Here is a 57,671-nt window from a genome sequence, read left to right as displayed (position 1 = left end):
TTCCCCGCGGTGACCGCCTTCTCGGTGCCCTCGGCGCCGGGCCGGTACGCCGACTGCGCCCGCGCGCTCGGCGTCGCGGGCGACGCGGACGGCGACGTGCGGGCCGCCGACAAGCTCGTCGACGCCCTGCGTACGCTCTGCCACGACCTGGACGTGCCCACCCCCCAGGGCTACGGCATCGACCGGGACACCTGGACCGGCCTGACCCCGCTCATGGCCGAGCAGGCCCTCGCCTCCGGTTCCCCCGGCAACAACCCCGCCGTGCCCACCGCCGAGGAGATCCAGGGCCTGTACGCCGAGATCTACGCCTGACGCCCCGCCACGCCGGTGACGGCGTGCGTGGGGTGTGCGCACCACGTGCGCGCGGCCCCGCCGGGGCGACAGCCGGCGGGGCCGCGTGTGGCCAACTCCCGCTCTCCTGGCCGGTCGCGACGCCGTACCCGGAGGTGGCCGGGTTCCGGTCCGTCGCCGACCGAGCCGTACGGGCTCAGGGGGAGGGCGGGGAAGCCGCCGCCAGCAGGTCGGGGAGTTCGCGCATGTCGTCGAAGACGACGGTGGCCGGCCCCTCCAACCGCGAGGCCGGCGTCAGGCCGCCGCAGTAGCCGAAGGCCCGCATGCCGGCGGCGCGAGCGGCCTGGACGCCGTACGCGCTGTCCTCGACCACCACGCAGTGTCGGGGGTCGACGCCCATGGTGTGGGCGGCGTACAGGAAGAGGTCGGGGGCGGGCTTGCCCCGGGGAACGTCGGCGGCGCTGAAGACGCGTTCCTCGAAGTGGCCGGCCAGGTTGACGAGTTCCAGGTTTCGCCTGATGCCGGCGTGGTCACCGTTCGAGGCCACGCAGGTGGCGTGGGTGAGCCGGTGCAGTGCCTCGGCGATGCCGTCGACGGCGGTCAGTTCGGCCTCGAAGGCGGCCTGGTACAGGTGCTCGTACCGCTGCTGCCAGTCCTTTTCCAGGCGTCGTCCGAGGCGTTCCTCCACGGCGGCGGTGTAGACCTCGGTGGACGAGCCCACGAAGCGCTCGATGATCTCGGCCTCGGTGAACGCGCACCCCAGATCAGCCGTGATCACCGCGTCTACCTTGACGCATATGCGCTCGCTGTCCACCAACACGCCGTCACAGTCGAAGATCACCAGTTCCACGGGTTCGCGCACCATGGCCAGCAGCGTAGAGGCGTGGCGCCGTTGCCGACACACGGGGTCGTGGGGTCGCGGACCCGGTTGGCTAGGCTCACCACAGGTTGTGTCGGGCAGCGTCGGTCACCCCGCGTCGCACGGACTGCCGGCCAGGTGCCCGCCGGTCGCGGCCTGCCCGACGGGGGCGGCGCTCGCTGGGCACCAGGGGTCGCGCGCGGTTCGGGGGTGGCGGGGGCCGCCCGTCGCGACGCCGAACCGACTTCGTTCCTGGAGACGACATGAGCAGCGCCCTTCTCGTGATGGACGTCCAACAGGCCATCGTGAACATCGCCGACGACGGCTCCGGATACCTGCCACGGGTGCGCAGGGCGATCGACGCGGCGCGGGCGGCGGAGATACCCGTGATCTACGTGGTCATCGCGTTCCGCCCGGGCTTCCCCGAAGTCGGCACGCGGAACAGGGCGCTGGCCGCCATCGCCGAGGCCGGCCTCTACGTCGAAGGCGCCCCGGGCACCGAGATCCATCCGGCGGTCGCGCCCCGGCCGGGCGAGGTGGTCATCACCAAGAGGCGGGCGAGCGCGTTCTCGGGCAGCGATCTCGATGTCGTACTCAGAGCCCGCGGCATCGACCGGCTCGTGCTCACCGGCATCGCCACCAGCGCCGTGGTGCTGTCCACCCTGTGCCAGGCCAACGACCTGGACTTCGGCCTCACGGTCCTGTCGGACGGCTGTCTTGACCTCGATCCGGAGTTGCACCGGGTGCTGGTCGAGCGGCTGTTCCCGCAGTGGGCGGACGTCGTCACCGTCGACGAGTGGACCACGGCGATCGCGGCGCGGTGATCCCGGACGTCCGTGCCGAGTGCCGGTCCCGGGTGTGCGCTCAGGTCGCGGGGCGGGCGGCGGCGCGGACGGCGTGGTGGACCGCGCGCGCCAGACGCGCGCCCCACAGGGAGCGCGGGCCGGCGAAGGCGTGGCACTCCGCGTCGGGTCGCGGGGAGTGCGCGGCGACGCACACGGCGTCGGTGGGGGTGCCGGAACAGTCGTAGCCGGCGTCGATGAGCGCCTGCACCTTGGCCTCGGTCGCGGTCGCCACCGCGTTGACCAGGGCCGCGTCGGTCAGCGCCGCCGGTACGGCCACCACGATGTTGATCGTGCCGGGGCGCGCGGGCGTGGGTGTGCCAGGTGCCGGCGATGCCGCCCACCCGCGTACGCCCAGGCCCGTGGTGGCGATCGCCGCCACGCCGCCGTCGTGGGCGCGGCCGTACGCCCGGACGTCGGCGGCCGTCATGAGCCCCACCCCGGGGCCGTCGGCGCCGGCGGCGCGGGCCAGGTCGGCGAGGTGCCGCTCGGGGTCGGTGCGGCGGTAGCCGTGGGAGACCTGGGCGTTGAGGACCCAGGCCCGTTCCCCGATGCCGCCGCCGAGCACGGAACTGCTGATCATCCGCCAGCCCGGGCCGGCCCGCCACAGCAGACTGGTCAGCCGCTCGCCGTCCTCGTCGCGGACGAGCCGCCGCACCCGCAGCAGCTCGGGGGCGGAACGGGACGGTGGGATGACGGCGGTCACCTGAGGGTTGCTCCTTGCGAGGCTGGGACCGGGTGATCGTACGCCGCCGCGGCCCAGCCCTCGTCCCGGGCGCTCCGGTGCGCGGGTGTCGACCGCCGGCTCAGGTGGCCCGGGCCGTTCAGCCCGGTGGCCCGGGCTGTTCAGCCGGCCCATCGGCCGGTGAGGAAGGTGAGGGCGAAGATGGTCGTCACGGGTGCGACGAGGCAGACGTACGCGGTCTTGAACCGGGGCACGCGTATGCTCCACGCCGCCAGGGCCACCCACAGCGGCCACCACAGGAGGGTGGCGCGCGGGATGGACATGTACCAGTAGGACGTGCCCAGGGCCCACAGGTTGAGCGCCACGTACGTGGCCTCGGCCCAGTGCCGGCGCAGCACCAGCAACCCGAGGAGGAGCACCCCGACCACCATGGCGACCAGCTCGGCCTGGAACATCAGGCTGTAGCCGGTGGTGGAGTGGGCGGGGGTGAAGGCGGCCTGCCAGGTGTGGGCCCAGGCGTCCCAGGGGGTGTGGAAGTCGCGGCGCCAGCCGCGTTCCTGGGCGTGCTGCCATGCCATCCAGTCGCCGGTCCGCACGTGCAGGTACCAGGTGTAGAGGGCGACGGGCAGCACGGGCAGCGCCAGCCATGGCAGTGAGCGCCAGCTTGCGCGGGCGCGGGCCGACAGGAAGAACTGCACGACGATGGCGGCGGCGAGGAAGAGCCCCGTGATCCGCACGGTGGTGGCCAGGGCGGTCAGGACGGCGGCCAGGGCCCAGCGGTTCCGTTGGGCGGCGAGCCACGCGGGCAGCGCGAAGGCGAGGAAGAGGGCTTCGCTGTAGCCGACGGCCAGGAAGATCGCGCACGGCGAGAGCAGCAGGAACAAGGCCGTACGACGTCCCGCGTCCGCGTGCGACAGGTGTGTCCGGGCTATGCGGGCCAGCGCCACGACGGCGACGGCGCCGGCGCCGAAGGAGATCAGCAACCCGGACGCGCCCCAACTCGGCACCACCCAGTGCACGGCGCGCAGCAGGAGCGGCAGGCCGGGGAAGAACGCCTCCCGGTTGTCCCCGGCGCCCGCCTCGCCGGCCGGCTCCGCGGGGAAGTAGCCGTCGCGGGCCACCTTGAGGAAGAAACCCCAGTCCCACTGCTGGAACGGGGCGAGTACGGGGCCGGCGTCATGGGAGCGGGCGTCGGACGGGAACGCCCACCGGGCGCAGTAGGCGGTGGTCCACACGCCTATTCGCGTCAGCAGGTACAGCCACAACACCTCGCGGTCGGCGGCGCCCAGCCGCTGCCACCAGGCCATCGGCCAGCGGTGCGGGCCGGTCGCGCGCCCCGAGGCGCGTCGGGAGGCGGACTGTTCGGCGGACTCGGAAGGCGGGTCCGTGGCGGGCGTGGCAGACGTGTCGGAGGGCTCGGGCGCGGGTTCGGCGTCGGGCGACCGGGTAGGCGAAGGCGGCATGCGGGGCTCTCTGGGGTGGGGAGGGCGTGCGGGCGACTCCCGGTGGCGCGCGGCCACGGAAGCAGGGGCTGGGTTACGGGACGGGCGGGGCGGCTCAGTGCGCCGTGTCGCCCGCATCGTGCGTCGGCGGGTGGCTCGGCGGAAGGGTCGCGGAGGCGGCGGTGCGTCCGGTTCCGTCGGGTGGGGACGGGCCGTCGGAGCTGTCCGCCGTGCTCTCGCCCGACGGTGCCCCCGGGGGCGGCGCGGTGGTGCGCGCGCCGCCTCGCGTGTGGGGGTTCGCCGAACCGCCCGGGGGGTGTGTCTCCTCGCGGGTCGCCGGCGGATGGGTCGGCGGTGGCGTGGTCGTGGGTGACGGAGTCGGGGCGGGTGAGGGTGGTCGGGTGGCCGGCGCGGCCGGCGCGGACTCGCCCGGCAGCCACGCCGCCGTGGCCGCGGTCCCGCAGCCGAGGACCAGGCACGCGCCGGCCGCCAGGGCGGCGACGCGCAGCCGGTGCGCGCGCCGGCCTCGCGCGCGCACCTGGGCGACCGGCGCCGTGCGCGCTCGGGCCTGCCCGGCGGCGGCTGCCTGCTGGAAGAGGGTCCGCAACGGGTCGTCTGGCTCAGGCACCGGGGGCCTCCTTGATACGCGGGTCCTGTAGGTGGTGCGCGAGAGCGGCCCGACCACGGGCCAGGTGGGTCTTTATGGTGCTGGCGGACACGCCCGTCTCCCGGGCGATCTGCTCGACGGTGAGGTCGCACAGGTAGTGCAGCGTCATGCTCCGCCGCTGCTGGGCCGGCAGCTCGCGCAGGGCGTCGACCAGCACGATCTGCTCGGGGCTCGGCCCCTCGACGTGGGGCGGTGGCGCGCTACGGTGCCGCCAGGCAGCGGCCGAACGCCGCCGGACGCGCCAGCGGCTCACCGCCAGCCGCCAGGCGACGGTACGTATCCACGCCTCGGGCTGCCCCGCGCGGTCGAGCTGCCGCCGCCGGCCCCACCCCTTGACGAATGCTTCCTGCACGACGTCCTCCGCCTCGTGCAGATCGCCCAGCATCACGTACAACTGCCCCGTGAGACGCGCGACCGTCTGGGCGTAGAACTCTTCGAACTCCTCGACGGTCAACAGCCACTCCCGGGTCTCTCGCTTCACCGGGCATACGCCCGCCGTGGGGCGTCTGGTTGACACCGAGTACGAACGAACAACGTGACGGTCGTCACTGCGCCGGAACGGACGGTCCGCTCGCGGCGCCGGGCGCGGGCGCGCCGCGCGGCACGTGCCCGGTGCACATGGTCCCCCACCCGCCGGCCGCCCCCGCCGCCAGGGTGACCGGGACCCGCTCGGCGGCGCCGGATGCCACCGCGCGCGCGGTCGGGTGTCACCACCAGGCAGCGGGCGGTCCGTAGGTCCGGGAGCCGGCGCGAACGCGCAGCTCAGGGGCTACGCCCGAGGCCGTCCGGCCGGGCCTGGCGGCGGGCGGCACTGGCCCTCGGCGTTCGCGACGGGGGAAATTGGCTTGCTCGTCGGCTCGGGCGCGAGAAGACTCCCGGGCATGCCCCTCACTGCGCGTGATCTCGCCCTTACGTCCTTGCGGTGGATCGACGGCCACGTGGATGTCTGGCCCATCTTCCGCGACGCGCGGACGCTGGCGACCGTCGTGACCGAGCTGGCCAGGCCCTTCCGGGACGAGCGGCTCACGGCGGTGTGCGGGGTCGAGTCCCGCGGGTTCCTGCTGGGTGGGGCCGTGGCCGTGGAGCTCGGGGTCGGCTTCGTCGCCATCCGGAAGGACGGTGGCCTCTTCCCCGGGGACAAGGTCGTCCGCGAGAGCGAGCCGGACTACCGGGGATTGCGCCACCGGCTGCGGCTCCAGCGCTCCTCGCTGGGCGCGGCCGACCGCGTCCTGATGGTGGACGACTGGCTGGAGACCGGCAGCCAGGCCCGCGCCGTCCGGGAGGTGGTCGAGGAGTGCGGCGCCACCTGGGTGGGGTGCGCCGTCATCGTCGACGAACTCGCCGACGCGGCGCGTCCCCGGCTCGGCGCCGTGCACAGCCTGCTGCCCGCGCGCGACATCCCGCCCTGCCCCGCCTGACGCCGACGAACTGGCCAAGACGTGCCGGTGGCGCCGCCCGCCGGCCGTAGGGTCCGCGGCATGGATCACAGCCAACAGCCGATACACCTGCCCCGCGTGGACGCGGTCCCGGTCCTGCGCACCGACTTCACGAACCCCGCCGGCTGGGCCCGCCTGCTACGAGCCCTGGAGACGCCGGTCACCTACGGCGAGGAGTCGCAGGACGTCGCCGACTACGACTGGGCCGTCTCGTACGTCGTCCCGATCGACCAGGAGCAGTACCGCGACCTGCTGCCCGCGACCGTGCTCGCCGCGGCCCCGGACACCGGCCACGACCTCCGGTACGACCACCTCTACCTCGCCGACGCCGAAACCCTCGCCTCCGAGCAGCTTCCGTTGCTCGGCATCGACCTGCACGTGGACCGCGCGGACGCGGAGCCGTGGCCACGCGAGAAACCCTTCCGGGTACCGGCCTTGCAGGTCGCCATCGTGGAGATCAACGACAGCATCGCCAACCTCTTCTTCCGCGAGTTCCACGACACCACCTGGTCGGACTCCGAGGTACGGGTGGCGAGGCCGGGGACCGCGCTGTACGAGGAGTTGCGCGAGACGCATCGCGCGGAGGGTGAGGAGGGGGGCTGACGCGGCGCGGCTGGATCAGGCGGTGTGGCGCGGCCGGGGGCCAGGCGGTGTGGCGCGGCGCGGCTGGATCAGGCGGTGCGGCGCGGCCGGGGGCCAGGCGGTGTGGCGCGGCGCGGCTGGATCAGGCGGTGCGGCGCGGCCGGGGGCCAGGCGGTGTGGCGCGGCGCGGCTGGATCAGGCGGTGCGGCGCGGCCGGGGGCCAGGCGGTGTGGCGCGGCGCGGCTGGATCAGGCGGTGCGGCGCGGCCGGGGGCCAGGCGGTGTGGCGCGGCGCGGCTGGATCAGGCGGTGCGGCGCGGCCGGGGGCCAGGCGGTGTGGCGCGGCGCGGCTGGATCAGGCGGTGCGGCGCGGCCGGGGGCCAGGCGGTGTGGCGCGGCGCGGCTGGATCAGGCGGTGCGGCGCGGCCGGGGGCCAGGCGGTGTGGCGCGGCGCGGCTGGATCAGGCGGTGCGGCGCGGCCGGGGGCCAGGCGGTGTGGCGCGGCGCGGCTGGATCAGGCGGTGCGGCGCGGCCGGGGGCCAGGCGGTGTGGCGCGGCGCGGCTGGATCAGGCGAAGCCAGCCTGCCGCCTTCACCAGTACCTCGGGCCTGGCCACCCGGTTCGCGCGAGCGAGGGTGGGCAGCCTCGTAGACCGTACGCGGGCCCGGTAGGCGCTCGGGAGAACCCCTGCCGGAGAACAGTCTCCCGCGGTTTCTCCCTGTCGCTGTCGTCGCTGGAGGCGGTCGGTCGGGGCCCCGGGCACACTAGAGCTGGACGTGCCGTACCGGTTGCGGAGTGGGGTACGGAAGGCTTTTGCCAAGGTCGAGGAACGCCTCGATGTGGGCCGAGTCGTCAATGGTGAGGGCCAGCCAGGAGCCGTCGGTGAAGGTGATGCGAAAGTAGGGCACGTCCTTCGCGGCGACGCTCGGGATGTCGGGGAGCGCGGTGGTGTACGGGATGCGGGCCACGACCTTGACGCGTTGCGGTCGGCACTTGAACCACACCCGTGAAGGCGCCGCGAGCAGCACGAACTCGTTGGCCATCGGAACGAGGAGTCGTGGGGCGTCGGGCGCCTTCGCGTACCAGGTGAGGAGCGTCTGGCCTGCCGTACCGGCCCAGTCGCCGTCGAAGGGCTGACACAACCCCTGCTGGCGGGCGAGAGCGTTGCGGAACTTCACGTCCTCGCGCGCCGCCTTTTCCTTGCGGCGTTCCGTCGGGCTCAGCGTCGGCGACCAGCCTTCGAGGATGGCGAGGAGGATCAGCGGGGAGCCGACGACAAGACCCACGATCGCGATCAGCCCGGGCAGGGTGCGCCAACGCTCACCTAGGCGCAAGCGGTCGACAGTTGCCCGTATGTGGGGCGGTGGCTCGGGTATGGGGCCGGAAAGGTGGCACCACACGACGGCGTCGGCGTATCTGCTGTGCAACACCGCCTCTGGCGAGGCGAGTTCGAGGGCCCTGGCCCTCCTGCGTTTGTCCATCTGTTCACACCCTTTCTGGAGGTGTCCTGGCACCTCGTACGGCTCCGTCGCTCATGGCGAAGCCGCGCCCCGCGCGGCGGGCAGCCGGCGGCCCTGGTCTAGCTCCCGCCCTCGCGTCGCAGTCGCGCCGACAGGTGGTACTGGAGTGGCTGGCCGACCGCCGCGAGGTCGTGGACGAAGTCGAGGGTCCCCTCGTCGCTCAGCGTGTAGCGGCGGCGGGTGGCGGTGACCTCCTTGGCGGTGGGGGTCGTGGCCACCTCGTGCGTGCTGAGGTCGGCCGTGCCGGTGCCGGCGTGGCCGACCAGGATCTCCGCGATGCCGGTGGGCTGGGTGATCAGCGCCTCCACGCGCCCGTCGGGCTGGAGCCGCCACCAACCGCTCTCGCGCGCCGACGGGCGCAGCGGGGCACCCTCCGCGTCGAGCAGCCAGGCGCGCGCCTCGTACCGGAGGAAGGGCCGCCCGTCATGGCTGAAGGTGACTTCCTGCGCGTACGCGAACTCCTCGGCGATTGTCGGGTAGCTACCGTGCCCCTGGCCGACCCAGGTACCCAGGAAGCCGAGCAGCGGGGTGAGTTGCGCGTGCGGCGCGGGGGTGGCCTCCGGCCGCAGCACGTCGGGGTACGGGTTCTGGCGAGCGGGGTCGAACATGGGTGCGTGCTCCTGGATCGAGGCCGGTGCCGGTGCGGGTGCCGGTGGCGGTGCCGGGTGGCAGCCTAGGCCGTCGGGCCGGCGGCGGCGCGCAGCGGTGGGAGGGCGACTGGCTGGTTCCTGCCCCGAGCCGCGAGACGCCTGCGCGCGGCCTGTCGCAGCGATCGGGTCCTCGACTCGTCCCGTCGAGACCCCCACGGAGCGGGGGCGGGCAAGGGCACGAGGACTGCCTGGGACGGTGGTGTCGGCCGTCCGGCGGGGACGGTTGCCCTGGCTGGGGTCGCATGAGTACGCGTACCTCACGAGGTGAGTACTGAGACGGCCCCATCGGCCGCGGGGGCGTGATGGACTCGGCGGCATGCCTCAGGACACACCACCTGCCCCCAGCACCACCCCGTGGAAGGCACCGCTGGCGGTATCACTGGTCGGCCTGTTGATCTTCGCCCTGGAGTACGCCTGGCTCTGGAGGAGCGCCAGCGGCGGCCTGGAGACGATCATGATCTTTGCCGGGGTCCTGTTCGCGATCGGCTGGGCCCTGCCCCCGCGCCCTTCGCTGCACGGCCTCCGCATGGGGCTGCTGAGTTCCGCGCTGGTGGTCTCGACGGTTCCCCTGGTGCTGGTTCTGCTGCTGGGGTTGGCGATGAGCGCGGGGTGACACGGCGCCGTGGTGTCCGACAACATGGCACGCACCCGCACACCGGCCAGGCGGCCCAGCGGCCCAGCGGCCCAGCGGCCCAGCGGCCCAGCGGCCCAGCGGCAGGTTGGCCCGTTGTGTCCTCACCGCAACACGGCCGGCGGTGGTACTCGTAGTGCGGGCGGTGCTTCGCCGCCCGCCTCGGCGTGCCGGCGAGGCTGGTCGCGCCCGTGATCGGGGGGACAGATTGGTCTCGGCCCAACTCACCCATCTCCGCCACGTCGACCTGGCGGTGCCTGACCACGACAGGCAACTCGCTTTCTACACCGACGTGTGGGGGCTGGCCCGTACCGCCGACGACAGCGGCGTGGCCTTCCTGGCGGCCGAGGGGTCGCCGGAGCAGTACGTGGTCAGGCTGCGCAGGGCCGAGGAGAAGCGGCTGGACCTGGTGGCCTTCGGGATCGCCACGCGGGTGGACGTCGACGCCCTGGCCGGGCGGCTGGCGGGTGACGGCGTGGTGCTGATCAGCGAGCCCGGCGCGCTGTCCACCCCGGGCGGCGGCTACGGGTTCCGCTTCTTCGACGTGGACGGCCGCACCGTGGAGGTCTCCGCGGAGGTCGCGCCGCGCCGGCACCGGCGGATCGAGGCGCGGGAGCCCGTGCCGGTGCGCCTGTCCCACGTGGTGTTCAACGCTCCCGACATCGCTCGCACCCGGGCGTGGTACGAGCGGTACCTCGGCTTCCGGCTCACCGACACCGTGCGCTCACCGCGCGACGGTGACCTGATGCACTTCCTGCGAATCAACCCCCAGCACCACTCCGTGGCGTTCTCCGGGGGCCCGCACACCTCGTTGCACCACGTCTCCTTCGAACTCCGGGGTGTGGACGAGTACTTGCGAGCCTCCGGCCGTGCCATGCGGGCGGGCGCCCCCAAGCTCTGGGGGCCCGGCCGGCACCTGGCCGGCGACAACGCCTTCACGTACTTCCTCGACCCGCACGGCAACACCCTGGAGTACACCACCGCCATGGAGGAGGTGGACGAGGACACCTGGCACCCGCACGTCTACGACGCCTCGCGGGCGGAGGTGACCGACCAGTGGGGCACCTCGAACCCCTGGGACGAGCAGGTGGCGAAGGAGTCGCTCAACGACCCCGACCGCGGGTGCTTCGTCGCTCCCCCGCTGTGAGGACCCACCTGCCCGACAGCGCGCCCAGGCCCGCGCCCGCGACCCGGCCGCCCGAAGCGCGCGCCGCCGACGCGAGAGCGGCGTTACGCCGGTGCCAGGGGTTCGAGGGCCGCTATGTCCGCCAGTGACATGCCCATCCGCTGGTGGAGGAAGCGGACGATGGTCCAGTGTGGCAGCGCGCCCTCGTCGAACGGGCCGAACTCCCGGCAGTACAGCGGTATCCAGCGCAGTGCCTCTTCCATCGCCTGCTCACGGCCGGGGGCCTGCTGGTAACTCTCGTAGGCGATGCTGCGGTGCTCGATGAAGAAGCGCCCCGGCAGCCGCTCCTCGCACAGCGTGCGGTACTCGCGGGTCTGGAGGATCAGGTAGTGCCAGATCTCGTCGATGTCCTGCTCGACGGGGAGGAACAGCCCGCTGAGCTGCTCGCGATGGCGCGAGACGAGGTACAGGTACCGCAGGCACTCGGTGACCTGGCGTTCGACGAAGTCCGGCGCGGCGTCGGTCTTGTCGGTGAAGTGTGCCACCACCTCGGCGTGCAGTTCCTCGCCGAGCAGGGCCCTGAGGTCGCCGGTGGTGACGTACGACTGTGTGGTCATGGTTCTCCCCTGCGCAGGGTCGGGGCCGGGTCGGCGGTCAGTGGTGGGGGGCGAGCCAGGCATACTTGCCGGACTTGCCGATGGGCAGGTGCGCGCGGTGCTCGACCTGGCACCGGCGCCCGGTCAGGTCGCTGACGGAGTCCGCCAGGGTGTCGGCCTCGGCGGGCGGCAGGGCCTCGCCGTCGAAGGTCGTGTACCGCAGGTGGGCCTCCTTGTCGTCGGTGACCAGCAGTTGGTGGACGAAGACGCTGGGGGCGGCGGCGCTCACGCGGTCGCTCAGGTCACCCTGGGCGATAGGTCCGGACTCGGCGGCGGCTGCCGCGCCGGGGGTGAGGAGTTCCTTCTCGCGTCCGCAGAAGCGCGCGATCCGGTGCGGGTCGGGGGTTCCGTCGAGCGTGCGGACGCAGTCCCCCGAGCGGTACCGGATCAGCGGCATGTGGGGGTTGCGGACGCTGGACACGATGAGGCTGTAGAGCTCGCTGCCCGGTGCCACCGGGAGGAGTTCGACGCTCATCTGGTCGAGGTGGGGGTGGTACCGGCCGTGGCGGTCGCTGTAGTAGAGGTAACCCAGCTCGGTGCTGCCGAACAGGTCGATGACCGGGCAGTCGAAGTTCTCGTGCAGGAAGCGCCGGACGTTCGCCGGGGTGTACTCGTACGCGTGGATGATGCTCGCGGGCTGCGGGAAGTCCTCCCACAGGCCCCACTGCCTGGCCTTGAGGACGAGGTGGGCCAGGTGGTAGCTGGAGCAGTCGAGGTGGTACCAGCCGCGCGGGTGGGTCGCTCGCGCCGAGCGGATCTCGCTCAGCATGCGCTCGACCTCGTCGCGCTCCCACAACGCCGGGTCGAGCCGCAGGTTGAGGTAGACGGTGCGGGCGTCGAGGCGCCGCTGCTCCAACTCGGGAACCGCATCCGGCCGCGTGCCGCGCTTCTTCGCGTTGACGCGCGCGACGTGCTCGGTCGCCAACACCGTGGTGAGTGAGACCCGTTGGCAGCCGTCTTCCCAGGTGGAGGCGATGTCCGGGTGCTCGCTCCACAGTTGGTAGTAGGAGTTCAGCAGGAAGTACGGGGGGCGGATGATCTGCATGCGGGCGTGGTTGGTGCCCGTGGACAGCACGTACTCGGCCTCGCCCGTCTTCAGCGCGGCGGCGAGGCGCGGCGTCATCCAGTTGTCCGGGAAGCCCCGCGCGATCTCGGGCTTTTCGAGGACGGGGAAGTACCCCCGCTCGATCGACGTGCGGTAGATCGGTATGTCCTTGATCTGGTCGACGACTTCGGCCGTCGGCTGACCACGCATGTGCACCCTCAATGCGCTAGGCGAAGCGGAGATCCCCGGGGCGGCCGGCCCCGGGGCGGAGCGGAGCCGGAAGGGGGCCGGGCGCCCGCGCGTCCGCGGCCCCGGCCCACTCCGATGAGTCAGTCAGCGGCCAGTCAGGATATGCAGCCGGCCTTGGGCGCCGCGCTGATACAACCCGCCTTCGGGGCCGCGCTGATGCACCCGTCCTTCGCGGCGGCACCGGCCGAGTTCGCGGCGACCCAGTTCTGCCAGACGTCGTCCTGGGTCATCGCCTTGATCAACTTCTCCATCATGAACCTCCGAGGGGTGACATATGGGGTGGTGATCACGCGGAATGTCGCGTCGTCAGACGGTAAAGTCGCCGCCAAGTCAGTGTCAAGCAATGGCAAAAGCCCCTGGTGGCAATCAGGACACGCGGCGCGCGGGAACGAGCCGTTTTCGGACAGGACAGGCGCGGGGCGCGGCCCGCGCGAGGCCGCCGCGTCCCGCTTCCACGAAGGGGCCGGCGCGCCGAAGGCGGCATGGGGGCCGGCCGAAAAGAGTGGCGCAAGATCGTCACGGGGACGGCGCGAAAAGGCGCCCGCCGGACAGCGGCACGGGCCCACTCCCCGCCCGTACGACCGCTTGAGGTGCTCGGTGTCGCGTGCGGCCCGCCGTACGCGTTCGCCCCGGTCGCCCGCCCCGCCCGTGTGGCACGATCGAAGCCGTGACCAGTAAGCCCGCCACCGCGCAGCACCTGCGCGACCTCGCCCGGCTGCGCCAGGTGCGTGACCGGATCGACCGGGAGTACGCGCAGCCGCTGGACGTGGACGCGCTCGCTCGCGGGGCGAACATGTCGGCCGGGCACCTCAGCCGCCAGTTCCGCCTCGCCTACGGTGAGTCACCGTACGCCTATCTGATGACGCGGCGCATCGAGCGGGCGATGACGCTGCTGCGACGCGGCGACCTCAGCGTCACCGAGGTCTGTTTCGCGGTGGGCTGCGCCTCGCTGGGCACCTTCAGTACGCGCTTCACCGAGTTGGTGGGCATGCCCCCCAGCGCCTACCGGCGAGCGGCGGCCGACGCGACGGTGGGCATGTCGCCGTGCGTGGCGAAACAGGTGACCAGACCGGTCAGGAATCGAGAAGCGTCGGCCTAGTGCCAGGGCTAGCGTGATCGACATGGACAACCTCACCATTCACCACAGCTTCCTCCCGCACCACGACGCGGAGGCGTCCCTGGCCTTCTACCGCGACGTCCTCGGCTTCGAGGTGCGCAACGACGTCGGGTACAACGACATGCGCTGGATCACGGTCGGCCCGGCGGGCCAGCCCGACACCTCCATCGTGCTCCAGCCGCCGGCGCCGCCCGGCTGCGGCATCACGGACAGTGAGCGCGACACCATCGTGGAGATGATGGCCAAAGGCACCTTCGCCGCCGTCAACCTCGCCACCCCCGACCTCGACGCCACCTTCGAGCGGCTCCAGGCCGGCGACGCCGAGGTGGTCCAGGAGCCGACCGACCAGCCGTACGGGGTACGGGACTGCGCCTTCCGGGACCCCGCGGGCAACCTGATCCGCATCCAGCAACTGGCCGCCTGAGCCACCCCAACATCGCGAGCCCGACCCGCCCGGCCGGCTCACGCCGAGGGTCGGGTGGGCCTGGCCTGGCGGGTGGGCCGCACGGCGACCGGGGCGTGACGGAGGGGCGTACGCCGATGGGTGGTGGCGCCGCGCGGGCGAAGCCCGCCACGACACCCCCGGTGGGCCGATGGCACCCACCCGGCGAAGCCGATGGCACCCACCGCCCGCGCGCGCCGGCCAGGCCGCGCGGGCGGGCCCGAACGACACGTGGAGAGACGAGAGACGATGAGCACGACCCGACGGAGGCGCGCGCAGTCGCCGGCGCCGGCGCCGCACGTTGCCGACGGCCACGACCTGATCCGCGTGCGGGGCGCCCGCGAGAACAACCTCAGGAACGTGAGCGTGGAGATCCCGAAGCGCCGGCTGACGGTGTTCACCGGCGTCTCCGGCTCGGGCAAGAGCTCGTTGGTGTTCGCCACCATCGCGGCGGAGTCGCAGCGGATGATCAACGAGACGTACAGCGGTTTCGTGCAGGGGTTCATGCCCGCGATGGGCCGGCCCGACGTGGACGTCCTCGACGGGCTGACCACCGCGATCATCGTCGACCAGCGGCCGATGGGCGCCGATCCGCGCTCCACCGTCGGCACCGCCACCGACGCCCACGCCATGTTGCGCATCCTCTTCAGCCGGCTCGGCACGCCGCACGTCGGCTCGCCGCAGGCGCTCTCCTTCAACGTCGCGTCGGTGCGGGCCAGCGGCGCGTTCACGGTGGACCGTGGCGCCGAGAAGAGCACCACCGTCAAGCGGACCTTCACCCGTACCGGGGGCATGTGCACGCGCTGCGAGGGGCGCGGCGCGGTCTCCGACATCGACGTCAGCCAGCTCTACGACGACTCCAGGTCGCTCGCCGAGGGGGCGCTCACCATCCCCGGCTACAAGGCGGGCGGCTGGGGCTACCGGCTCTACCTCTCGTCGGGCTTCTTCGACCCGGACAAGCCGATCCGCCGGTACACGAAGAAGGAACGGCACGATCTCCTCCACCACGAGCCGGTCAGGATGAAGATCGAGGGCATCAACATGACGTACGAGGGGCTGGTCCCCCGGCTGCGGAAGTCGCTCCTCGCCAAGGACCGGGAGGCGATGCAGCCGCACATCCGGGCGTTCGTGGACCGGGCCGTCACCTTCGCCACCTGCCCCGAGTGCGACGGCACCCGGCTCAGCGAGGCGGCCAGGTCGTCCCGGATCGACGGCACCAGCATCGCCGACGCGTGCGCCCTGCAGATCAACGACCTGGCCGACTGGGTGCGGGGCCTGGACAAGCCGTCGGTGGCGCCGCTGCTGGCCTCGCTGCGCCACACCCTCGACTCGTTCGTGGAGATCGGCCTCGGCTACCTCTCGCTCGACCGGTCGGCGGGCACGCTGTCGGGCGGCGAGGCGCAGCGCGTCAAGATGGTCCGCCACCTCGGCTCCTCGCTCACGGACGTGACCTACGTCTTCGACGAGCCCACCATCGGCCTCCACCCGCACGACGTCCAGCGGATGAACGCGTTGCTGCTGCGGCTGCGGGACAAGGGCAACACGGTGCTCGTCGTGGAGCACAAACCGGAGGCGATCCAGATCGCCGACCACGTCGTGGACCTCGGGCCGGGCGCGGGCGCGGCGGGCGGCACCGTCTGTTTCGAGGGCACCTTCGAGGAGTTGCGGGCGAGCGACACCCGCACCGGTCGCCACCTCGACGACCGGGCCCGCCTCAGGGAGACGGTGCGCGAGCCCACCGGCACGCTGCCGATCCGCGGCGCGCGCACGCACAACCTGCGCGATGTGGACGTCGACATCCCGCTGGGTGTGCTCACCGTGGTCACCGGCGTCGCCGGGTCCGGTAAGAGTTCGCTCGTGCACGGGTCGATCCCGGCCCACGCGGGTGTGGTGTCGATCGACCAGGCCCCGATCCGTGGCTCGCGGCGGAGCAACCCGGCGACGTACACCGGTCTGCTCGACCCGATCCGCAAGGCGTTCGCGAAGGTCAACGGCGTACAACCGGCCCTCTTCAGCGCCAACTCCGCCGGCGCCTGCCCCGGCTGCAACGGGGCCGGCGTCGTCTACACCGACCTGGCGATGATGGCCGGTGTCGCCACCGTCTGCGAGGAGTGCGAGGGCAGGCGGTTCGAGACGTCGGTGCTCGACCACCAGCTCGGCGGTCGCGACATCAGCGAGGTGCTCGCGATGTCGGTGGCCGAGGCCCAGGAGTTCCTCGGCGACGGGACACGTGTCTCGGCGGACGCCGCGGGCAGGGCGAACCTCACGGCCGCGCACCGCGTCCTGGGCCGGCTGGCCGACGTCGGGCTCGGTTACCTCACCCTGGGCCAGCCGCTGACCACCCTGTCCGGGGGCGAGCGGCAGCGGCTCAAGCTGGCCACCCACATGGGCGAGAAGGGCGGCGTGTACGTCCTCGACGAGCCGACCACCGGTCTGCACCTCGCCGACGTCCAGCAGCTCCTCGGGCTGCTCGACCGGCTCGTGGACGCCGGCAAGTCGGTCATCGTCGTCGAGCACCACCAGGCGGTGATGGCGCACGCCGACTGGATCATCGACCTCGGCCCCGGGGCCGGTCACGACGGCGGCCGGATCGTGTTCGCCGGCACACCCGCCGACCTGGTGGCCGCCCGGTCCACCCTCACTGGCGAGCACCTGGCGGCGTACGTCGGCGCCTGACGGCCCGGCGGCCCGGCGGCCCGGTCGGAGCAACGTAGGGACCCGGGCCCCACCACCCGTGCGGCCCTCTCGCCGGGCGGGGTTGGTCGGGTGGCCCCCCCTGGCCGGCCCGCCGCGACGCGCCACGGCGTACGCCTGCCCACCGGCGCCCGAACGCGCGCCCATCCGGCGGCCGGGCGGCGGCCCGCGGTCGGGCGTTGGCCGGCGTCACGCACCGCGCCGCTCGTCGATCTTGAGTAGGCTCAGCGCCCGGGAGCGCAGGGTTCGCGAACTGCCTCCCGTCCTGATCCTGTTGAGGAGAATCGTGCGCCTGACCATCGACCGACGCCTCACGCTCGGTGCCGCCGTACTCGCCGTCGTGGTGAGTGCCGTACCGGCGACCGCCGTCGCCTACGCCCCGTCAGCCCCGCCCGCCCCGGCGAACAAGGCCGCCGCGCCCCCGCTGGCGGACGCGAACAGCAAGGCCATCACCCAGGCCCTGCGCAACACCCTCAAGGCCGGAGCCCCCGGCGCCATGACCCGCTACACCGGCCCGAACGGGACCAAGACGCTCACCGAGGGGGTGCGGGACCGCAAGACGGGCGCGCCCATGGACCCGCGCGCCCGCTTCCGTATCGGCAGCGTCACCAAGACGTTCTCCTCCGTCGTGCTGCTGCAACTGGTGGCCGAGGGCAAGGTCAAGCTGGACGCCCCGGTGACCAGCTACCTGCCCGGCGTGCTGCCCGACGACCGCATCACGGTCCGTCACCTCCTCACCCACCGCAGCGGCCTGTCGGACTACACGAACGCGATGTTCGCCAAGACCGTCCCCGGCTTCGAGGCCGTGCGCAACCGGGTCTTCACCAACAAGGAGCTGGTGGACCGCTCGCTGCGCGAGCCCAGGACGACCGAGCCGGGCGGCGCGTACCGCTACTCGAACACCAACTTCGTGCTGGTCGGGATGGTCATCGAGAAGGTGACGAAGAACCCGGTGGCCAAGGAGTACGAGCGGCGCGTCATCAAGCCGCTGAAGCTCAAGGACACCTCGTACGTGCACCCCGCCACGGCCATCAAGGGCCAGCACGTGCGCGGCTACCTGCACCCGGACGAGGACGGCGCGCCGCTGGTCGACTCGACCGAGCAGACCGTGTCCTGGGCCCAGGCCGCGGGGGCGATGATCTCCAGCGAGGCCGACCTGAACACCTTCATGTCCGCCCTGCTGCGCGGCAAGCTGCTGCCGAGCAAGACGCTGAACGCCATGCTCACCGTGGTGCCGGCCGACGCGTCGGGCACCCGCTTCTACGGGCTCGGGCTGCGCCGCTACGACCTGTCGTGCGGCACCTCGGTCTACGGCCACACCGGTACCGTGCAGGGCTTCTACACGTACGCGTTCACCACCCGGGACGGCAAGCGCACGCTCTCGGCGATGGCGAACACCTCCAACCGGGGCTCGGCCAACACGGCGCTCGGCGGCAGTCTGGAGGCGGCGTTCTGCGGCAAGCAGCCCGCGTCGGCGGCGAAGCGCGGCCCCGCGGCACCGCTCGGGGCCGAGGCGGACCTGCCGGAGAACCGCTGACGTTGACCCCGCTCACCGAGCGCGGCGCGGGCCGCGGTGGGTGAGCGCTGACGCGGGGCTGACGCGGGGTTGTGCCAGGGCGGGGCCCGGGACGGATGGTTCGTCCCGGGCCCCGCCCGCGTGCTGCCCGCGGGGTGGTACCGGCGGGCGCCGGGTGGGCCGGGGTGGTTCGTGTGCCTGGTCCAGTTGGCGGTGGGGCGGTTTAGGCGGCGGGCCGCGGAGTGATCCATGGACTCGGACGCCGGAGCGGCCGACGCGTCGCCGGCCCACCCCCCTGGTCGGGCAGCCCCCGCCACGCGGGAGGCGGGCCCGGGGCGGGCAGCCGCGGCTGGCCGGCACGAGAGCGTGGAGGTCTTCCGTGGAATGGCAAGCGCGCACGGCCCGAGCAGCGCGGCGGCGCTGAGCGATGGTGGAGTTCGACCGCGGGCCCACGGCCCGGCTCGCCGGGTTGTTCGCCCAGGTGCCCGGGCCGCCGGACGCGTCGGCGTTCTGGGCCGACTGGGGGCCGGTCTTCTACCGTGGCCGGCTGGACGGCTCGGCCCGGGTGCTCGTCGTGGCATCGGACCCGGGGCCCACCGAGCGGATCGCCGGCCGCAGCCTGGTCGGCGACGCCGGCCAGCGCGTGCAGGGCTTCCTCGGCAAGCTCGGCCTGACCCGTTCCTACGTCTGCCTCAACGCGTGGGCGTACGCCGTCCACCCCAGCCGGGCGCTCGCGATGCGGGACCGGCTGGACGACGCGGAGCAGCGGGAGTGGCGCAACGCGGTCTACGACCAGGCGACGGGCGACGCGCTCCAGGCCATCCTGGTGTTGGGGTTCATGGCCCGGGAGGCGGTACGCCTGTGGACGCCGCGGCCCGACGTCCCGCTCGTGGACGCGCTGCACCCGTCCAACCCCGAGGAGGACGAGGTGCTGGAGTCCTGGCGCGCGGCCGTCGCGCGGCTGCGCGCGATCGTCACGCCGGACGACGACGGGGACAACACGGGACCCACCTACGGCACGGTGTTCGCCGAGTCCGACTACGCGGCCATCCCCCGCCACGACCTGCCGTTCGGCGCGCCGGCCTTCCTCGGCGACGACGCCTGGGTCCGCGCCCTGCCGGGTGACGCGCACAACGCCGTCAGCCGCCCGCGGCCGGACGACGAGCACACCCTGGTCTGGAAGGCGCCGCGCTGATGGTGCTCGTCCTCACCGGCACGGTCGTCACCTTCGACGAGGACCACCGGGTCCTGGACCCCGGCGTCGTGTACGTCGGCGACGACGGCCGCCTGGCCGCGGTGCGCTCCGCCGCGCAGGACGCGCCCGCGGGGTTCGCCTCGGCGCCGCGCGTCGACACCGGCGCGCTGATCCTGCCCGGCCTCATCGACCTGCACAACCACCTGACGTACAACACGCTGCCGCTGTGGGAGGCGGCCGGCGTACCGTACCTGCACCACGACCGCTGGGTCGACGAGGACAGGCCGCCGGACTACTCCACGACGGTCACCTGGCCCGCGAAGGTGCTCGCGCAGGCCGCGCCCGAGGCGTTGATCAAGTACGTCGAGGTCAAGGCGCTGATCGGCGGGACCACCTCGATCCAGGGTGCGCCGGTGGCGACGCGGCCCGTGGACGGCTGGCTGCTGCGGATCATCGACAACGAGCGGCTGCCGGCGGGCCGCGACATGGTGATGACGGCGGCGCTGCAACTCGACGCGGAGGAGTTGCGCGAGGTGCGGGCGCCGAAGCTGGACGGGACGCGGCTGCTCATCTACCACGTCGCGGAGGGCCGGGCCGGCTCGATCGTGCGCCGAGAGTTCGAGGAGTTGGAGCCGTGCTGGCGGCCCGGGCTGATCGGCGTCCACGGCACCGCGCTCACCGGCGCGGACTTCGCGCGGTGGCAGGAGGCGGTGCGGGCGATCAACCCGGCCGAGCGGGCGACCCTCGTGTGGTCGCCGTTCTCCAACTACTGGCTCTACCACGAGAGTACGGACGTGGTCGCGGCCGACCGGAAGGGGTTGCGCATCGCGCTCGGCTCCGACTGGGCGCCGTCGGGGACCAAGCACGTGCTGGGGGAGCTCAAGGTCGCCGACGCCGTCAACCAGCACCGGCTCGGCGGGCGGTTCAGCGACCGGGAGCTGTGCGACATGGTCACCGCCAACCCCGGCGACGCGCTGGCCACGGCCTGGGGGCCACAGGTGGGGCGGCTGGCCCGGGGCAGCGCCGCCGACCTGCTCGTCCTTGCGCGCCACGCCCCGGACGCGGACCCGTACCGCAACCTGATCGACGCGACCGAGCGCCACGTGCGGCTGGTGCTGGTGCGCGGCCGGCCGTTCTACGGCACACCGGCGCTGATGACCGCCGCCGGGGCCACGCACACCGACCCGATCACGGTCGCCGGCCTGCGGCGCCGGGTCGCGGTGCGGCAGCCGGACCGGGCCGACGCCCAGTTGGACTGGCCCGGGGTGCGGCGCGCCCTGGAACGGGTGCGCGCCGACCCGGTGGCGGCCTGGCGCGCCGCGCAGGACGCGCTGGCCTCCTGGGGCGGGCCGCTGGACGACCCGGACGCGCCGCTGGTCCTCTTCGGCGACATGCCCGAGGGCGACGTGGGGGCCTTCGCCGCCGCCGGCGAGGTGCCCTCGGGCCTGGTCATCCCGCCGCTGGACACGCTGACCCACGACGCCGCCTTCCTCGCCGCCGTGGCCCGCGCCGGCGTGCCCGAACTGCGCCACCTCGCGGAGCGCTACCCGTGAGCCGGGCGGTCGGCCAACCGGCCCGGGCGCTGCCGGACTCGGTGGGCCTCGCGGAGTTCCTGCGGCGGGTGGAGGCCGACCCGCTGCCGCTCGCGGGACGCTACCAACTGGTGACCGCCGCCCGGGTGTTGCTCGACGAGCTGTACGTACACCTGCCGCTCAAGCGGGCCATGCACGCCACCGATCCGGTGCAGCGGCTGCGGCTCCTTGAGCGGCGCCTCGCGCCGCTCAGCGAGTTGCAGTTCCACGCCGAGTTGGCCGACGTCTTCCGGGCGCTGCGCGACCTGCACACCGTCTACCAGCTCCCGGCGCCCTACCGCGGCCACGTGGCGACGCTGGGCTTCCTCGTCGAGCGCTACACGGACGCCGAGGGGGCGGCGCACCACATCGTCTCCAAGATCGACCGTTCGCTGGTGCACGCGGGCTTCGACGTCGGCGCCGAGCTGGAGTCCTGGAACGGCGTCCCGATCGAGCGGGCCGTCGAGCGCAACGCCGCCGCCCAGGCGGGCTCCCACCTCGACGCGCGGCTGGCCCGCGGCCTCGAGGCGCTGACGCTGCGCCCGCTGCGCACCGCTCCCCCGCCGGACGAGCTCGAGGTGCTGCTCGCCTACCGCACGCGCGGCGGGCGCCGCCGCGAGACGCGCGTCCCGTGGCGCGTGTGCGCCGCCGAGCGGTACGCGGGGCGGGCCCAGGACCCGGTGCCCACGCTCGGCACGAGCCTGGGCATCGACGTCGGGAGCGAGACCGCGCGCCAGGTCAAGCGCGGCCTGTTCGCCCCGCCCCGGGCGCGGCGCTCACCCCCGCGCTCGCCGCGCGGCGTGCTGGCCCACCGCACGCTGCGGCTGGGCGGTCGCTCGTACGGGTACCTGCGGCTGTTCTCGTTCAACGTGCCGGGCGCGCGCTCGTTCGCCGAGCAGGTGGCGCAGATCGCGGCGCGCGCCCCCGCGGCGGGGCTGATCGTGGACGTGCGCGGCAACCCCGGCGGGCACGTCCCGGCCGCGGAGTCCGCGTTGCAGGTGCTGAGCGAACGGCCGGTCGCGCCGGTGAGCTTCTCGTTGTCGACCACGCGCGGCGCGCTCACACTCGCCCGGGCCCACGCCGACTTCCGTACCTGGACCAGCTCGATCCGGGCGGCCGTGGAGACGGGCGAGGTGTACTCGCAGGGGTTTCCGCTGACCGACCCGCAGGCGCTCACCACCGGGTTGCCGCGCTACGCCGGCCCGAAGGTGCTCATCACCGACGCGCTGTCGTACTCGGCCGCCGACATCTTCGCCGCCGGCTTCCAGGACAACGCCCTCGGGCCGGTCCTGGGGACGGCGCGCCGCACCGGGGCCGGCGGAGCCAACGTGTGGACGCACGAGCTGCTGCGGGTCTGGCTGCCCGAACTCCTCGGCGACCTGCCGCGCGGCGCCGGGTTCCGCGTCGCGCTGCGCCGCGCCACGCGGGCCCGTGGCAACGTGGACGTGCCGCTTGAGGACCTGGGCGTGCAGGCGGACGCGCTGCACGACCTGACCCGGCGCGACGTCACCGAGCAGAACCAGGACCTGCTCGCGGCGGCCGTCGCCCTGCTGGACTGAGAACGGCGGCGGCGGAGCTGGCGGTGGTAGGGGCCTTATCACACCCCCTGTGGCCAGCGGGACTAACGGCCCTGACCCACGGGCAGCGGCGTTTGCGATGCTGATGATCGAGAGGGCTCTTCCCCGCCCTCGTTCACCGAACGCTATGGAGGCCGACCATGACTCGTCCGATCACCGTGGGAGTGGACGGCTCGCCCGAGAGCCAGGCAGCCGTCGACTGGGCGGCCGGCGAGGCGGTGCGCCGTGGGCTGCCGCTGCGCGTGGTGCACGCCTGGCACTGGGAGCCGCTGTCGACGCCCGTGCCCAACAGCGGCGACGAGCAGGCCAAGTGGGCGCGGGAGCTGGTGCGCGAGACCGAGCAGCGGTTGGCCGCCCGCCACCGTGACCTGTCGATCGTCGCCGAGGTGCTGGACGCCGAGCCCGTGCCGGCCCTGGTGCGGGCGAACGAGGAGGCTCAGATGCTGGTGCTCGGCTCGCGCGGGCACGGCGCGCTGCTCGGCTTCCTGCTCGGCTCGCACGCCCAACAGGTGCTCGCCCGCGCCAGCCGGCCGGTCGTCTCGGTCCGCGCCCCCGAGGACGCGAAGGAGGGGTCGGCGGACGCGCCGGCGCAGACGACGGCGGCCCGGGAAGCCGCGGAAGGCGAGGTCGTCGTGGGCCAGCAGGGCTCGGCCGAGGACAGTGACGCGGTGCTGCGCTTCGCGTTCGAGGCAGCCGCCGCACGCGGGGTGCCGGTGCGCGCCGTACGGGCCTGGAGCCTGCCGCCCATCTACGCGTACACCCCCGGCTCCATGCGGCTCGCGGACGAGGCCGGCGGCCTTGAGCCGTACGAGAGGGAGCAGCTCACCGAGGCGCTGGCGCCCTGGCGGGAGAAGTTCCCCGAGGTCCCGGTGGCCGAGCACGTCGAGATCGGCAGCGGCGGGCAGGTGCTGCTCTCGCAGACCGCGCGCGCCCAGTTGCTGGTGGTCGGGCGGCGGGTGCGGCGCTCCCCCATCGGCTCGCGCATCGGATCGGTGGCGCACGCGGCGCTGCACCACGCCCGCTGCCCGGTCGCGGTCGTCCCGCACGACTGAGCGGGCGGGTGACACGCGTGGCCCCGTGACGGGCTGGTTCGCCCGCCACGGGGGCGCGGTCACATCGCCATGCCGCCGTCGACGCACACGACCTGGCCGGTGATGTAGGAACTCTCGTCGCTGGCGAGGAAGGCGACCAGGTTGGCGACCTCCTCCGGGCGGCCGAAGCGGCCCATGGGCACAGGTCCAAGACGCTGGTTGTCGTCCTGGAGGTGCTCGGTCATGTCGGTGCTGATCAGGCCGGGCGCGACGGCGTTGCAGCGCACGTTGCGCTCGCCCAGCTCCTTGGCGATCGTCTTCGTCAGGCCGATCAGACCCGCCTTGGCCGAGGCGTAGTTGGCCTGTCCCGCGCTGCCGAAGACGCCGGCGACCGAGGATATGTTGATGATCGAGCCGCTGCGCCGGCGGATGAAGCCGAAGTAGCAGCTCTTGATGAAGTAGAACGCGCCCTTGAGGCTGGTGTTGATGACCGCGTCGAAGTCCTCGTCCTTGATGGACACGGCGAGGCCGTCCCGGATGATGCCGGCGTTGTTGACCAGGATGTCGACCGGGCCCAGGTCGCCCGTGATGGCCTTCACGGTCTGGGTGACCTGCTCGGAGTCGGCCACGTCGCAGCGGTAGATCCGGGCGGTGGCGCCCAGGGCCTCGGCGTCCCGCAGGGTCTGCCGCGCGCTCGTCTCGTCGTTGGCGTAGACGATGGCGACCGTCGCGCCGCCCTTGGCCAGCCGCAGGACCGTGGCGCGCCCGAGGCCACGGGAGCCGCCGGTGACGACGGCCACCTTCCCGCCGAGTGAGCCGCTCGGGTGGGTGTCCGGGGTGGTGGTCACGAGCGGGCCTCGTCGATGATGCGGACGATGTCGCCGATGCTCTGCGCGTCGGCGAACTGCACCATCGGCAGCGAGACCCCGGCCGCCTCCATGGTCTCGGTGATGATGTCGGCCCGGTCGATCGAGTTGGCGCCCAGGTCGCGCAGGCTGTCCTGCGGGGTGGCCGCGCTCACGTCAACCTCCGGGATGATCTCCGAGAAGACGGACATCAGGGCCTTGAAGATCTCTTCCTGGGTCATGCTCTCTTCTCTCTCGCACTGTTCGTATCGCGTGCCGCTGGCGCGGCTGGGCTGACGTGCCGCTGGCGCGGCGGGTTGGCGTGCCACCGGCGGTGGCTAGGCGCCGTAGCGGCTCAGCAGGAGTTCCTTGACCTCGGGCTGGTGGAAGGTGACCTCGTGCATCGCCAGTTCCTGCTCGATCACCGCGGGGAGCTGCTCGCGCAACTCCCGTACGAGGTGCTCCTTGAGCAGGACCAGGGAGCGCCGCGGCTTCTCGGCCAGGCTCTCGGCCAGTTCGAGGGCCGCCGCGAGGACGTCCTTGCGGGGCCGCACCGGGTAGGGCACGCCCCGCTCGGCCAACTCCGCGCCCCGGAAGGTGCGGCCGGTCAGCAGGAACTCCTGGGCCAGGGCCAGGCCCAGCTTCGCGGGGAAGACACGGGTCGACCCGAAGCCGGGAGTGAAACCGTACTTCATGAAGTTCGCGGTGTAGATGCTCTCCCTCGACAAGATCACGAAGTCCGCGAACAGGCCCATGGACAGGCCGCCGCCGATGGCGTGGCCCTGCATGGCGGAGATGACCGGGATCGGGCATTCCAGCGGCAGCGAGTACGCGTTGGGCGTCCCCTCGTCCTTGGCCTGGAAGGTGGACTCCCCCGCGTGGATGTCGAGGAGGACCTCGCGGGTGCCGCCCGAGCAGAAGAAGCTGCCGTAGCCGGTGAGGATGACCGCCTTGTACCGTTCGTCGGCCTGAACCTGTGCGAACGCCCGCCCGAGGCCGGCGAGCAGGTCGCCGGTGAAGGTGTTCTTGTTCTCCTGGTCGGCCATCGTGATCTGGGCGACCCCGGGGCGGGGTTCGGTCACGGTGACGACATCGGTCACACCCACTCGTACTCCCGGTGGAACTCGTTGACGCGCTTGAGGAACAGGCGGCCCGTGCCCGAGACGGTGTCAAGCACCTCGGGGATGAGGTCGAGTCGCAGCTCCACGTTGCGGGTGCCGAACTCGATGACCTCGTTCTCCTTGGTCAGCCGCAGGTACTGCTCGATGCTCAGCTCGTACCGGTCGTCGAGCACCTTGCCGGTGCCCATGGCCCGCACCCGCTCCTGACTGTCCTGGGTGACGACGCCGCTGTAGAACTCGGAGCAGCAGCCGGAGCCATAGGAGAAGATGCCCACCCGCTTGGGTGTGCTGAAGTCTCCGTGGGCGATGGTGCCGAGCAGGTTGAGGAAGACGGTGCCGCCGAAGACGTTGCCCACCCGCTGGCAGTAGGAGAGGCCGGGCAGTACGCGGCGCTCGAAGTCGGCCTCGATGGCGGGGTTCTTCGCCTTGCACATGCGGCGCATCATCGTGCGGTGCGCGCCCTTGACCATGCCGCCGAAGGGGGTGTGGAAGGAGAGGTAGTCGAAGGTGGCGGCGTAGTCGACGCCCTCGACCTTGTCGGCGTACGCGCGGTAGGCCGCCTCGCAGCAGTCCAGGTAGGACATGAGCGACAGGTCGGCGTTACCTGCCTCGCTGTCCGGCACGGGCCGGCAGGTGTCCATCACCTCGTACCCGTAGTAGCCGTTGGCGCCGACGTCCACGCTGAAGACGTGCGGGGTGTCGCTGACCAGGATGGCCATCGCCCCGGCGCCGCCGCTGGGTTCGGCGAACGACCAGTCCTCCTGGAGCGCCTCGCCGCCCTCGGTGGCCTTGAAGCGGGAGATGTCGGTGGTCACCACCAGGCCCTTGGCGCCCGGGGAGACCTGGGAGAGGACGAAGTTGACGGCGTTCTGGAAGCCGGCGGTCCCCGCGTAGCAGGCGTTCTTCACCTCGAACAACCGGCAGCCGCGGTTCAGGCCCAGGTAGTCGTGCACGTAGGTGCTGAGCGACTTGCCGAAGTCGATGCCGGACTCGGTGCAGGTGATCAGGACCTCGATGCGGTCCCGCTCCTCCTGGCTGAGCGCGTCCACGATCGGCTTGGCGGCGTTGACCGCGAAGGAGACCGGGTCCTCGAAGGGCAGGGCCACCGACTTCTCGTGCATGAGCAGGTTGGCGAACCGCTCGTTGTCCAACCCCCGGTACTCGGCCAGGGTCTGTACGTCGAGGTAGGCCGAGCCGCCGTAGAAGTTGATGGCCTCGATGCCGGCCGCGCGGGGTTGCATAGTGTCTCTCCTCGTGTTCATGGTCCCGTCCCCGTACAACCCGCCGCTCACGACTGGCCCACCGCGCTCAGCAGTTCCTGCCGAATGATGGCCAGCAGGCGGTCCTGGGACTGGTGCGCGTCGATGAACTGGTGGTCGCCGGCCATGGTGTGCAGCAGGAAGGGACCGGTGGTCAGTCCCTCCCACAGCTTGGTCTCCTCCGAGGCCACCCAGTCGTCCACGCCGTGGAAGGCCGTGATGGGCGCGGTGAAGGTCTCCTCGGGGTCGTAGGTGTAGCGGTCGATGAGGCTGCACGCCGCCAGCAGCTGCGGCAGCGTCGCCCGCGTCTCCACCTCGCCGTAGCTCCAGGCGTCCCCGTACGCGCGGACCACGACCTCGACGGCCTCGGGGTCGTGCCGGATCTCGTCGTAGGTAGGGATGCGCTTCATGCCGTTCTTCGCCAGCTCGTCCAGGATGTCCTGGATGCTGGGGTTGGGCCCGCTGGGCGCGGCGAAGCCCGAGACGAACGTCTTGACCAGGCGGGCGTCCGGGTTCAGGCCGAGCCGGTGGGCCAGTCGGAAGGAGAACAGCGCGCCCCAGCTGTGCCCGAAGGTGGCGCAGGGGAGGTCGAGCAGCTTCGGGTCGATGACGCGCTCCATGGTCCGCATGAAGGCGTCGAGGTCGGACGGGGCCCGCTCGTCCAGCCGCTTGGTGTCCATCCCCGGCAGCTTGATCGCGCACACGTCGATCTCCGGGCCCAGGCGCTCGCGCCAGTCGTCGAACAGGTCGGCGTCGCGGTAGCCGTTGGGGAAGCAGAACAGGCGCACCCTGGCGTCGGGGTTCGGCTCGTAGCGGTGCACCCAGTGCGCCGGGGACAGGTCGTCCTCGTACGGCTTGGTCTGGGTGGCGCGCAGTCCGCTGCCGCCGGGGAGCAGGTCCATAAGGCCCTGCGCGAGGCCGCGCAGGGTGTCGCTCTGGACCATGTCGGCGAAGGAGATGTCGACGGACAGCAGGGTGCCGGTCTTGTGGAAGAAGCGCAGGCCGGTCATGGAGTCCAGGCCGAAGTCGCTCATCGGCTGGTCCGGGTCGACCTCGTCCGGCTCCATCTCCAGGATGTGCGCGAGCAGCCGGCTCAGGTACTCCAGGACCATCTCCCGCTTGCGCTCGGCGTTCGCGTAGCCGTAGCGCTGGAGGAAGTCCCGGTCCTCACCCTCCTTGTCCAGCGTGGTGGCGTCCATCATGGCCTTGAGTTCGCCGAGCTTCTTCTCGTCGAACTCCTTGAGCCGGATGTGCCCGACCGAGGCCACGGTCGTGCCCGAGCCGTCCACGAGCCGGATGCTGCCGGTGATCTCCCCTCGCTCCGCGTCGTAGTCGGGGACGGCCACGCTGGCGAACAGCCCCTCGGCCGTGGAGCACGGGCGCAGGAGGACCTCGTCCATCTCGGCGACCATGTACTTGCGCCCGCTCGGGGTGCGGTCGACGGCCACGTAGTTGCAGGTCTGGGCGCAACTGTCGAGGACGCCGGGGTGGAAGCCGAGGGCGTACGCGCGGCGCGCGGTCGCTCCCTCGGGCGCCGCGAAACCGACGAGCACCTCGCTCTGACCGCGCCACCAGGCCCCGTCGACGTAGCGCACGGCCGGGCCGAAGTAGAAGCCGCGGTCCTGCTCCAGCGGCTCGTAGAACTCCTCGCGGGGCACGTGGCGGTCGCTGGCGCGCTGGGCGGCGGCGATGTCCAGCGGCGCGGCGTCGGCCACCTCGTCCGCGGGGCCCACGACGCCGTGCACGTTCAGGCTCCACTGCGCGGCGTCGGCCTCCTTGCTGTGGAACTGGAAGTCGAACGAGCCGTCGCCGTCGTCGCGCGGGTCGAGGACGAGCAGGACCTCCTTGGTCTCCTCGGCGAAGACCATGATGGGGGCCGTGAACCGCATGTCGCGCACCCGGCACAGCCGGCCCGGGTGTCGCTCGGCCAGCACGGCCCGCAGCATCTCCAGGTAGTAACCCACATGGACGACGCCGGAGTTGTCCACCAGCTCGGGGAAGTTCTGGTGGGCGAAGGTGTACAGGTACTGCTTCTGCCTGACCGGCAGCCCCAGCTCCTCGCCACGCAGCCCCTCGCGGCTGAGCCGCCCGCCGAGCCGGCCGGCCAGTTCGGCCGACTCCCGGTCGGCGCCGGAGTGGGCCAGCCAGTGGCGGGTCGGCTCGAAGGGGTAGTTGGGCAGCATCAGCTTGCGCCGGCCCTGGCCCGCGTAGTGGTCCTGCCAGTTCAGCGACGAGCCAAGGCAGGAGAGCCGGGCCAGCGCGCGCAGCAGCGCCTCCAGCGCGGGGCCCGCGTCGGTCAGCCGCAGCACGACGACGTCCTCGCGCTGGAGCACCTCGGCGTCGCGGGGCGCGCCCAGCTCGACGAAGAAGCGGTAGCCCTGGTCGTACAGCTCCCGCAGGCCCTCGTCGTAGCGGATCGGCGCGGTCAGCGCGTGGTCGCGGAAGTCGGCGCGCAGCGCCTCCGGGTTGTGGCTGGTGGTCAGGGTGTGCGGCGACTGGTAGCGGCTGTCGGGCTGCTGGTACGCGGCGTCGCGTACGGTGCGCCGCCAGCTCTCCGCCCGGCCCTGGTAGGCGGCGGAGGGCCAGGCGCCCTCCGGCTCCTGGGTGATCTCGGCGCCGGCGGCGGCCAGCGCGTCGGTGACCTGGGCGAGCGCCGTGGGGGCGCCGGAGAGCACCCGCTCGTTGGGCCCGTACACGGCCGACAGGTGGGCCTGGCCCTGCCAGTCGCGCAGCACGCCATCGAACGCCTCGCGCTCCAGGCGCACCCGGGCGAAGGCGACCGGCTCGGCCGACTCGCGCGCCCGCTCCAGCGCCAGGTGGTGGCCGACCGCGGCCTCCAGGTCGAGCACGCCGGAGATGACGGCCGCGACCAGCGACCCGGTGCGCTCGCCGAAGGTGATCTCGGGCAGCACGCCGTAGGAGGCGAGCAGCTTGCACAGGGCGTACTCGGCCGCGAACAGCCATGCCTGCCGGGCCTGTTCGGTGGCGGGCTCGGCCCCCTCGGTGGTGAGGGCCGCGAGCTGCGGGCCACAGGCGGTGTCGAAGTGCGCCAGGCACTCGGCGAGCGCGGCGCGGAAGACGGGGAAGTCGGCCGCGAGCGCGCGGGCCACCTCGAAGGTGTGCCCCGCGTCGCCGTGGAAGAGGAAGGCCAGCTTGGGCTGGATCTTCTCGTCGGTCTGCGCGGCGAAGGCCCGGCCGTCCGCGTGCGGGGTGAACAGGGTGCGCTTGGCGTTCCAACGGTCCCGGCCGTGGCTGCTGCCCAGGATGACCGAGGTGTCGGAGTACAGCGTCCCCTGCTCCTCGTACGCGGCGAGTACGGCGCCGAAGCTCTCGCGCAGCTCCGCCACGGTGGTGCCGAGGAAGACCGCGCGGTGGGTGAACGCGGTGCGGCAGGCGTTGGCCGTGTAGCACAGGTCCTCGACCGGGACGTCGGGGTGGCTGGCGAGGTACGCGTCGAAGCCGCGGATCTGGCGGACCAGCTTCTCCTCGTCGGTGGCGCTCAGCGTCAGCAGCGAGGAGGCGAGCCGGGGGCGGGCCGGCTGGCCGGTCGTGCCGGGCGCCGGCGCCTGGGGCGCCTCGGAGAGGATCAGGTGGGCGTTGGTGCCGCTGAAGCCGAAGGAGCTGATGGCGGCGTGCCGCGGCCGGTCGGGGTCGGCCGGCCAGTCGCGGACGGAGCGCGGGAAGTCGAAGGACTCCTTCAGCGGTTCCAGGCGCGGGTTCAGCTCGGTCAGCCCGGCGATGGGCGGGATCTGGCCGTGGTGCAGGCACAGCACGGTCTTGATGAGGCTGGCGATGCCGGCGCCGGCCTCCAGGTGGCCGATGTTCGCCTTGACCGCGCCCAGCGTCAGGCGGCGCGAGGGGTGGCCGTACACGTGGTGGATGGCGTCGATCTCGATCGGGTCGCCGAGCAGGGTGCCGGTGCCGTGCGTCTCCAGGTAGTCGACGGCCTCGGGGGCGACGCCGGCGTTGTGCAGCGCCCGGGCGAGCACGGCCTTCTGGGCCTGGCCGTTGGGCATGGTCAGGCCGCTGCTCTCGCCGTCGTTGTTGATGGCGCCGCCGCGGATCACGGCGTAGACGGTGTCGCCGTCGCGCTGGGCGTCCGAGAGCCGCTTGAGCACGACCATGCCGATGCCCTCGCCGCGGCCGTAGCCGTCCGCCGAGGCGTCGAAGGGCTTGGACCTGCCGTCGGCCGCCAGGGCGTTCATCATGCACAGCGAGGACATGACGCCCGGCGAGAGCATCATGTTCACGCCGCCGGCCAGCGCCGTGTCGCACTCCCCGCGGCGCAGCGCGTCGACGGCCAGCTGGGGGCCGACCAGCGACGAGGAGCAGGCGGTGTCGACGGAGAGCGCGGGGCCGTTCCAGCCGAACGCGTACGAGACGCGGCCGGAGGCGATGCTGGAGGTGGTGCCGGTGCCGATGTACTCGTTGACGTCGGCGGAGTCGCGTACGAGCTGGGCGTACTCGGAGTTGCTGGAGATACCGATGAACACGCCCGTGGAGCTGCCGCGCATCTCCTCCGGGTGCTGGCCGGCGTTCTCCAGCGCCTCCCAGGACACCTCCAGCAACTGCCGCTGCTGGGGGTCCATCGCGTTGGCTTCCAGCGGGGAGATCTTGAAGAACCGGGCGTCGAAGGCCGCCACGTCCCGCGCCAGGAAGTTGCTCTGCCGGATGTACATCTTGCCCGGCTTGCCCGGCGTCGGGTCGTAGTGGTCCTGGACGGGCCAGCGGTCGTCGGGCACGTCGCGGACGCCGACGCCGGCCTCCCGTACGAAGTCCCAGAACCGTTCGGGCGTGTCACACCCACCGGGGAAGCGGCAGGCCAGGCCGACCACGGCGACGGGTTCCCGACCGGCCTCGCGGTTCCTGGCCAACTGGCGGCGCAGGTTCTGGATCGTCAGGACTGACTGTTTCAGTACCTCGGTGGTGCTGCTCTTCGCCTGCTCACTCATGAAACATCCAGCCCCTCGTTCTCACTCAGCTCGATTTCCTTCCGCAGCAGGGCGACGAGGTCGTCCTCGCCCATGCCGTCCAGGTCGGACGACGCGGCGTCCAGGCCCCCCGGGTCGTCCACGCCCGCCAGGCCGTCCGGGCCGTCCAGGGGGGTGGCGGCCGGTGCCTGGTCGACGGAGGCCGCGCCGGCCGGCGGCTCGGCGCCCTCCTCGGTCGGCGCTCCGACCGGCAGCGTGGCCTCGATCTCCCGCGCCGGGACGCCCAGCATGCGGGTGATCTTCGCGATCTCGCCCTTGACCGTGACGACCTGCGGGTGGTCCAGGCCGACGCCGGTACGCAGCGCCTGCCAGCCCTCGGGGCCCTCCAGGACGACGGTGCCCAGCGTGTTGCGCATCCAGGTCAGGATCGTCTCGCTGGTCTCCATGCCGCCGGTGCGCCAGAACGACCAGTTCAGCGAGAGCGTGTGCCCCGGGCGCTCGCCGCGCTCGCACTGCTTCGCGCGGTACTCGGCGAAGGCGTCCAGGTAACTGTTGGCGAAGCAGTAGTCGCTCTGCCCGAAGTTGCCCAGGACCGCCGCCAGCGAGGAGAACATCACGAAGAGTTCCAGCGGCTCGTCCCGCAGCGCCTCGTCCAGGTACCGGGTGCCGAACACCTTGGCCCTGAAGACCTCCGCCATCTCCTCGGGGCGCTTGTTCTGGAGCGAGCCGTCCCGCAGCGCGCCGGCCGAGTGGATCAGGCCGGTGATCGGCCCGAACCGCCCGCGCACCTCGGCGACCAGGTCCGCGACCGCCTGCCGGTCGCCGATGTCGGCCCGCAGGTAGACGGCCTCGCCGCCGTCCCGGCCCCAGGAGGCGAGTTCGGCCAGCTTCTCGGCGTCCGCCGCGCGGCGGCCGACCAGGACGACCCTGGCCCGGTGCTCCTCGCTGAGGTAGCGGGCGAAGAGGCCGGCCAGGCCGCCGGGGCCACCGGTGATCAGGTAGACGCCGCCGGTGCCAAACCGGGGTTTGGCGGCTTCGATCTCGCCGGCGGGCACCGGGTGGAAGCAGCGGGTCCAGCGGCGGGTGCCGCTGTGCCGCAGCTCCACGTCCGCGTCGTCGTGGCCGAACTCGGCCATCAGCGCGGCGGCCATCCGGGCCCGGCTGAGGTTGGCGCGGGTGAACTCGACCGTCTTGTAGACCAGCAGCGGGCTCTCCATGCGGGCGGCCCGCACGAAGCCGCCGATGCCCTGGCTCTCCGGCGCCGCCGCCCCGCCGCGCGAGGCGTACGCGTACACCAGGCGGACCCGCTGCCCCGGCAGCTTGGCCAACACGGCCTGGCTGAGGGCGGTCAGGGCGTAGACGCCCTGGTGCAGGCCGGCCTCGATCCGGTCCGCATCGGCGTCGGAGCCGGCGGCCGACCAGTGGTGGATGATCCGGTCCACGGTCAGGTCGCGCTCGGCCAGCGCCGCGAGCAGGCGCTCGTAGCCGTCCCGCTCCAGCGGGTCGAGCTCGAACTCGTCCGGGCCGACGGCGCGGAACCCGCGCTCGCCCGGGCGGACGAGGACCACGTGCTCGGGGCGCTCGCCGGCCGGCAGGCCCAGCAGGGCGGTGCGCAGCTTCTCGCCGGTGTCCAGGAGCACGACCGTGCCCCCGGCCTGGCGCGCCGCGTTGGCGTGGGTCTCGACCCAGTCCCGGGTGAACAGCCACACGGGCGCGTCCGTGTCCTCGGCGGCCTGGGGCGCGGGTGACTGCTCGCCGGACACCTGTCCGCCGGCCTGGTCGAGCAGGTCCAGGAGGTAGGCGGCCACGTCGTTGATCGTCGGGTAGTTGAAGATGAGTTGCAGGTCCAGGCTCTGCCCGAACAGCCGCTCAAGCAGGTTGTGCATCTGCGTGGACGTGATGGAGTCCATGCCCAGCTCGAAGAAGCCGCGGTCGGTCTCGGGGAGCCGGCCGTCGGCGAAGCCGAGCAGGCCGGCGACCCGGTGCTGGAGGTAGCCCGCCATCAGTTCCAGGCGCTCGCCCCGGAACGCCTCGGCCAGTTGGCCCAGGAACGCGTGGTCCACGCCGTCGGGCTCCGCGTCGGCCGCGACCGGCGGCGCGGCGGCCGGCTCGGTCGCGGTGACCCGTACCGCGCCCTCGTACAGCCAGTGGGTGTCCCGCTCGAAGGGGTAGCCGGGCAGCGGCACGCGGCGGCCCGGGCGTCCGCGCCAGGCGGCCTCGAAGTCCACGTCGGCGCCGTCGAGCCACTGCCGGCCCGCCTCGTCGAGCCGCTCGCGCGCCGCGTCGGCCCGCCCGTCGGCCACGAAGCCCTTCAACTGGGCGGCGAGGTCGGCGTGGTCGGTGGCCGAGAAGGCGACGCGGTGCCGCTGGGGCCGGCGGCCGGTCTGGAGCGTGTACGCCACGTCGGCCAAGTCGGGCCGCGCGTGCGGCGCCGCCCCGTCCAGGTGGGCGTGGAGCGCGGCGGCGTAGCGCACCAGCGCCTCGGGGGTGCGGGCGGACAGCGGCACCAGGTGCGGGCCGCTGGTCGCCGCCACGGGGCGCGGCTGCCCGGTGTACTCCTCCAGGACCAGGTGGACGTTGACGCCACCCACCCCGAAGGAGCTGACCCCGGCACGTCGCGGCTGGCCCTGCGGGGGCTGCCAGGGCTCGGCCTCCAACTGGACCCGGAACGGCGTGCGGTCGAAGTCGATCTCCGGGTTGAGGCGCTCGGAGTTGAGCCGGCTGGGGAACAACCGCCCCTCGCGCATCTGCAACAAAACCTTGGTGACCTGGGAGATGCCGGCGGCGGCCTCCAGGTGGCCGATGTTGGACTTGACCGAGCCGATGGCGCAGTGCCGCCCGTCGTCGGGGAAGCCGTCGAACGCGGTGGCCAGCGCCTCGATCTCGATGCTGTCGCCGAGTGAGGTGCCGGTGCCGTGCGCCTCCAGGTAGCTGACGCCGCCCGGCTCCACGCCGGCCCTGGCCAGGGCGGCGCGGACCACCTCGGCCTGGGCGACCGGGTTGGGCACGGTGTAGCCGTTGGTCTTGCCGCCGTGGTTGACGGCGGTGCCCTTGATGACGCCGTAGACGTGGTCGCCGTCGGCCTCGGCCTGGGCGAGGGGCTTGAGGAGTACGGCGCCCACGCCCTCGCCGGGCACGTAGCCGTTGCCGCCCTCGCCGAAGCTCTTGCAGTGGCCGTCGGCGGAGAGGAAGTTGAACATGCCAAGGGTCAGGTACTTGCTGGGGTGCAGGCTCAGGTTGACGCCGCCGGCGATGGCGACCTCGGCCTCCCCGTGCCGCAGCGCCTCGCAGGCCAGGTGGATGGCGTACAGCGAGGAAGAGCAGGCGGTGTCCACGACCAGGCTGGGGCCGCGCAGGTTCAGCAGGTAGGAGACGCGGTTGGCCACCGAGTACAACTGCGAGTCGATCGGCACGTCCTTGCCGGCGGCCAGGTCCGCCGCGCCGTACAGCCCGTACTCGTTGAACGTGACGCCGGCGAAGACGGCCACGTTGCCGCGCCGGTCGCCGGCCTCCGGGTCGGCCAGGGACTCGGGGGTGTGGCCCGCGTCCTCCAGGCAGTGCCAGACGGCCTGCAGGAACAGCCGCTCCTGCGGGTCCATGTAGGCGGCGGCGCCGGGCGAGAGGTTGAAGAAGCCGGGGTCGAAGGCGAGCGCGTCGTCGAGGAAGCCGCCCCAGCGGCAGTCCACGTCCGGGAAGTCGCGGTGGTCCCAGCGCTCGGCCGGGATCTCGGTGATGGCGTCCCGGCCGGCGGCCAGGTTGGCCGCGAACTCCGCGAGCGTCGGCGCCTGCGGATAGCGCCCGCTGAGGCCGATGATGGCGATGTCCCCGGAGCCGGCCGTCGCGGCGCCGACCGGCGCGGGCGGTGCGGCGGGCGCCGGCGAGAGCGGGGCCGGTGCGGTGGCCACGGCGGCCGGCGCGCCCAGCTCCCGCGCGGCGCTGGTGGTCGCCAGGTGGCGGGCCAGGGACTCCAGGTCCTTGTACGTGAACAGCAACGACGTGGGCAGCGGGCCGTAGTGCGCCTCAAGCGCCCGGTTGAGCTGGGTGATGCGCACGGAGTCGACGCCGTAGTCCTCGAACGTCGCGTGCGCCTTCAGCCGGCCGACGGGGATCTTGAGCACGTCGGAGAAGCGGCGCTTGACGTCCTCCAGGACGACGGCGTGCAGTTCGTCGCCGCTCAGCGGCGCGGCCACGGGCGCGGGGGTCGGCGCGGGGCGCGGGGCCGCGGGCAGCGCGGGCACCGGGGCCGCGGCCGGGACCGCGACCGGCCCGCCGGACGTGGCGGCCAGCGCCGTGGCGGGCACCAGCGGGTCGTCCGGACCGACCGGGATCACCCAGTGCACCTCGCGGGCGAACGGGTAGGTCGGCAGCGGCAGCCGGCGGCGCCGCTGGGCCTGCCACAGCGGTGCCCAGTCGGCGTCGGCGCCCATGACCCACATCTCGGCGGTCTCGTCCAGCCGTCCCTCGGCGAGGAGTTGGCGGGTGTACTTCTGGGTGACGTCGTGTCGAAGGAGCGAGTGCAGCCGGCGGTCGTGGTCCTCGGTCGAGCCGCTCCACACGCCGGGCGCGTCCGCGCGGCCCTCCAGGTAGGCGCGCAGCCCCTGGCGCAGCTCGGCCAGGTCGCCGGCGCGCACGGCCAGCCGCTCGGCCATCGCCGCGCGCCCGGTCTGCAGCGTGTACGCCAGGTCGGCCAGGGAGAGCGCCGGCGCGACGGCCGGCCGCGCGGCGGGCTCGGGCGTCTGCCGGGCGCCGCACAGGTCGGCCAGGTGGGCCGCGGTGCGGGCGACGGTGGGTTGCTCGTGCAGCACCTCGGTCGGGAAGCCGAACCCCAGTCGCTCCTGCAGGCGCTCGTGGCAGGCGACCAACTCGTAGGCGCCCAGGCCCTGGTCGGCGTACGGCTCGTCGTCGGCGACGTCGGCGGGGCGCAGGCCGAGGGCGTGGGCCACCGCGGCCCGGGTCTCCTCACGCACCGCGTCGGGCGTCAGGGCCGTGGGCATCCCGGCCGCCGGCCGGGCGGCCGGGGTCGGGTCGGTCCGCCGGTCGACGTGGGCCAGGAGTCGCTGGGCGGCGGCCCGCAGCCCGTCCCGCTGCTGCGCGGAGAGCACGAAGAGGTGCTCGCGGGGCACGTCGTCCGTGGGGGCCGGCTGGGCCGGGGGCTCCTCGACGACGAGGTGGGCGTTGGTGCCGCCCGCGCCGAAGGCGCTGACGCCGGCCCGGCGCGGCAGGGCGCGGCCGTCCGGGCCCACCGGCGCCTGCCAGTCCTGGAGAGCGCGTTGGACGGTGAAGGGTGTCTCGGGGAAGTCGATGAGCGGGTTCAGGGGCGTGGTGTGCAGCGAGGGGACGAGTTGTCGGTGCCGCATCTGGAGGATGACCTTGGTCAGCGCCGCGATGCCGGCCGCCGACTCCAGGTGGCCGATGTTCGACTTGACCGAGCCGACCGCGCAGAACTGCTGGTCCTGGGTGGCCCGTCGGTACGCCTTGGTCAGCCCGGTGATCTCGATGGGGTCGCCGAGCGACGTGCCGGTGCCGTGCGCCTCGACGTACGAGACGGACCGCGGGTCCACGTCCGCCCGGGCGAGCGCCTCGCCGATCACCTCGGCCTGCGCCTGCGGGTTGGGCACCGAGTAGCCGCTGGTCCGGCCGCCGGCGTTGACGGCCGAGCCCTTGATGACGGCGTGCACGTGGTCACCGTCGGCGAGGGCCTGGTGCAGCGGCTTGAGCAGCACGGCGCCGACGCCCTCGCCGGGCACGTATCCGTCGCCGCCCTCGCCGAAGGCGCGGCAGCGGCCGTCGCTGGAGAGGAAGCCGCCCTGGCCCAACTGGATGTACTTGGCCGGGTGGGACATCACGTTGACGCCGCCGGCCAGGGCCAGTTCGCACTCGCCGCTGCGGATGGCGGTGCACGCCTGGTGGATGGCGACCAGCGAGGACGAGCACATGGTGTCGACCGTCATGCTCGGGCCGTGGAAGTCGAAGAAGTACGAGACGCGGTTGGCGACCGAGGCGTACGAGGAGTTGCCGTTGAGCCAGCCGCCGTGCTTGTCGGTGGCCAGGAGTTGGTAGAGGCCGAACATGACGCCGGCGTAGACGCCGACCTTCTTGCCGGCGAGCGCGTCGGGCGCGTACCCGGCGTCCTCGATGGTCTGGTAGGAGGTCTCCAGGAACAGGCGCTCCTGCGGGTCGAGGAACTCGGCCTCGACCGGCGGGATGTTGAAGAACAGCGGGTCGAAGAGTTCCACGCCGTCCAGGAAGCCGCCCCACCGGCTGTAGGTGGTGCCGGGCCTGCCGCGCTCCGGGGCGTAGAGGGCGCTGTGGTCCCAGCGGCGGCGCGGGACCTCGGTGACGCTGTCGGTGCCGGTGCGCAGGTTCTCCCAGAAGGCGTCGAGGTCTTCGGCGCCCGGGTAGCGGCCGGCCAGGCCGATGATGGCGATGTCCTGCTGGAAGGTCTCCCGCTGGGTGGTGTCCCGCTGGGTGGTCTCCCGCTGGGCGGCGGGCCGCGACGCGACGGGGTGGGCACGCTCGGCCACGGGCTGGTCGGCGGCTGGCGGTTCGGCCGCGGGCTGTTCGGCCCGGCCGCGCGCCTGGAGCAGGGCCCACTTGCCGGACAGCGCCTTGGCCGGCGCCACGGGTGCGGCGGGCTCGGGGGCGGCGGCCGGGGCCGGGTGCGGCGCGGGCTCGGCGGGGGTCGCCGCGGTCAGCCCGAAGTGCGCGCGGAGCTGGGGTGCCCGGGTGCGTACGAGGTGGTCGGTGAGGTCGTTGACGCTGTCGTACTCGAAGAACAGCGTCTTGGCGAGCGGGCCCAGGTCCTCTTCCAGTTCCTGGGTCATCCCGATGATGAGGATGGACTCGACGCCGTAGCGGCCGAACGAGGTGTCCGGCCTGATCTCGGAGGTGGGCAGCTTGGTGTAGCGGGAGACCAGGCGCACCAGGTGGTCGCGGGTCCGACCGCGCAACACCGGGTCGGCCTCCTCTTCGGCGGCGGCTGCGACGGGCGCCGGGGCCGCTTGCCGGGCGCTGGCCTGCGGGGCCTGCGGGCCGCGTTCCAGCGCCTCCCAGGTGCGGGACTCGCCCTTGACGACCACGACCTGCGGGGCGTCGCTGGTCAGCGCGGTGAAGAAGGCGTCGACGCCCTCGCCGGCGGTCAGCGGGTGCAGGCCCATTTCGTCCCTGGCCCGCTCCTCGGCGCCGTCCGCCGCGTGCATGGCGCCCACGCCCTGCCACAGCGGCCAGCCGATGGCCAGGCTCCGGCCGGAGCGCAGCCCGCGCCGGCGCAGCGCCTCGCGCCGGTGCGCGTACTGGTCGAGGTAGGCGTTGGCGAAGCCGTAGTCGGCCTGGCCGAGGTTGCCGAGCGTGCTGGCCAGCGAGGAGAAGAGCACGAAGAAGTCGAGCGGCTCGTCGCGCAGCGCGGCGTCGAGCAGGGCCGTGCCGCGGACCTTGGCGGCGAGCACGGCCGCCGCCTCCTCGTGGGTCTTCTTCAGCAGGAACGAGTCCTGGATGACGCCCGCCGAGTGCACGACGCCGGCCAGCGGCCCGAACGCGCTGCGGGCCTGGCTCACCAGCGTCGCCACGCCGTCGGCCGAGCTGACGTCGGCCTGGACGTACTGCGCCTGCGTGCCGCCGCTGGCCAACTGGGCCAGGGCGGCGCGGCCCCGCTCGTCCAGCGGGCGGCGCCCGCTGAGCACCAGGCGCACCGGCGCGCGCCGGGCGAGTTCGCGCGCGAAGATGAGGCCGAGCCCGCCGAGCCCGCCGGTGATCAGGTACGTGGCGCCGGGGCGCACCGGCCCCGGTCCCGCGGTCGCGGGCAGTGGCGCGGGCAGCGCGGCGAGGCCGCGTACGGTGCGGTGGTCGCCGTCGTAGCGGACCTGCGCCGCCTCGCGCGGCCGGTCGAACTCCGCGAGCAGCGTGGCGGCGGCGTCGTCCGCCGAGCGCGGGGTGAGGACGACGCTGCGGTAGTCGAAGGTGGGCTTCTCCAGGGCGACGACGCGGGCGAAGGCGCCGACGGCGGCGTGCCGGGGGCTCGCGCCGTCGGTGCCGTCGGCGCCCTCGGCGAAGGCGTGCACGAGTCGCACGTCGTGTTCGGGCCGCGCGCGCAGCAGGGCCTGGGTCAGCTCGTGCAGCAGGAAGTACTCCCGCTCGGCGGCGTGCGCGCCCTCGACCTCACCGGCGTCATCGGCCGGGGCGGGCCCGTGCCAGATCAGGATGCGGCCCGGCAGCGGGTGCGTGCGCAGCGCCGGCACCAGTTGGTCGGCCGCGCGCACCACGTGCAGCGTGGCGCCGGCGTCGTGGCGGGCCACCGCTCGGCGCAGGGCCTGCTCGGCGTCCTCCGACGGGGTGAGGGCCAGGATGTGGCCGCTCGCGCGGGGGGCGTCGGCCCGCGCGGGGTGCGCGGCGCGGGTGGGTTGCCACTGGGGGGTCCAGTACCGGACGTGCTCGGTCATTTCCTCATTCACCTGTCTCGGCCCCGGTCACAAACGACTTCAGGGCGTAGTCCTTCACGACCACGAGGGCCTTGCCGGTCAGGTCGGTCAGCGTGATGTCGAAGCGGTCGACGCTGCCGCCGGGCGCGGCGTCGCCGGCGCGACGCAGGTGCGCGACGCACTCCTCGGGCAGCGGCCCGCGGATGTCGATGGCGGCCACCGAGAACGGCAGCAGCAGCCGGTTGGCCCGGGGCTGCCCGGCCGGCTCCGCCATGAGCGCGATGACGGCCTGGAAGGCGCCGTTGACGAGCGCGGGGTGCAGGACGTCCGCCGGGTCCCGGTCGGCCGCCGGTGACAGCGCGAGTTGGGCCACCGCGTGGCCGTCGCCGTACAACACCTCTTCGATGACCTGGAAGCCCGGCCCGTTGTCGAGGCCGGCGGCGGCCATGGCCGCGTACCCGGCCGACCCGTCGAGCTTGCTCTCGCAGCGGGCGATGACGCCGGACAGGTCCAGGGGCGGCGCGCCGCCTGGCGGCGCGGCCGGCGCGGTGCCCAGGTCGATCCTGGCCTCCATGCAGACGCGGGCCGCCGGCGGCCCCCCGTCAAGGCCGACGCGGACCAGGACGGACTCCTCCTCGGGGACGAGTCGCACCGTCACCTCGACGGGCTCCTCCCCCACCTCGATCGGGTGCCGCCACATCACGTCCCGTACGGAGCGCACCTCCTGCTCCAGGCTGAGCGCCCCGGCCAGGCGGGCCATCTCCAGCGTCACGGCGCCGGGCAGCACCTTCCGGCCGCCGACGCGGTGGCCGTCCAGGAAGGGTTCGCGGCCGGTGAAGGCGGTGGTGAAGCGCTGCTCGAAGAGGGAGGAGCGGTTGTGGTGCAGCAGCGGGGCCACCCGCCCGTTCGGCAGCGCGGCCGGCGCGGGCGCCGGCGCGGCCAGGGGCGCGGCCGTGTCCCGGGGCGGCAGCCAGTGCCGCAGCCGGGCGAAGGGGTAGGTGGGCAGGCTGACGCGGCGGCGGGTGCCGGGCGTGGTGAACGCCTCCCAGTCCAGGTCCTGGCCGCCCACCCACAGGTCGAGCAGCGCGCCGTGGTCGCCGGCCGCGTACCGGGCGCGCAGCTCGTCGCCGGCGGGCCCGCGCGGCGGCGGCACGGGGGTGGTGACGGTGCCCTGGTGCGGGGCGGGGTGGCCGGCGACGAAGTCGGCCAGGGCCGCTTCGAGGTCGGCCTGCTGGCTGACGACGAAGCCGATGCGCTCCTCGTACGCGTCGCGGCCCACCTGGAGGGTGTAGGCGACGTCGGCCAACTCGGTTGCGGTCAAACGGCGTTCGCGCAGCCAGTCCAGCAGGCGCTGGGCGAGGGAGCACAGTTGGTCGGCGCGTCGCGCCGTCAGGCGCACCAGGACCGGCCCGGCCGCGTCGTCGGGGGTGGTGGGCGCGGCGGTCGGCTGGTACTCGGCGATCACCACGTGCGCGTTGGTGCCGCCCGCGCCGAAGCTGGAGATCCCGGCGACGCGCGGCCCGTCGGGCGCCTCCCAGGCGGTCACCTCCTGCGGCACCGTGAACGGGGTGGCCGCGAAGTCGATCTCCGGGTTCAGCGCGGTGGAGTGCAGTGACGGAACGATCTCCCCGTGGCGCATCTGGAGCAGCACCTTGCTGATCCCGGCGATGCCGGCGGCGCTCTCGCAGTGGCCGATGTTCGACTTGACGGAGCCGAGGTAGCAGCGGCGGGCCTCGGTGGCCTCGCTGCCGAACGCCTTGGTGAGCGCGGAGACCTCGATCGGGTCGCCGAGGCGGGTGCCGGTGCCGTGTGCCTCCACGTAGGAGACCTGGCGGGGTTCGACGCCGGCCCGGTCCAGGGCGCGGCGGATGACGGCCGTCTGCGCGTGCGGGTTGGGCACGGTGTAGCCGTTGGTCTTGCCGTCGTGGCTGACGGCGGTGCCCTTGATGACGCCGTAGACGTGGTCGCCGTCGGCCTCCGCCCTGGCCAGCGGCTTGAGCAGTACGGCGCCCACGCCCTCGCCGGGCACGTAGCCGTCGCCGCCGCTGCCGAACGACTCGCACCGGCCACGGGTGGAGGCGAAGTGGTTCTTGCCGAGCATCAGGAACTTGTTGGGGTGCAGGGACAGGTTGACGCCGCCGGCCACGGCCGCCTCGCACTCGCCGGAGAGCAGGCTCTGCGCGGCAAGGTGGATGGCGACCAGGGACGAGGAGCACATGGTGTCCACGGCCAGGCTCGGCCCGTGGAAGCCGTACTGGTACGAGACCCGGTTGGCGATGGAGGCGGCGCTGCCGGTGAGGGTGACCATCTCGCCGCGCACCTGCTGCTGGGCCGCGTAGAGCTGGTACTCCTCGTACATCACGCCGACGTAGACGCCGACGGCCTGCCCGGTCAGCGAGCGGCGGCTGTAGCCGGCGTCCTCCAGGGCGTGGTGGACGCACTCCAGGAAGATCCGCTCCTGCGGGTCCATCACCTCGGCCTCGCCGGGCGAGATGTTGAAGAACAGCGAGTCGAAGCTGGCGGCCTCGTCGACGAACCCGCCCCAGCGGGCGTAGGTCCGCTCCTGTCGGCTGGTGCCGGCGGTCAGGTACGGGGTGTGGTCCCAGCGGTCGGCGGGGATCTCGGTGACGGAGTCGCGGCCGGAGCGCAGGTTGGTCCAGAACTGCGCCATGTCGTCGGCCTGCGCGTACCGCCCGGCCAGGCCGACGATGGCGATGTCCAGGCCGCCGCCCGCCTCGGGCGCCCGCGGGGCGCTGGCCGTGGCCGGGCCGGTGAAGGCGCGCGACCAGTTGGCGGGCAGCGCGACGGGGGCGCGCTCGGTGGTCGGTTCGGCGGTCGGCTCGGCGGCCGGCGACACCCGCGCGGCCGGCGCCGGGGCCGGCGTGCGCGGCCCGGCCAGGTCGGCGGCCTGCCGTGGGTGGCTCTGGCACAGCGCCTCGGCCAGTTCCATGACGGTCTGGTTCTCGAAGAAGATCGTCTTCGGCAGGGGCCCGAAGTGCTCCTCCAACTGCTGGGTGAGGTTGATGATGAGCACCGAGTCGATGCCGTAGTTCTCCAGCGGTACGTGCACGTCCACGCGCGCGGCGTCGAGCTTGATCTCCTCGGCGACGATGCCCTTCAGGGCGACGGCCAGCAGGTCGGTCAGTTCCTCGGCGTCCGCCGCCGGCCGGCTCGGGGCGACGGCGGGCGCGTCGGTGGCCGTCGCGTCGGTGGCCGTCGCGGCGGGCGCCTGGGGGGCGTTGCCGGTCTGGGCGCGCAGGTACGCGCGGAGCTTGGTGGCCTCGCCGATCAGCGGCAGGACCTGGTCCTCGCCGGTGGCCACGCAGGCGGCGAGCGCGTCCAGGCCGGTGGCCCGGTCGAGGACGGCCAGGCCGGCGGCCTCGGTCGCGGCCCGCGCCTGCTCGGCGCTCAGCCCCATGCCGCCGTCCTGCCAGAGCTGCCAGTTGACGGACAGCGTCCGCCCGGCGCGCTCGCCTCGGGCCACGAGCGCGTTGCGGTGGGCGGCGTAGTGGTCCATGAACGCGTTCCCGGCCGCGTAGTCGGCCTGGCCCGCGTTGCCGAGGGCGCCGGCCGCCGAGGAGAAGAGCCAGCAGAAGTCCAGCGGCAGGTGCGCGGTGGCCTCGTCCAGCGCGATGAGCCCGGCCGTCTTGGAGGCGAGCACCGCCCGGGCGTCCTCGGCCGTCTTGCCGGTGATCAGGCGGTCCCGGGTGACGCCCGCGCAGTGCAGGACGCCGTGCGGGCCACCGTGCTCGACGGCGACGCGGGCGACCAGCGCGCGACAGGCCGCCGGGTCCGTGACGTCGGCCTGCGCGTAGACGGCCACCGCGCCGTGGGCCCGCAGTTGGTCCAGGGCCGCCTCGGTCCGGGCGCTCGGCGCGGAGCGGCCGGTGAGGATCAGGTGCGGGGCGCGGACGCTACGGGCGATCTCGTCGGCCATCAGCAGGCCGAGGCCGCCGGCGCCGCCCGTGACGAGGTAGACCCCGCCGTCGCGCCACAGTGGCGCGCGCTCACCGGCCGGCGCGGGCAGCTCCGCCCACTGCCGGGTCTCGCGCCGGCCGTCGACGTAGCGCACCACCTGGTCGGCGGGCCAGGCGCGCTCGGCGCGCAGCCGCTCGGCCAGCTCGGCCGGGCGCGGCGCGTCCTGGCAGCGCACGAGTTGGGCGCTGGCGGCCGGGTGCTCGCCGCGCAGCGACTGGAGGAAGCCGGCCAGTCCGTACGAGGCGTCGTCGGCGGCCACGACCTGTACCAACAGACTCTGCTTGCGGGTGTCGTGGAGGAGCCGCGCGGTGTGCCGCAGCAGGTCGACGACGTGGTCCTGGTAGCGGTCTGCGGGCCGGGTAGCGGCCGACGCGATGGCCCGTACGTCGGCCTCGGGCAGATGCGCGGCCAGCTCGTCGAGCAGGCCGGCGGCGGGCTCGCAGACCAGCACGGTCCACCGGTCGAGGTGGGCCGCCGCCGTGGGGGTCGGCCGCGGCGCGGCCTGCCACCGGGGGGCGAACAGCAGGCGCTCCGTCGGCGCGGCGGCGCCCGAGCCCGCGTCGAACGCGTAGCTCTTGAACGCCACCTGGTCCAGGCGGACCGCGACCCGGCCGGCGTCGTCGCACAGCGTGATGTCGATCTTCTTGAGCCGGTCCCCGCCGCCCGCGCCGCGCGCCGGGCGCAGGTGGGCCCACATCACGGGCGACGTGGCGCCCGCGACGGCGACCGACCGGACGGCGAACGGCAGTTCGGCCGAGTTGCCCTCGGCCTCCGGCAGCGTGGCCGGGTCATCGGGGGCGTCTGGCAGCGACAGCGCGAGCGTGGCCTGGAGCGCCGCGTCCAGGAGTGCGGGATGCAGCGTGTAGCGGCCGGCGTCGGCGGTGACGCCCGCCGGCAGGCGCAGCGCGACCAGTGCCTCGTCGGTTCCCCGGTAGACGGTCTGGATGGCCTGGTGTGCGGGTCCGTAGGCGATGCCCATCCGGGTGAACGTCTCGTACGCCCAGGCGCCCTCGACGCTCGGGCGGGTGCAGCGGGCCCGGAGGGCGGCCAGGTCGAGCGTCTCGGCGGGCGCCGCGGCCGGCGCGGCGAGTTCGACCTCGCCCTGGCAGTGCGTGTCGTCGCCGTGGACGCGGAACGCGATGGCGTCCGCGCCCTGCCCCGGTGTCAGCGAGACGTGCACGGTGCGCGGCTCGTCGGCCACGGTGCACGGCCGCAGCCACACCACGTCGCGCACCCGCAGCTCCGCGTCCCGCGCCTGCTCGGGAAGGGCGGCGCGCACCGCGGCGAGCGCCATCTCCAGGTAGGCCACGGCCGGCAGCAGCTTCTGGCCGCCGACGCGGTGGTCGGCGAGGAAGAACTCCCGGCCGGTGAACGTGGAGCTGAAGCGGAGCCCTTCGAGGTCGGAGCTGTTGCGGTGCAGCAGCGGGTGGAGTTGCTCGGCGCCCGTGGCCGGGCGGGGCGTGGCGGGGCCGGTGACCCAGCAGCGCTCCCGGGCGAAGGCGTAGCCGGGCAGCGGCACCCGGCGCGGCGGCCGGTCGTACAGCAGCGACCAGTCCATGGCGATGCCCTCGACCCACAGCTCGGCGACCTTGTCCAGGCGCCGGTCGCGCAGCAGGCCGGACATCATGTCGGAGTCCTCGAAGAGGCCGACCAGCAGCTTGGACTGCCGCCCCGCGCCACGGCTGTCGCCGGTGTGGACGCGTGCGGCGCCCGCCTCGCCGGCCAGGTAGGCCGCGAGCGCGGACGTCAGCTCGGCGAGGTCGTCCGCGACGACCGCGAGCCGCTGCTCCATGGCCTCGCGGCCGACCTGGAGGGTGTGGGCGACGGAGGCGAGGTCCGCGCCGTCGAAGCCGTCCCGGGCCGCGACGAGGTGGTGGGCGACCAGTTCCCGCAGCCGCTCCTCGTCGCGTGCGGAGTAGACGAACAGGTGCGGTCCGGCGGCCTCGGCCGGCCGGGGGCGCCGCTCGACGTACTCCTCGACGATCAGGTGGGCGTTGGCCCCGCCGGCGCCGAACGAGCTGATCCCGGCCCGCAGCGGCTGGCCCTCCGGCGCCCGCCAGGGGGCCAGTTCCTGCTGGACCACGAAGGGGCCGCGGGCGAAGTCGATGTACGGGTTGAGCGTGGTCGAGTGCAGCGACGGCGCCAACTGCCGGTGCTTGAGCTGGAGCAGGACCTTGGTCAGGGCCCCGATGCCGGCCGCGGACTCCAGGTGTCCGATGTTCGACTTGAGGGAGCCGATGGCGCAGAAGCCGGTGTCGTCGGTGTGCTGGCGGAAAGCGTTGGTGAGCGCGGTGATCTCGATCGGGTCGCCGAGCGAGGTGCCGGTGCCGTGCGCCTCGATGTACGAGACGGTGCGCGCGTCCACGCCGGCGTCCGCGAGGCCCGAGCGGATCAGGTCGGCCTGGGCGTTGGGGTTGGGCACCGTGAAGCCGGAGGTCTTGCCGCCGGCGTTGATCGCGCTGCCCTTGATGACGCCGTAGACGTGGTCGCCGTCGGCGACGGCGCGCTCCAGGGACTTGAGCACCACCGCGCCCACACCCTCGCCGGGCACGTAGCCGTCACCGCCCTCGCCGAAGCTGCGGCACCGGCCGTCGGTGGCGGCGAAGTTGCCCTGGCTGAGCAGGATCAGCTTGTTCGGGTGGATGGTCAGGTTGACGCCGCCCGCGATGACCACGTCGCTCTCGCCACGGCGGATGCTCTCGCAGCCCAGGTGGATGGTGGTCAGCGACGAGGAGCACATGGTGTCCACAGCCATGCTCGGGCCGTGCAGGTTCATGAAGTACGACACGCGGTTGGCGATCGCCGCGAACGAGGACGGCACCGGCACCGGCTCGCCCTTGATCTCGCCCTGGAACAGCTCGTACATCCCGTACATGACGCCGACGTAGACCCCGACGGTCTGGTCGGCCAGCGCGGTACGGGTGTAGCCGGCGTCCTCGACGGCGCGCCACGCGGTCTGCAGGAAGAGGCGGGCCTGCGGGTCCAGAAAGTCGGCCTCGCCCGGGGAGATGTTGAAGAACAGCGGGTCGAACTGGTCGACGCCGTCCAGGAAGCCGCCCCACTTGGCGTACGCCTTGCCGGGGGTGCGGCCCTCGGGCGCGAAGTACTGGGCGTGGTCCCAGCGGTCGGCCGGCACCTCGGTGACGGAGTCCGTTCCCGAGGCGAGGTTGGCCCACAGTTCCCGCAGGTCGTCGGCGCCCGGGTAGCGGCCGTCGACGCCGATGACCGCGATGTCCTGGGCACTGGCGGGCGCGGGCCTCACGCGCGGGGAGGTGGCCGTGGCGGCCGTCGCCCGGAAGCGGGGGGCCGCGTGCCGGGTGGCCACGGGCTCCGGCGTGGCGGGCCGCCGTGCCGGCTCGGCGACCGCGGCCCCGGGCTCGGCCTCCGGCGCGGGCTCGGGGGCGCCGAACAGGCGCTGGAGGTCGGCCGCGCGGTCGGCCACGAAGTGGTCGGCCAACTCCTCGATGCTGCCGTACTCGAAGAACAGGGTCTTCGGCAGCTCCCCGAAGTCCTCCTCCATCCGCCGGGTCAGGCTGATCATGACGATCGAGTCGATGCCGAAGACCTCGAAGTCGTCGGCGGCGTCGATCTTGTCCGGGTCGCTCTTGATCCGCTCGCTGATGATGCGCGTGAGGTAGCCGACCGCCTGCCTCCTCAGCTCGGCCGTCGGCGCGCTCGGCGCGGCGGGCGCGGCCGACGCGGACACGGGTGCCTCGAGGGCGGCCGGGGCCTCGGCCGGGGGCTCGATGCCGAAGGTGCGGCGGATGGCCGCCGCGTCGCCGCTGGCGTACACGACGTGCGGCTCGGGCAGGCGCAGCGCGCGCTCCAGGGCCCGGCAGCCCTCGTCCGACGCGAGGGGGGCGATGCCGAGTTGGTCGCGCAGCGCGCGGGCGGCCTCCGGCTGGATGGCCATGCCGCCGTCGGCCCAGAACGGCCAGCCGATCGAGACGGTACGGCCCGAGCGCAGCCCCTGGCGGCGCAGTTCCTCGCGCTCGGCGGCGAACGCGTCCTGGTAGGCGCTGGCGAAGCAGTAGTCGCTCTGGCCCAGGTTGCCGAGGACCGCGGACATCGAGGAGAACAGCGCGAACAGGTCGAGCGGCTCGTCCCGCAGCACCTCGTCCAGGTGCCGGGTGCCCGCGACCTTGGGGGCGAGCACGGCGGCCACGTCGGCCGCCGACTTGTTGCGGATCAGCGCGTCGCGCAGGGTGCCGGCGGAGTGCAGCACGCCGTCGATCCGGCCGAAGCGCTCCTTGGCGCGGGCGACGAGCGCCTCGACGTCCGCGCGGCGGGAGACGTCGGCCGGCACGTAGAGGGTGTGCGCGCCGGGCAGTTCGGCGTCCGGCTCCAGCTCCCGGCGACCGGTCAGGACGAGGCGGGCGTCGTGGGCCCGGCTGAGGTGGCGGGCGACGGCCAGGCCGACGCCGCCGAGCCCGCCGGTGATCAGGTACACGCCGCCCGTACGGAAGGCCGGCACGCCCTCGGCGCCGGTCGCGACCTCCGCCGTGCGCAGCGCGCGCCGGGTCGCGCCGTCCCACCACAGGTCCACCGCGTCGGCCGGGTCCGCGGCCAGTTCCCGGCGCAGCCGGTCGACCGGATCGCCGTCGGGCGCGAGGCCCACGGCGCGGGCCGTGACGAACCGGTCCTCCTTCAGCAGGCTGCGCAGGTAGCCGCCGACGGCCCGGTGCTCGGGGTGCGGTCGGTCGCCCGGGACCGGGTACGCGTACACCAGGTCGACCTGCCAGCGGGGCCCGGCGGTCGCCAGGGCGCCGGCCAGGGCGTGCACGGCGTACGGGCCTTCGGCCGGTTCGGCGGCCACCAGCACGATCCGGTCGGGGAGCCGGTCGTGCCGGCGCAGCGCGTCGAGCAGCAGCGCGTGGTCGTCCCGCTCGGTCGGGCGCAGCGTGAACCGCGTCCCGGCGTCGTCGGCGGCGAAGCCGGTGCCCGCGACGGCCACCACGTCGGCCAGGTCGGCGAGGGCGGCGATGCCGGCGAGCGGGCCGGTCGTGGTGGCGTCGGCGCCGGTGAAGAGCACCAGGGTGCGGGCCCGGTCGGCGGTGCCGTGCTGGCGGGCCGGCGCCTCCTGCCAGCGCTGGGTGAGGAAGACCGGCTCGGGCGTCTCGGGGCGGCCGGCGGCCCGCACGGTGAAGCCGGTGACCTCGGCCGCCACGGCGCCGCGCGCGTCGGTGATCGTGACGTCGAAGGCCCGGCTGCCGGGCGCGTCGGCCCCGGCGGGGCGCACGTGCGCGTGGGCCGGCGAGGGCAGCGGGGCGAAGCAGCGGAGGCGGTCCACCGCGAAGGGCAGGTAGACGGTGCCGTCGGTGGCCAGGAACGGGCGGATGGCCTGCCAGGCGCCGTCGAGCAGCGCCGGGTGCAGGGCGAACCCGGGCCGGTCCGTGTCCAGTGCGAGGGTGGCCAGCGCGTCGGTGGGCCCGTACGCCAGCTCGCGCAGGGTGCGGAAGGCGGGGCCGTAATACACCCCGGAGCCCGGCTCGTCGGCGCTCGCGCCCTGCTCGGGGTACAGGTCCGCGTGGTCGAGCCGGGTGGCGCAGCGCGCGCGCAGCGCGGCGAGGTCCAGCGGGGGCGGCGCGGTCGCCGGCTCGAAGCCCAGGTGGCCGCTGGCGCACACCGTGCCGTGCCCGTCGTGCACCTCGAAGCCGGCCGCGGTGCCGGCGGTGGGGAACAGCGCGACCTCCACGCGCTGGTCGACCACCGGCCGGGCCCAGACGACCTCGCTGACCTCGGTGACGGGCTGGCCGGCGGACAGCTCGCCCGCCGCGCGCGCCATCTCCACCACGGCGGCGCCGGGCAGCACGGGCGTGCCGTCGACCCGGTGGTCGGCGAGGAAGAACTCCTGGCCGGTGAAGTGGGAGCGGAAGCGCTGCCGGGTGAAGTCGGAGACGTTCTCGTGCACCAGCGGGTGCGGCGCGGACGCCCGGCCGGGGCCCTCCGCGTCGCCCGCCGCCCGCTCACCGGGCGCGGCGGCGGCCGACTGCGGGTACCAGTGGCGCGACTTCTCGAAGGGGTAGGTCGGCAGCGGGACGCGGCGCGGGGACAGGCCCGCCCACTCCCCCGACCAGTCCGCGGGCCCGCCCTCGACCCAGTCGCGACCGGTCGGCCGCTTGGCGACGCGCCCGCGCCGGACGCCCGGCAGGCTCTCGCCGTGCCGCGCGAACGCGTCCAGGGCCGCCAGCAGGGTCTCCCGGTCGCGCGCGGTGACGGCCAGCCGCTCGCGCATCGGCTCCCGGCCGGTCTGCAGGGTGTACGCGACGTCGTCCAGGTGCGTCTCGGGGTGCGCGGTGAGATGGTCGGCCAACCGGCGGGCCGCGTCCCGCAGTTGGGGCTCGGCCTTGGCCGACAGGACGAAGGTGTGCTCCCGGTCGCCGGCGCGCCGGGGCGCGGGGCGGGCGGCGGTGGGGACGTACTCGTCCACCACCACGTGGGCGTTGGTGCCGCTGAAGCCGAACGCGCTCAGGCAGGCGCGGCGCGGCGCGCCCGGCGCGGGCTGCCACGGTCGGCCCTCGGTGGTCAGCACGAAGGGCGAGCGCTCGAAGTCGAAGTGCTCGTTGGGCGAGTTGACGTGCAGCGTCGGCGCGAGCTTGGCGTGCCGCAGGGAGAGCAGGATCTTGTGCAGCCCGGCGACGCCCGCCGCCGCCGACATGTGGCCGACGTTGGACTTCACCGAGCCGATGGCGCAGAAGTTCCGCTGGTCGGTCCAGGTCCGGAAGGCGGCGGCCAGCGCCTCCAGCTCGATCGGGTCGCCGAGCTTGGTGCCGGTGCCATGCAGTTCCGCGTAGCTGATGGTCGCCGGATCGATGCCGTGCCGCTCGTACGCCGCCTTGACCAGATCGATCTGGCTGCCGAGGTTCGGCGCGGTGATGCCGTTGGTGCGGCCGTCCTGGTTGATGCCGCTCGCGGTGATCACGCCGTAGATCTGGTCGCCATCGCGCTCGGCGTCCGCGAGCCGCTTGAGGACCACGGCTCCGGCGCCCTCGCCCGGCACGAACCCGTCGGCGCCGTTGTCGAACGTCTTGCACCGGCCGTCCGGCGAGAGCATGCCGGCCGAGCACATGTGCATGTACGAGTCGGGGCTCAGGTACAGCGAGGCGCCACCGGCGAGGGCCATGTCGATCTCGCCGCGCTGGAGGGCCTGCACGCCGAGGTGCACGCTCACCAGCGAGGAAGAGCAGGCCGTGTCGACCGTGAGGGCCGGGCCCTTGAGGTTCAGGAAGTAGGCGAGGCGGCCGGCGGCGATGGCGTTGCTGACGCTGGTGACGCTCGGCAGCTCGTCGCCCTCCTGGAGCGCCTCGTGGGCGAGGGTGTAGTAGTCGCTGCTGGCCAGCCCCAGGTAGACGCCGCAGTTGCTGCCGTCGAGGCGCTGCCGCGAGTACCCCGCGTCCTCGAAGGCGCGGTACGCCTCCTCCAGGAAGATGCGGTGCTGCGGGTCCATCATCTCCGCCTCGGAGGGGGAGATCTCGAAGAAGAAGGAGTCGAAGGCGTCGATGTCGTCGAGCAGGCCCATCCACCGGCAGTAGATGGAGCCTTCCTTGCCGACGGTCGGGTCGTAGTACCGCTCCATGTCCCAGCGGTGGGGCGGGATCTCCCGCACCGCGTCCTGGCCCTGGTCCAGCAACTGCCAGTACTGGTCCAGGTTCTCGGCCGTGGCGTACCGGCCCGACATGCCGACGACGGCGATCGGGGACGGCCGCCCGTCGGGACCCGCCGCCGGGGCGGAGGCGGGCGCGCTGGCGGGCGCGGTCGCCGGCGGGGGGTTGGGCGCGGTCGCGGGCTTGGTCGCCGGCGGGGTAGCAGGCTCGGGCGTGGGGTGGCCGGCCGGCCGCGCCGGGGTGGACGCGGCGGTGGCCCCGGCCCCGGCCCCGGCCCCGGCTTGCAGCAGCTTGCGGGCCTCGTCCGGGGTCAGCCGCTTCTCGCGCAGCGCGGCCAGAATCTCCTGGCGATTCATCGGTCAGCTCTCCTTCGCCTGGGCGGACAGGCGGGCCTCGGCCTGCCAGATGTCGATCTCGCCCTCGTACACCTTGGCGAGCACTTCATCGAGGTCGTCATCGGCCGGCGCGGGAAGCTCGCCGGCGAGGAACTCCGCGAACTCCCGGAGGTTCGGGTACTGGTAGATCTTCGTGGTGCTGACCGAGGAGCCGAACTCCTGGTTCACCGCACGCACCCACTCCACACCCACCACCGAGTCCAACCCCAACTCCGTGAAGTTACGACCCGCGTCGATCTCCTCCACCTCGACGAACAACTCCCGAGCCAGACTCACCCGCAACGCGTCCACCAGGCCGTCGATCGTGGGGCCGGCGGGGACGGAGACAGCCACCGGCCGCACCACCGCATCAGGACGCTCGGCCAGCGCCGACGCGCTCGCCGGCCGCTGCTCCACGGCGGGGGCGGCCACCGACAGCTCGCCGGCCAGGAAGTCGGCGAACTCCTTGAGCGTGGGGTACTGGTAGATCTTCGTGGTGCTCACCGAGGAGCCGAACTCCTGGTTCACCGCACGCACCCACTCCACACCCACCACCGAGTCCAACCCCAACTCCGTGAAGTTACGACCCGCGTCGATCTCCTCCACCTCGACGAACAACTCCCGAGCCAGACTCACCCGCAACGCGTCCACCAGGCCGTCGGCCGCACGCCCCGAGGGCACGGAGGCCGCCACCGGCCGCGTGACCGGCTCCGGCGTGGTCGCGGAGGCGGGGGCCGGTGGTGGCACGGCGGCGGGGGCCGGAACCGGCTGCGACCGCGCCGCGCGCGGCGGCTGCGCCGGCGCGGTGGGCGCCGCCGGCGCGAGTTCGCCGGCCAGGAAGCCGGCGAACGCCGCCACGTTCGGGTACTGGTAGATCTTCGTGGTGCTGACCGAGGAGCCGAACTCCTGGTTCACCGCACGCACCCACTCCACACCCACCACCGAGTCCAAACCCAGCTCCGTGAAGCTGCGGTCGGCGTCGATCTCGTCCACCTCGACGAACAACTCGCGGGCCAGGCTCGCCCGGAGCGCGTCCACCAGACCCTCCGCCGCGTCGGCGGCGGGTGCGGGCCGGGTGGCGGGGGCCGGCTCGGGGGCCGGCGAAGCGACCGGTACGGGCGCCGGCTCGACCCTCGACGGGACCGCCGGCGCGGGCGCCGGGGCGGGTGCCAGTGCGGGCGCCGGGGTCGGGGCCGCCTGGGTCAGCGGTCGGAGGGTGACGCGCCGCGGCGCCACGGGAGCGGGCTGGGCGGTACGCGCCATGTCGGCGGCCATCTCGGCCACCGGACGCAGGCGCACCGCGCCACCCTGGCCCACGTCCGCGACCCCCTGGGCCGGCACCGGCAGCACACCCGGGACGACCGGCCGCGGGCTGACCGCCGGCTGGGACGCGGGGGCCGGGCGGGGAGTGCTGGCCACTGGGGTGGGTTCGGCGACCGGGGTGGGTTCGGGGGCCGGACGCTGGGTCGGCCGGGCGGCGGGTGCCGCCGGTGTGGCCGGTGTCGCGGACTCCACGGAAGCCGTCGGCGCCGCCGCGGACTCCGCCGCCATCCGTGCCCGGTGGCCGCCGACCCACAGGTGCCGGGCGGCGAAGGGGTGGGTGGGCAGGCTGATGTGGGCGGGCCGCTGGTCGAACAGGTCCTGGAGGCGCGGGTCGTAACCCTGGCAGTAGAAGTCGGCGAGCGCCAGCAGGAGTTCCTGGTACCGGGCCGGGTCGTGGTGGCTGTTCGCCGCCTCGTCGGTCATGTCCTGCACGACCGTGGTGACGGCCGCGTTCGGCGCGAACTCGCGCGGCACGGCGCCACGGTAGACCTTGCGCGGCTTGTCTCCCTGTGCGGCCTGCCGCAGCAGGCGCACCGCGTCGTCGCGGTCGTGGACCACCACGGCGCACCGGTGCGCGAAGTGGTGTCGGCCCGTCGTCAGGGTGTGGCTGACCGACGCCAGGTAGCCGAGACCGGCCTCGGGCCGGGCCGCCAGGTGGTCGGCCAGGTCCGTGAGCGCCTGGGCCAGCGCCTCGGCGGTCTTGGCCGAGAGCGGCAGCAGGTACGCGGGGGCGGTCGGCTGGGCCTCCACGGCCGCCTCGTCCTCGCGGGTCGTGCCGTGCGCCTCCAGGATGACGTGGGCGTTGGTGCCGCTGAACCCGAAGGCGCTCACCCCACCACGGCGGGGCGTGCCGTCGGGGCGCTCGGGCCAGGGGCGCGGGGCGCGGTTGACGAAGAAGGGGCTGTCCTCCCAGCGGATGTAGTCGCTCAGCTCCTCGCAGTGGATGCTCGGCGGAATCACCTCCCGCTTCATCGACCACGCCAGGGCCATGACGCTGACCAGGCCCGAAGCGGCCTGCGTGTGGCCGACGTTCGGCTTGGTCGACGTCAGCGCGCAGAAGCCGGTCCGCTCCGTTGCGCCGCGGAACGCCTCCGCCAGCGCGTTGATCTCGATCGGGTCGCCGAGTCGGGTGCCGGTGCCGTGGGTGACCAGGTACTCGACCGAGTCCGGCGAGACCTGGGTGCGCTCGTACGCCTCACGGAGCAGGCGGGCCTGTGCCGCGCCACTGGGCGCGGTGATGCCGTTGGTCTTGCCGTCGTAGTTGACGCCGCTGCCCAGGACGGTGGCGTAGATCCGCTGGCCGTCCGCCTCGGCCGCCGGCTGCTTGCGCAGTACGAGCACCGCGACGGCCTCACCGGGCACCATGCCGTCGGCCCGCCGGTCGAACGCCCGGCACACCCCCTCCTCGGAGAGCATCCCGGCCCGCGCCATCGCGTCGTAGGTGCCCGGGAAGGCGAGGATGTTGGCGCCGGCGACGATGGCGGTGTCGCAGTCGCCGTACCGCAGGCTCAGGCACGCCTCGTGCAGCGCCACCAATCCGGAGGAGCACGAGGTGTTGATGGCCAGGCTCGGGCCCGACAGGTTGAGGAAGTACGCCAGGCGCGAGGCGAGGATGGAGGTGGCGTTGGAGGTGACGCTGCCGTCCTCGCCGGTGAGGAAGACGTAGTCGGCCTCCTCGACGCCGACGAACACACCCACCTTCTCGCGGTTCAGCCGCTCGGGGCCGTAGCCGGCGTCCTCCAGGGCCTTCCACATCTCCTGGAGCAGCAGCCGCTGGCGCGGGTCCATGTTCTCCGCCTCGCGCGGCGAGATCTCGAAGAACAACGGGTCGAACTCCGCGACGCCGGGGATGGCGCCGAGGCGCCGCTCCGTGCCCCAGCCCGGGCGGTCGGCGGGCACCGGGCCGACGACCGAGCGGCCCTCGGTCAGGATCTCCCACAGCTCGTCCACCGTGCGCGCGCCGGGGAACCGGCCGCTCATGCCGACGATCGCCACCGGCTCCGGGCCCGTGTCGCCGGGGAGTCCGGCGCCGGCGCCCTGGCGTACGACGCGGCCGGTAACCGCGCGGCGGCGCTTGACCTTCTTGGTCACCGCGCGCTTGACGACCGCTCCGCCGCCGCTGCGGCCCTCGCGGTAGAACGCCTCCAGCGTCTCGGTGTGGGTCTCCATGAGATGGCCAGCGAGGCCGTCGAGGGTGGGGTAGCTGAAGAACACGTCGGGGGTCAGCTCGATGCCGAGCCGCTCGGCGAGCACGCCGGCGAACTCGACCAGGCTGATCGAGTCGAACCCGTAGTCCTGCAGATTGGCCGAGCCGTCCAGCTTGTCCAGCGGCAGCTTGAGCAACTGCGACACGGCGTCGCCCAGCTCCCACTCCAGGCACTGGGCCACCGACCAGCCGATCATTTCGGCCCGCCGCCCCGGCCCCGCGGGCACCGCGTCGGCGTCGGCCGTCGCGGGCTCCTCGACCTCCTCCACGACCTCCTCGTACTCGTCGACCTCTTCGGGCGCGCCACCCCCGTCGGTCGCCGCCACGGCCCGGGCGAGAGCGCGGCGGGCCAGGCTCTCGTCGGACGGCCAGTACAGCTCCCTGGCGAAGGGGTGGTGGGGCAGGCTGATACGGATGGGCGCCTGGTCGAAGAGGCCGTCGAAGCTGAGGTCGTAACCCTGGCAGTAGAAGTCAGCCATGGCGAGCAGGAGTTCCTGGTAGCGGCCGTGGTCCTGGCGGCTGCGGGGTGCCTCGGCGACCAGGTCGCCCACCAGGCTGTTCGGGGTGAAGTCCCGGGTGACGGTGCCCCGGTAGACCTTGCGCGGCTTGTCACCCTGCGCGGCCTGCCGCAACAGCCGGACCGCGTCCTCACGGTCCTGGACCACCACGGCACACCGGTGCGCGAAGTGGTGCCGCCCCGCCATCAGGGTGTGACTGACCGACGCCAGGTACCCCGCGCCCACCTCGGAGCGCGCCTCCAGGTGGTCGCCCAACGCGCCGAGCAACTCCGTCAGCGCCTCGGCGCTCTTGGCCGAGACCGGCAGCAGGTACGAGGACCCGGCGGGCTGGCCGTCCAGGGCTGCCTGGTCGGTGCGGGCCGTGCCGTGGGCTTCGAGCACGACGTGGGCGTTGGTGCCGCTGAACCCGAAGGCGCTCACCCCACCCCGGCGGGGCGTGCCGTCAGGCTGCTCGGGCCAGGGGCGCGGGGCGCGGTTGACGAAGAAGGGGCTGTCCTCCCAGCGGATGTAGTCGCTCAGCTCCTCACAGTGGATGCTCGGCGGAATCACCTCCTGCTTCATCGACCACGCCAGCGCCATGACGCTGACCAGACCCGAAGCGGCCTGCGTGTGGCCGATGTTCGGCTTGGTCGACGTCAGCGCGCAGAAACCGGTGCGCTCCGAACCACCACGGAACGCCTCCGCCAACGCGTTGATCTCGATCGGATCTCCGAGTCGCGTGCCCGTGCCGTGCGTGACCAGGTACTCCACCGAATCGGCGGCCACCCCAGCCCGCTCATGCACATCCCGCAACAACCGCACCTGCGCCGCACCACTGGGCGCGGTGATGCCGTTGGTCTTACCGTCGTAGTTGACGCCACTGCCCAGGACGGTGGCGTAGATCCGCTGGCCGTCCGCCTCCGCCGCCGGCTGCTTGCGCAGTACGAGCACCGCGACGGCCTCACCGGGCACCATGCCGTCGGCCCGCCGGTCGAACGCCCGGCACACCCCCTCCTCGGAGAGCATCCCGGCCCGCGCCATGACGTCGTACGTGCCGGGGTAGGACAGGATGTTGGCGCCGGCGACGATGGCGGTGTCGCAGTCGCCGTACCGCAGGCTCAGGCACGCCTCGTGCAGCGCCACCAGACCCGACGAGCACGAGGTGTTGATCGCCAGGCTCGGACCCGACAGGTTCAGGAAGTACGCCAGGCGCGCGGCCAGAATCGAGGTGGCGTGAGCCGTGACGCTGCCGTCCTCGCCGGTGAGGAAGACGTAGTCACCCTCCTCGACACCGAC

General features: G+C 73.5%; 32 protein-coding genes (2 of these 32 running past the window's edge). 14 read left to right on the top strand and 18 right to left on the bottom strand.

Translation table 11 applies throughout. From position 1 onward, the window contains the following. Positions 1-312, top strand: the 3' portion of a protein-coding gene (locus AC3CHW_RS31465) for an iron-containing alcohol dehydrogenase (protein WP_488468728.1). It extends 849 nt beyond the left edge of the window; the window shows 312 of its 1,161 coding nt (coding positions 850-1,161); its start codon lies beyond the left edge, outside the window; the stop codon is at positions 310-312. A 175-nt stretch (positions 313-487) separates the two neighbouring features. Here the strand turns inward: AC3CHW_RS31465 and AC3CHW_RS31460 are convergent, their stop codons facing one another. Beyond that, positions 488-1,156, bottom strand: a complete 669-nt coding sequence (locus tag AC3CHW_RS31460) for an HAD family hydrolase (protein ID WP_488468727.1) — start codon at positions 1,154-1,156, stop codon at positions 488-490. Between the two features lie 257 nt (positions 1,157-1,413). On the opposite strand from AC3CHW_RS31460, the gene AC3CHW_RS31455 reads away from it, so the two are divergent. Beyond that, positions 1,414-1,974 carry a cysteine hydrolase family protein gene (locus tag AC3CHW_RS31455; RefSeq protein ID WP_459249794.1) on the top strand — a complete coding sequence of 187 codons (561 nt, stop codon included), beginning with the start codon at positions 1,414-1,416 and terminating at the stop codon, positions 1,972-1,974. A gap of 40 nt (positions 1,975-2,014) precedes the next feature. Here AC3CHW_RS31455 and AC3CHW_RS31450 read toward each other — a convergent pair whose 3' ends face one another. The 4 genes from AC3CHW_RS31450 to AC3CHW_RS31435 form a co-directional block, all read right to left on the bottom strand. Continuing rightward, positions 2,015-2,698: an adenosylcobinamide amidohydrolase gene (locus AC3CHW_RS31450; RefSeq protein WP_488468726.1), complete on the bottom strand. Its 684-nt coding sequence runs from the start codon at positions 2,696-2,698 to the stop codon at positions 2,015-2,017. 140 nt (positions 2,699-2,838) lie between these two features. Beyond that, positions 2,839-4,140, bottom strand: a complete 1,302-nt coding sequence (locus tag AC3CHW_RS31445) for a mannosyltransferase family protein (RefSeq protein ID WP_488468725.1) — start codon at positions 4,138-4,140, stop codon at positions 2,839-2,841. 94 nt (positions 4,141-4,234) lie between these two features. Continuing rightward, complete coding sequence (locus tag AC3CHW_RS31440) at positions 4,235-4,747, bottom strand: hypothetical protein (RefSeq protein WP_488468724.1); 513 nt, start codon at positions 4,745-4,747, stop codon at positions 4,235-4,237. Further along, a complete protein-coding gene (locus AC3CHW_RS31435; protein ID WP_176160460.1) occupies positions 4,740-5,267 on the bottom strand; it encodes a SigE family RNA polymerase sigma factor in 528 nt (175 codons plus the stop codon). Before AC3CHW_RS31435 ends, AC3CHW_RS31440 begins: the two co-directional genes overlap by 8 nt. A gap of 400 nt (positions 5,268-5,667) precedes the next feature. Here AC3CHW_RS31435 and AC3CHW_RS31430 point away from each other — a divergent pair, with 400 nt between their 5' ends. Then, the gene (locus tag AC3CHW_RS31430) at positions 5,668-6,204 is read left to right on the top strand and encodes a phosphoribosyltransferase family protein (protein ID WP_488468723.1); all 537 of its coding nucleotides are present in this window, start codon (positions 5,668-5,670) and stop codon (positions 6,202-6,204) included. A gap of 60 nt (positions 6,205-6,264) precedes the next feature. After that, positions 6,265-6,825, top strand: coding sequence for a DUF6924 domain-containing protein (locus tag AC3CHW_RS31425; RefSeq protein WP_488468722.1), 561 nt, complete (start codon positions 6,265-6,267; stop codon positions 6,823-6,825). A gap of 742 nt (positions 6,826-7,567) precedes the next feature. Here the strand turns inward: AC3CHW_RS31425 and AC3CHW_RS31420 are convergent. Further along, the gene (locus AC3CHW_RS31420; protein WP_488468721.1) at positions 7,568-8,137 is read right to left on the bottom strand and encodes a hypothetical protein; all 570 of its coding nucleotides are present in this window, start codon (positions 8,135-8,137) and stop codon (positions 7,568-7,570) included. Between the two features lie 245 nt (positions 8,138-8,382). After that, positions 8,383-8,931 carry a heme-binding beta-barrel domain-containing protein gene (locus AC3CHW_RS31415; protein WP_488468720.1) on the bottom strand — a complete coding sequence of 183 codons (549 nt, stop codon included), beginning with the start codon at positions 8,929-8,931 and terminating at the stop codon, positions 8,383-8,385. A gap of 358 nt (positions 8,932-9,289) precedes the next feature. Here AC3CHW_RS31415 and AC3CHW_RS31410 point away from each other — a divergent pair, with 358 nt between their 5' ends. Then, complete coding sequence (locus AC3CHW_RS31410; RefSeq protein ID WP_488468719.1) at positions 9,290-9,586, top strand: hypothetical protein; 297 nt, start codon at positions 9,290-9,292, stop codon at positions 9,584-9,586. Between the two features lie 226 nt (positions 9,587-9,812). Beyond that, complete coding sequence (locus AC3CHW_RS31405; RefSeq protein ID WP_488468718.1) at positions 9,813-10,751, top strand: VOC family protein; 939 nt, start codon at positions 9,813-9,815, stop codon at positions 10,749-10,751. 83 nt (positions 10,752-10,834) lie between these two features. Here AC3CHW_RS31405 and AC3CHW_RS31400 read toward each other — a convergent pair whose 3' ends face one another. The 3 genes from AC3CHW_RS31400 to AC3CHW_RS31390 form a co-directional block, all read right to left on the bottom strand. Next, entirely contained in the window at positions 10,835-11,347 is a 513-nt protein-coding gene (locus AC3CHW_RS31400) for a glycine-rich domain-containing protein (protein ID WP_398608976.1), read from the bottom strand. A 37-nt stretch (positions 11,348-11,384) separates the two neighbouring features. Beyond that, positions 11,385-12,641 carry a phenylacetate--CoA ligase family protein gene (locus AC3CHW_RS31395; protein WP_398608977.1) on the bottom strand — a complete coding sequence of 419 codons (1,257 nt, stop codon included), beginning with the start codon at positions 12,639-12,641 and terminating at the stop codon, positions 11,385-11,387. A gap of 134 nt (positions 12,642-12,775) precedes the next feature. Further along, positions 12,776-12,934: a hypothetical protein gene (locus AC3CHW_RS31390; protein ID WP_176159875.1), complete on the bottom strand. Its 159-nt coding sequence runs from the start codon at positions 12,932-12,934 to the stop codon at positions 12,776-12,778. Positions 12,935-13,347: 413 nt separating this feature from the next. On the opposite strand from AC3CHW_RS31390, the gene AC3CHW_RS31385 reads away from it, so the two are divergent. The 8 genes from AC3CHW_RS31385 to AC3CHW_RS31350 all read left to right on the top strand — a co-directional run bounded on the left by AC3CHW_RS31385 (position 13,348) and on the right by AC3CHW_RS31350 (position 23,844). Beyond that, positions 13,348-13,779 (top strand): helix-turn-helix transcriptional regulator, encoded by a 432-nt coding sequence (locus AC3CHW_RS31385; protein ID WP_398608978.1) that lies wholly within the window; start codon positions 13,348-13,350, stop codon positions 13,777-13,779. A gap of 22 nt (positions 13,780-13,801) precedes the next feature. Then, positions 13,802-14,221 (top strand): VOC family protein, encoded by a 420-nt coding sequence (locus AC3CHW_RS31380; protein WP_398608979.1) that lies wholly within the window; start codon positions 13,802-13,804, stop codon positions 14,219-14,221. Positions 14,222-14,488: 267 nt separating this feature from the next. After that, positions 14,489-16,915: an ATP-binding cassette domain-containing protein gene (locus AC3CHW_RS31375; RefSeq protein ID WP_488468717.1), complete on the top strand. Its 2,427-nt coding sequence runs from the start codon at positions 14,489-14,491 to the stop codon at positions 16,913-16,915. 301 nt (positions 16,916-17,216) lie between these two features. After that, on the top strand, positions 17,217-18,470 hold the full coding sequence (locus AC3CHW_RS31370; RefSeq protein ID WP_488471229.1) for a serine hydrolase domain-containing protein: 1,254 nt from the start codon (positions 17,217-17,219) through the stop codon (positions 18,468-18,470). Between the two features lie 406 nt (positions 18,471-18,876). Beyond that, entirely contained in the window at positions 18,877-19,644 is a 768-nt protein-coding gene (locus tag AC3CHW_RS31365; protein WP_459249782.1) for a uracil-DNA glycosylase family protein, read from the top strand. Beyond that, positions 19,644-21,197 carry an amidohydrolase family protein gene (locus AC3CHW_RS31360; RefSeq protein WP_488468716.1) on the top strand — a complete coding sequence of 518 codons (1,554 nt, stop codon included), beginning with the start codon at positions 19,644-19,646 and terminating at the stop codon, positions 21,195-21,197. Before AC3CHW_RS31365 ends, AC3CHW_RS31360 begins: the two co-directional genes overlap by 1 nt. Continuing rightward, positions 21,194-22,774, top strand: coding sequence for a S41 family peptidase (locus tag AC3CHW_RS31355; RefSeq protein ID WP_488468715.1), 1,581 nt, complete (start codon positions 21,194-21,196; stop codon positions 22,772-22,774). Before AC3CHW_RS31360 ends, AC3CHW_RS31355 begins: the two co-directional genes overlap by 4 nt. A gap of 158 nt (positions 22,775-22,932) precedes the next feature. Next, positions 22,933-23,844: a universal stress protein gene (locus AC3CHW_RS31350; protein ID WP_398608984.1), complete on the top strand. Its 912-nt coding sequence runs from the start codon at positions 22,933-22,935 to the stop codon at positions 23,842-23,844. 59 nt (positions 23,845-23,903) lie between these two features. Here AC3CHW_RS31350 and fabG read toward each other — a convergent pair whose 3' ends face one another. The 8 genes from fabG to AC3CHW_RS31310 form a co-directional block, all read right to left on the bottom strand. Then, positions 23,904-24,671 carry a 3-oxoacyl-[acyl-carrier-protein] reductase gene (gene fabG / locus AC3CHW_RS31345; protein WP_488468714.1) on the bottom strand — a complete coding sequence of 256 codons (768 nt, stop codon included), beginning with the start codon at positions 24,669-24,671 and terminating at the stop codon, positions 23,904-23,906. Then, positions 24,668-24,910: an acyl carrier protein gene (locus tag AC3CHW_RS31340; protein WP_398608986.1), complete on the bottom strand. Its 243-nt coding sequence runs from the start codon at positions 24,908-24,910 to the stop codon at positions 24,668-24,670. Before AC3CHW_RS31340 ends, fabG begins: the two co-directional genes overlap by 4 nt. Positions 24,911-25,006: 96 nt before the next feature. After that, positions 25,007-25,768: a polyketide synthase gene (locus tag AC3CHW_RS31335; RefSeq protein ID WP_459249778.1), complete on the bottom strand. Its 762-nt coding sequence runs from the start codon at positions 25,766-25,768 to the stop codon at positions 25,007-25,009. Beyond that, complete coding sequence (locus AC3CHW_RS31330; protein WP_387597515.1) at positions 25,765-27,030, bottom strand: hydroxymethylglutaryl-CoA synthase family protein; 1,266 nt, start codon at positions 27,028-27,030, stop codon at positions 25,765-25,767. Before AC3CHW_RS31330 ends, AC3CHW_RS31335 begins: the two co-directional genes overlap by 4 nt. Positions 27,031-27,077: 47 nt before the next feature. Continuing rightward, a complete protein-coding gene (locus AC3CHW_RS31325) occupies positions 27,078-32,000 on the bottom strand; it encodes a beta-ketoacyl synthase N-terminal-like domain-containing protein (RefSeq protein WP_488468713.1) in 4,923 nt (1,640 codons plus the stop codon). Next, entirely contained in the window at positions 31,997-40,414 is an 8,418-nt protein-coding gene (locus AC3CHW_RS31320; RefSeq protein WP_488468712.1) for an SDR family NAD(P)-dependent oxidoreductase, read from the bottom strand. The genes AC3CHW_RS31325 and AC3CHW_RS31320 overlap by 4 nt, the downstream gene beginning before the upstream one ends. A gap of 4 nt (positions 40,415-40,418) precedes the next feature. After that, positions 40,419-52,331, bottom strand: coding sequence for an SDR family NAD(P)-dependent oxidoreductase (locus tag AC3CHW_RS31315; protein WP_488468711.1), 11,913 nt, complete (start codon positions 52,329-52,331; stop codon positions 40,419-40,421). 3 nt (positions 52,332-52,334) lie between these two features. Then, on the bottom strand, positions 52,335-57,671 hold the final stretch of the coding sequence (locus AC3CHW_RS31310) for an SDR family NAD(P)-dependent oxidoreductase (protein WP_488468710.1). 8,907 nt of this gene lie beyond the right edge of the window; 5,337 of the gene's 14,244 nt are visible here — the last part of the coding sequence; its start codon lies beyond the right edge, outside the window; the stop codon is at positions 52,335-52,337.

Source organism: Streptomyces sp. MGP-BFMKR1 (genome assembly GCF_057766585.1).
Note: the sequence above shows the minus strand (reverse complement) of the source record. Positions and strands in the feature narration are given on the sequence as shown.

Bases quoted from the DNA above. Each gene is read 5' to 3' on its own strand.
- AC3CHW_RS31380 (WP_398608979.1), top strand. From the start codon at position 13,802: ATGGACAACCTCACCATTCACCACAGCTTCCTCCCGCACCACGACGCG.
- AC3CHW_RS31365 (WP_459249782.1), top strand. From the start codon at position 18,877: ATGGTGGAGTTCGACCGCGGGCCCACGGCCCGGCTCGCCGGGTTGTTC.
- AC3CHW_RS31460 (WP_488468727.1), bottom strand. From the start codon at position 1,156: ATGGTGCGCGAACCCGTGGAACTGGTGATCTTCGACTGTGACGGCGTG.
- AC3CHW_RS31375 (WP_488468717.1), top strand. From the start codon at position 14,489: ATGAGCACGACCCGACGGAGGCGCGCGCAGTCGCCGGCGCCGGCGCCG.
- AC3CHW_RS31325 (WP_488468713.1), bottom strand. From the start codon at position 32,000: ATGAGTGAGCAGGCGAAGAGCAGCACCACCGAGGTACTGAAACAGTCA.
- AC3CHW_RS31395 (WP_398608977.1), bottom strand. From the start codon at position 12,641: ATGCGTGGTCAGCCGACGGCCGAAGTCGTCGACCAGATCAAGGACATA.
- AC3CHW_RS31445 (WP_488468725.1), bottom strand. From the start codon at position 4,140: ATGCCGCCTTCGCCTACCCGGTCGCCCGACGCCGAACCCGCGCCCGAG.
- AC3CHW_RS31360 (WP_488468716.1), top strand. From the start codon at position 19,644: ATGGTGCTCGTCCTCACCGGCACGGTCGTCACCTTCGACGAGGACCAC.
- AC3CHW_RS31400 (WP_398608976.1), bottom strand. From the start codon at position 11,347: ATGACCACACAGTCGTACGTCACCACCGGCGACCTCAGGGCCCTGCTC.
- AC3CHW_RS31330 (WP_387597515.1), bottom strand. From the start codon at position 27,030: ATGCAACCCCGCGCGGCCGGCATCGAGGCCATCAACTTCTACGGCGGC.
- AC3CHW_RS31315 (WP_488468711.1), bottom strand. From the start codon at position 52,331: ATGAATCGCCAGGAGATTCTGGCCGCGCTGCGCGAGAAGCGGCTGACC.
- AC3CHW_RS31415 (WP_488468720.1), bottom strand. From the start codon at position 8,931: ATGTTCGACCCCGCTCGCCAGAACCCGTACCCCGACGTGCTGCGGCCG.
- AC3CHW_RS31390 (WP_176159875.1), bottom strand. From the start codon at position 12,934: ATGATGGAGAAGTTGATCAAGGCGATGACCCAGGACGACGTCTGGCAG.
- AC3CHW_RS31320 (WP_488468712.1), bottom strand. From the start codon at position 40,414: ATGACCGAGCACGTCCGGTACTGGACCCCCCAGTGGCAACCCACCCGC.
- AC3CHW_RS31425 (WP_488468722.1), top strand. From the start codon at position 6,265: ATGGATCACAGCCAACAGCCGATACACCTGCCCCGCGTGGACGCGGTC.
- AC3CHW_RS31455 (WP_459249794.1), top strand. From the start codon at position 1,414: ATGAGCAGCGCCCTTCTCGTGATGGACGTCCAACAGGCCATCGTGAAC.
- AC3CHW_RS31430 (WP_488468723.1), top strand. From the start codon at position 5,668: ATGCCCCTCACTGCGCGTGATCTCGCCCTTACGTCCTTGCGGTGGATC.
- AC3CHW_RS31350 (WP_398608984.1), top strand. From the start codon at position 22,933: ATGACTCGTCCGATCACCGTGGGAGTGGACGGCTCGCCCGAGAGCCAG.
- AC3CHW_RS31410 (WP_488468719.1), top strand. From the start codon at position 9,290: ATGCCTCAGGACACACCACCTGCCCCCAGCACCACCCCGTGGAAGGCA.
- AC3CHW_RS31340 (WP_398608986.1), bottom strand. From the start codon at position 24,910: ATGACCCAGGAAGAGATCTTCAAGGCCCTGATGTCCGTCTTCTCGGAG.